This window comes from Anaerococcus hydrogenalis DSM 7454 (genome assembly GCF_000173355.1).
In the GTDB taxonomy this organism is placed as follows: Bacteria; Bacillota; Clostridia; order Tissierellales; family Peptoniphilaceae; genus Anaerococcus; species Anaerococcus hydrogenalis.
On record NZ_ABXA01000010.1, the window covers coordinates 1 to 41864 of the forward strand.

Annotated in this window: 35 protein-coding genes, 3 pseudogenes and 1 riboswitch; of the genes and pseudogenes, 9 read left to right on the forward strand and 29 right to left on the reverse strand. The window is 30.8% G+C overall.

Going from position 1 to position 41864, the window contains the following annotated elements:
- Positions 1 to 35: 35 nt before the first annotated feature.
- From ANHYDRO_RS01550 to uvrB, 6 genes are all read right to left on the reverse strand, one after another.
- Positions 36 to 2447: an SdrD B-like domain-containing protein gene (locus tag ANHYDRO_RS01550; protein WP_004812799.1), complete on the reverse strand. Its 2412-nt coding sequence runs from the start codon at positions 2445 to 2447 to the stop codon at positions 36 to 38.
- A 644-nt stretch (positions 2448 to 3091) separates the two neighbouring features.
- Entirely contained in the window at positions 3092 to 3259 is a 168-nt protein-coding gene (locus ANHYDRO_RS09830) for a hypothetical protein (protein ID WP_004812800.1), read from the reverse strand.
- A 283-nt stretch (positions 3260 to 3542) separates the two neighbouring features.
- On the reverse strand, positions 3543 to 3773 hold the full coding sequence (locus tag ANHYDRO_RS11065; protein WP_262359390.1) for a hypothetical protein: 231 nt from the start codon (positions 3771 to 3773) through the stop codon (positions 3543 to 3545).
- On the reverse strand, positions 3688 to 4497 hold the full coding sequence (locus ANHYDRO_RS11070) for an excinuclease ABC subunit UvrA (protein ID WP_004812801.1): 810 nt from the start codon (positions 4495 to 4497) through the stop codon (positions 3688 to 3690). The genes ANHYDRO_RS11065 and ANHYDRO_RS11070 overlap by 86 nt, the downstream gene beginning before the upstream one ends.
- Before the next feature lie 26 nt (positions 4498 to 4523).
- Positions 4524 to 6356, reverse strand: coding sequence for an excinuclease ABC subunit UvrA (uvrA, locus tag ANHYDRO_RS01555; protein ID WP_004812802.1), 1833 nt, complete (start codon positions 6354 to 6356; stop codon positions 4524 to 4526).
- Positions 6357 to 6670: 314 nt separating this feature from the next.
- Positions 6671 to 8650 (reverse strand): excinuclease ABC subunit UvrB, encoded by a 1980-nt coding sequence (uvrB, locus tag ANHYDRO_RS01560; protein WP_004812803.1) that lies wholly within the window; start codon positions 8648 to 8650, stop codon positions 6671 to 6673.
- A gap of 176 nt (positions 8651 to 8826) precedes the next feature.
- Here uvrB and ANHYDRO_RS01565 point away from each other — a divergent pair, with 176 nt between their 5' ends.
- Both ANHYDRO_RS01565 and ANHYDRO_RS01570 read left to right on the forward strand, forming a co-directional pair.
- Positions 8827 to 9135, forward strand: coding sequence for an ArsR/SmtB family transcription factor (locus ANHYDRO_RS01565; RefSeq protein ID WP_039913729.1), 309 nt, complete (start codon positions 8827 to 8829; stop codon positions 9133 to 9135).
- A gap of 38 nt (positions 9136 to 9173) precedes the next feature.
- The gene (locus ANHYDRO_RS01570; protein ID WP_004812805.1) at positions 9174 to 11021 is read left to right on the forward strand and encodes a heavy metal translocating P-type ATPase; all 1848 of its coding nucleotides are present in this window, start codon (positions 9174 to 9176) and stop codon (positions 11019 to 11021) included.
- 21 nt (positions 11022 to 11042) lie between these two features.
- Here ANHYDRO_RS01570 and ANHYDRO_RS01575 read toward each other — a convergent pair whose 3' ends face one another.
- A complete protein-coding gene (locus ANHYDRO_RS01575; RefSeq protein ID WP_004812806.1) occupies positions 11043 to 11807 on the reverse strand; it encodes a hypothetical protein in 765 nt (254 codons plus the stop codon).
- Between the two features lie 106 nt (positions 11808 to 11913).
- Here ANHYDRO_RS01575 and ANHYDRO_RS01580 point away from each other — a divergent pair, with 106 nt between their 5' ends.
- Positions 11914 to 12189, forward strand: a complete 276-nt coding sequence (locus tag ANHYDRO_RS01580) for a GNAT family N-acetyltransferase (protein WP_004812807.1) — start codon at positions 11914 to 11916, stop codon at positions 12187 to 12189.
- 46 nt (positions 12190 to 12235) lie between these two features.
- Here the strand turns inward: ANHYDRO_RS01580 and ANHYDRO_RS01585 are convergent, their stop codons facing one another.
- Together ANHYDRO_RS01585 and ANHYDRO_RS01590 are read right to left on the reverse strand one after the other, a co-directional pair.
- Complete coding sequence (locus ANHYDRO_RS01585) at positions 12236 to 13366, reverse strand: MFS transporter (protein WP_004812808.1); 1131 nt, start codon at positions 13364 to 13366, stop codon at positions 12236 to 12238.
- Positions 13363 to 13959, reverse strand: a complete 597-nt coding sequence (locus ANHYDRO_RS01590) for a hypothetical protein (RefSeq protein ID WP_004812809.1) — start codon at positions 13957 to 13959, stop codon at positions 13363 to 13365. The genes ANHYDRO_RS01585 and ANHYDRO_RS01590 overlap by 4 nt, the downstream gene beginning before the upstream one ends.
- 84 nt (positions 13960 to 14043) lie before the next feature.
- Here ANHYDRO_RS01590 and glsA point away from each other — a divergent pair, with 84 nt between their 5' ends.
- On the forward strand, positions 14044 to 14973 hold the full coding sequence (glsA, locus tag ANHYDRO_RS01595) for a glutaminase A (RefSeq protein ID WP_004812810.1): 930 nt from the start codon (positions 14044 to 14046) through the stop codon (positions 14971 to 14973).
- 699 nt (positions 14974 to 15672) lie between these two features.
- On the opposite strand, the gene ANHYDRO_RS01600 is transcribed toward glsA, so the two are convergent.
- Positions 15673 to 17736 carry a glutamine synthetase III domain-containing protein gene (locus ANHYDRO_RS01600; RefSeq protein ID WP_004812811.1) on the reverse strand — a complete coding sequence of 688 codons (2064 nt, stop codon included), beginning with the start codon at positions 17734 to 17736 and terminating at the stop codon, positions 15673 to 15675.
- Positions 17737 to 17927: 191 nt separating this feature from the next.
- On the opposite strand from ANHYDRO_RS01600, the gene ANHYDRO_RS01605 reads away from it, so the two are divergent.
- Both ANHYDRO_RS01605 and ANHYDRO_RS01610 read left to right on the forward strand, forming a co-directional pair.
- Entirely contained in the window at positions 17928 to 18992 is a 1065-nt protein-coding gene (locus ANHYDRO_RS01605; RefSeq protein ID WP_004812812.1) for a C40 family peptidase, read from the forward strand.
- A 117-nt stretch (positions 18993 to 19109) separates the two neighbouring features.
- Entirely contained in the window at positions 19110 to 20381 is a 1272-nt protein-coding gene (locus tag ANHYDRO_RS01610) for a Glu/Leu/Phe/Val family dehydrogenase (protein WP_004812813.1), read from the forward strand.
- Positions 20382 to 20469: 88 nt separating this feature from the next.
- Here the strand turns inward: ANHYDRO_RS01610 and ANHYDRO_RS01615 are convergent, their stop codons facing one another.
- The 3 genes from ANHYDRO_RS01615 to ANHYDRO_RS01625 all read right to left on the reverse strand — a co-directional run bounded on the left by ANHYDRO_RS01615 (position 20470) and on the right by ANHYDRO_RS01625 (position 23071).
- Complete coding sequence (locus tag ANHYDRO_RS01615) at positions 20470 to 21186, reverse strand: transposase (protein ID WP_004812814.1); 717 nt, start codon at positions 21184 to 21186, stop codon at positions 20470 to 20472.
- 176 nt (positions 21187 to 21362) lie between these two features.
- A complete protein-coding gene (locus ANHYDRO_RS01620; protein ID WP_004812815.1) occupies positions 21363 to 22346 on the reverse strand; it encodes a DUF1002 domain-containing protein in 984 nt (327 codons plus the stop codon).
- A 17-nt stretch (positions 22347 to 22363) separates the two neighbouring features.
- Positions 22364 to 23071 (reverse strand): Mrp/NBP35 family ATP-binding protein, encoded by a 708-nt coding sequence (locus ANHYDRO_RS01625; protein ID WP_004812816.1) that lies wholly within the window; start codon positions 23069 to 23071, stop codon positions 22364 to 22366.
- A gap of 628 nt (positions 23072 to 23699) precedes the next feature.
- Here ANHYDRO_RS01625 and ANHYDRO_RS01630 point away from each other — a divergent pair.
- The 3 genes and pseudogenes from ANHYDRO_RS01630 to ANHYDRO_RS01640 all read left to right on the forward strand — a co-directional run bounded on the left by ANHYDRO_RS01630 (position 23700) and on the right by ANHYDRO_RS01640 (position 26562).
- Positions 23700 to 25263: pseudogene (locus ANHYDRO_RS01630) on the forward strand (ABC transporter substrate-binding protein/permease).
- A complete protein-coding gene (locus ANHYDRO_RS01635) occupies positions 25256 to 25990 on the forward strand; it encodes an amino acid ABC transporter ATP-binding protein (protein ID WP_004812819.1) in 735 nt (244 codons plus the stop codon). Before ANHYDRO_RS01630 ends, ANHYDRO_RS01635 begins: the two are co-directional and overlap by 8 nt.
- A gap of 65 nt (positions 25991 to 26055) precedes the next feature.
- The gene (locus ANHYDRO_RS01640; RefSeq protein ID WP_004812820.1) at positions 26056 to 26562 is read left to right on the forward strand and encodes a hypothetical protein; all 507 of its coding nucleotides are present in this window, start codon (positions 26056 to 26058) and stop codon (positions 26560 to 26562) included.
- Between the two features lie 450 nt (positions 26563 to 27012).
- Here the strand turns inward: ANHYDRO_RS01640 and thiE are convergent, their stop codons facing one another.
- The 16 genes and pseudogenes from thiE to tnpA form a co-directional block, all read right to left on the reverse strand.
- Complete coding sequence (thiE, locus tag ANHYDRO_RS01645; RefSeq protein ID WP_004812821.1) at positions 27013 to 27624, reverse strand: thiamine phosphate synthase; 612 nt, start codon at positions 27622 to 27624, stop codon at positions 27013 to 27015.
- Positions 27621 to 28442 (reverse strand): hydroxyethylthiazole kinase, encoded by an 822-nt coding sequence (gene thiM / locus ANHYDRO_RS01650; protein ID WP_039913733.1) that lies wholly within the window; start codon positions 28440 to 28442, stop codon positions 27621 to 27623. The genes thiE and thiM overlap by 4 nt, the downstream gene beginning before the upstream one ends.
- Entirely contained in the window at positions 28411 to 28956 is a 546-nt protein-coding gene (thiW, locus tag ANHYDRO_RS01655; protein ID WP_004812823.1) for an energy coupling factor transporter S component ThiW, read from the reverse strand. Before thiW ends, thiM begins: the two co-directional genes overlap by 32 nt.
- Before the next feature lie 8 nt (positions 28957 to 28964).
- A pseudogene (thiH, locus tag ANHYDRO_RS01660) lies at positions 28965 to 30118 on the reverse strand (2-iminoacetate synthase ThiH).
- A gap of 1 nt (position 30119) precedes the next feature.
- Entirely contained in the window at positions 30120 to 30884 is a 765-nt protein-coding gene (locus ANHYDRO_RS01665) for a thiazole synthase (RefSeq protein WP_004812825.1), read from the reverse strand.
- Complete coding sequence (thiF, locus tag ANHYDRO_RS01670; RefSeq protein WP_039913735.1) at positions 30874 to 31488, reverse strand: sulfur carrier protein ThiS adenylyltransferase ThiF; 615 nt, start codon at positions 31486 to 31488, stop codon at positions 30874 to 30876. The genes ANHYDRO_RS01665 and thiF overlap by 11 nt, the downstream gene beginning before the upstream one ends.
- Position 31489: 1 nt before the next feature.
- Positions 31490 to 31687 (reverse strand): sulfur carrier protein ThiS, encoded by a 198-nt coding sequence (gene thiS / locus ANHYDRO_RS01675; protein ID WP_004812827.1) that lies wholly within the window; start codon positions 31685 to 31687, stop codon positions 31490 to 31492.
- A 134-nt stretch (positions 31688 to 31821) separates the two neighbouring features.
- Positions 31822 to 31922, reverse strand: a riboswitch (TPP riboswitch).
- A gap of 35 nt (positions 31923 to 31957) precedes the next feature.
- The gene (locus ANHYDRO_RS01680; RefSeq protein ID WP_004812828.1) at positions 31958 to 32323 is read right to left on the reverse strand and encodes a hypothetical protein; all 366 of its coding nucleotides are present in this window, start codon (positions 32321 to 32323) and stop codon (positions 31958 to 31960) included.
- A gap of 45 nt (positions 32324 to 32368) precedes the next feature.
- Positions 32369 to 33709 (reverse strand): citrate synthase, encoded by a 1341-nt coding sequence (locus tag ANHYDRO_RS01685; RefSeq protein WP_004817698.1) that lies wholly within the window; start codon positions 33707 to 33709, stop codon positions 32369 to 32371.
- Complete coding sequence (locus ANHYDRO_RS01690) at positions 33702 to 34709, reverse strand: isocitrate/isopropylmalate dehydrogenase family protein (RefSeq protein ID WP_004812830.1); 1008 nt, start codon at positions 34707 to 34709, stop codon at positions 33702 to 33704. The genes ANHYDRO_RS01685 and ANHYDRO_RS01690 overlap by 8 nt, the downstream gene beginning before the upstream one ends.
- A gap of 2 nt (positions 34710 to 34711) precedes the next feature.
- Complete coding sequence (locus ANHYDRO_RS01695) at positions 34712 to 36643, reverse strand: aconitate hydratase (RefSeq protein ID WP_004812831.1); 1932 nt, start codon at positions 36641 to 36643, stop codon at positions 34712 to 34714.
- Positions 36644 to 37239: 596 nt separating this feature from the next.
- Positions 37240 to 38007, reverse strand: coding sequence for a pyrroline-5-carboxylate reductase (gene proC / locus ANHYDRO_RS01700; RefSeq protein WP_004812832.1), 768 nt, complete (start codon positions 38005 to 38007; stop codon positions 37240 to 37242).
- A 587-nt stretch (positions 38008 to 38594) separates the two neighbouring features.
- The gene (locus tag ANHYDRO_RS01705) at positions 38595 to 39857 is read right to left on the reverse strand and encodes a glutamate-5-semialdehyde dehydrogenase (protein ID WP_004817200.1); all 1263 of its coding nucleotides are present in this window, start codon (positions 39855 to 39857) and stop codon (positions 38595 to 38597) included.
- The gene (gene proB, locus ANHYDRO_RS01710) at positions 39826 to 40620 is read right to left on the reverse strand and encodes a glutamate 5-kinase (RefSeq protein WP_004812834.1); all 795 of its coding nucleotides are present in this window, start codon (positions 40618 to 40620) and stop codon (positions 39826 to 39828) included. Before proB ends, ANHYDRO_RS01705 begins: the two co-directional genes overlap by 32 nt.
- 173 nt (positions 40621 to 40793) lie before the next feature.
- Complete coding sequence (locus tag ANHYDRO_RS01715; RefSeq protein WP_004812835.1) at positions 40794 to 41315, reverse strand: tryptophan transporter; 522 nt, start codon at positions 41313 to 41315, stop codon at positions 40794 to 40796.
- 164 nt (positions 41316 to 41479) lie between these two features.
- A pseudogene (gene tnpA, locus ANHYDRO_RS09545) lies at positions 41480 to 41864 on the reverse strand (IS200/IS605 family transposase); the annotation flags it as partial.

Here is a 41864-nt window from a genome sequence, read left to right on the forward strand (position 1 = left end):
CTTGGAACTTTCCTGTTTCTTCTATTGGTGTCCAATCATTTTGTGTTTTCATAAACATAAGTGATTTCTTGTTTTACACCTGGTTTGAATTTTCCTGTTGTACTTTCACCTTTTTCGTTGTAAGTTGGGTTTTCTACTGGATTTTCTGTTCTTACAAATTTGAAGCCGTCTTTTTCTTTCTTACCAGTTTCGTAAGTCATGTCTTTTGTACCACCACTTACTTTGCCAGGTACTACATCACGTTTGATTTCTTTGCCATTTTTATCTTTTGTAATATAGATATGGTGTTCTTGGAATTTTCCTTTTTCTTCTATTGGTGTCCAAGATTTTGTGTCTTTTCTGTATACATAAGTTACTTCAAGGTTTTTGTCGTTGATATAGTTTGCTTTTACTGGTGCTGAACCATCAATCTTTTCTGTTATTTCGTTAGATTTTGTGATTTCTCCTGGAACTAATTTGAAACCTTCTTTTTTGTCTTTATCTGTTCCGTTTGGTTTTGCTGATGTTGTGAAGCTTTCTTTTTCTGTTCCTTCAGTTTTGTCTATATCTATTTTTGAGGTGTTTATTAGTTCTCCATCTTTGTATTCTTTGTATATGTGGTGTTCTGTGAATGTTCCTTTAGCTACTTTAATTACTCCAAAGTCAACGTTCATGTTGTCTGCGCCGTTGATAATACCTGTTGCTGTGGCTACTTTTGCTCCTTCTGCTTGGCTTGCATCAGAATTCTTTTCATCTTTTACATTTTCAGCTTTTGCTGTTGTTGGTGCATATCCTGCCGGAATTTCAAATTCTACTGTGTATTCGCCGTTCTTTAGGCCTTCGAATTTGTATTTACCGTCAGCATCTGTTTTTGTTTCCTTATCGGAGATGTTGATTCCCTTAAGGATAACTTTGACATTTGCAAGACCTTTTTCACTATCTCCTTGTGAACCGTCATTATCGGCATCAACCCAAACCTTATCTCCAAGACTGTATGTTCTGTTTGCTATAGCTATGGCATCTGCATCGTCTATTACAATTTCATTTGTCCATTTCCAGCTTTGGTCTCCTAATTTTGATAGATTTTTAGCATTACCGTTAGCCTTTCTCCAATCTGCTGTGAAGATAGTATTAGTTTTAAAAGCCTTGTTTGGAGTTCTCTTTCCTGTATATGTTACAACATATACAGAACTATCAAAATCTTTATTGTCAAAAGGCATTGATTCGTTAGTGTTACCTTGCTTAACATCTACAACTAATTTACTAAGATCAGCGTTGTTATCATCTTTTACTAATCTGACTTCAGCCTTATTAGTAACATCTTCGTAATTTCCATCATCAAATTTATTACCAAAACTTAGTGGTAATTTGTTAGGATTTTTAACCTTATAAACTTTTACAGAATTTTTAACTTCTTCATCAAAAGTTACTGTTTTATAGCCCTTTTCGTTTTGAACTGTTACATGGGATCCGTTAAGCAATTGGTCTGCAGTTGGGTTTACATAAATAGTGTGGTTATAGTTATTATCATCTACTTTGTCAATATCAGAAATACCGCTTAGAGTAGGACCAGTAGATTTTATATCAAAAACTTCACTTTCATATTCAACAGTATAGTCTTTGCTTGCAGTTTTACCAGCAACTGTTACAGAAACTTTTTCTTTGTTATCTGCTTTTAGTACTGGATTGCCTTCGCCATCTAAAACATATTTACCATCTTCTCCTATTTCATATTCTTTTGTACCCATTGGAACTTTGTCTGGATCTATGAGTAATGGATAGATAATTCTTGCTCTGATGTCTTTAAGACCATCAACCTTTTCATTAAAAGTATATTTGTATCCGTTTCTACCGTCTGTTAACCTTTCTGCAGTTGCTATTTCTTCACCATCAAAAACTACAGGTTGGCCTTCTTCTTCTGATTTTAAAACACCATGAAGATTTACATTATCTGAAACTACAAAGTCAAAAGTTTTTCCTGCTTTTGTTCCCTCAGGGATATCAAAGTCAACTCTTGCTTCAAGGTTAATATCTGTATTTCCACCATTTGTTCTTTCAGGTAGGGCGGTTGGATTTACTATTTCTGTCTTTTCGCCATTTTTAGCTCCACCAATTGTAATTTCTACATTGGTAATGGCATCTTCTTCAGTTGGATCTGCTGATACAGCTTCTGGTTTAGTTTCTTCAGCCATTTCAAGTTCTGAAGCATTTTCTTCTTTTTTATCTTCTTCACTTGCTTCTTGTGGAGTTGCTTCTTCACTTGATTTTTCTTCTACTGATTCTTCAGCAGGTGCTTCTATATTTTCTACTTTTTCTTCTTCAGCTACATTTTCATTATTTGTTATAGCTTCTTCTTTAGTTTCTGCTTCTTCTGCTACTACTTGATTATTACTATCAAGTTCAGCAGCTTCAACTGAAGATGGAGATACTAAAAGTGCGTATTCAAGCATACAAGAAACTAATCCCATTGATAATTTTCTTGTTGCATATTTTGGTTTCTTTTTAGAACCATTTAACTTTTTTCTTCAATGATTCTTTTTAAAATGTCATTTTTTTCCATATGTTTTTCCTCCTGGATTTTTATTCGCATATAAAACTAATTATAGAACATATGCTTATAAAATCTTGTAAAGATTGATATATTTAAATCAAATACTTTCAATTCCTAAAGTCGTTTTATTCCTTTATTATTTATAAATCAATAGATATTTGAGAAAAATTTATCGTTTTATTTATATTTTCATTTATTTTGCCTAATAAAATGAATAATTCTAAATTATTATTGATTTTATTTCAAATTTAGATTAAATTTTATTACAAATATAAAAATCTTCCATAATATATAAAAAAACAGGCCCTCATTTGAAGCCTGTTTAAATTTAAGAAAAATCAAATAAATATTTAATATCAGGAATAAATCAAGGTTCCCTCAGTCAATCAATTTTTCAAAAATTATTTTCTTTTCTTTTTCTTAGAAGCAAATAATCCACCCATAGCTGCTGTTAAAGTTGCTAAAGTACCTGCAAGTGATTCTACACCTGTTTGAACATTGTCAGATTTTCCACTAGCATTTTCACATACAATAAATGTTTGATATTTTATTCTACTACTTTTATTTCTGCATCTTTAAAATTAGCTTTTTTAGTCTTTGAATTTGAGCATCTGTTAATTTGAATTCTTCATTAACTTCGGCTATTTCTTCTTTTACTGTTTCCTGACTTACTTGTTCTTTTGCTGCTTTTAATGAACCTGGAGCAATTATTAATGAAAATCCTAGCATATATTAAACCAATCTAATGATAGTTTTCTTGTACCACATTTTGGATTTTCTCCTCACTTAACGCTCTTTTCTTTTTAGATGACTTCTGCCATCTTCTTCGAATTTTTCATAACTTCCCTCTCACTCTTATACTCTAACAAAGTATAGCTACAAAATTTTTTAGTTATATACAACAGTGTGCTTTTACAAAATATCTTGTATTTTTATTATTAAAAAATTTTACAAATAATTTAAAAAGACCACCCAAAGGTGATCTTTTAATTTTTTTAATACTATAAAATTATTAAAGTATATTTTTTAAAAATTGCCCTGTGTAGGATTTTTTACATTTTGCTATTTCTTCTGGACTTCCTGTTACTAAAAGTTCTCCGCCGCCATCTCCACCTTCAGGCCCTAGGTCTATTATGTGGTCGGCTACTTTTATTACGTCAAGGTTGTGTTCTATTACTACAACTGTGTTGTTTTGGTCGACTAGTCTGTTTAAAACTTCTATTAGTTTGTGGACGTCTGCCATGTGAAGGCCTGTTGTTGGTTCGTCCAAAATGTATAGGGTTTGGCCTGTGGATCTTTTTGCAAGCTCGCTTGCAAGTTTTACTCTTTGGGCTTCTCCTCCGGAAAGTTCTGTTGATGGTTGACCGATTTTTTATATAGCCAAGTCCAACGTCATAGAGTGTTTGTAATTTTCTTACTATTGATGGGTGGTTTTCAAAAAATTTGAGGGCTTCTTCTACTGTCATGTCCAAAACTTCTGAGATGTTTTTTCCCTTGTATTTTACTTCTAGGGTTTCTCTGTTATATCTTTGTCCGTGACAAACTTCGCAAGGAACGTAAACGTCTGGCAAAAACATCATGTCAACTTTTATTGTTCCATCCCCCTTACAAGCTTCACACCTTCCCCCTTTTACATTAAAGGAAAATCTTCCCTTGTCAAAGCCTTTCATTTTTGCTTCGGTTGTCATGGCAAAAACGTCTCTGATATTGTCAAATAATTTTGTGTAGGTTGCAGGATTTGACCTTGGTGTTCTTCCTATTGGGGATTGGTCTATGGAAATTATTTTGTCAATTTGTTCTACCCCTTCGATTGAGTCGTGTTTTCCTGGGTGGGTTTTGGATTTATTTAATTTTTTGGTTACAGACTTGTACAAAATTTCATTTACCAAGGAAGATTTTCCTGATCCTGATACTCCCGTTACTGCTGTAAAGGTTGATAGGGGAAATTTTACGTCGATTCCCTTCAAGTTATTTTGTCTAGCGTTTTTTACTTCTATATATTTGTCCCAAGTTCTTCTTTCTTTTGGTACTGGAATTTTTCTTTTCCTGAAAGATAGGCGCCTGTGATTGATTTTTTACAATTTTTTATATCAGAAAGAGATCCTTTTGCAACAATTTCTCCTCCGTGGACTCCTGCTTTGGGTCCAATATCTACAAGATAATCTGCAGCTTTCATGGTATCTTCATCGTGTTCTACTATTATTAAGGTATTTCCTATATCTGTTAAGTTTCTTAAGGATTTTATTAATTTATCATTATCTCTTTGGTGAAGGCCTATTGATGGCTCATCTAGAACATAGCAAACTCCAACAAGACCTGATCCTATTTGGGTTGCAAGTCTTATCCTTTGGCTTTCTCCTCCTGAAAGGGTTGAGGCAGACCTTGAAAGTGAAAGATAGCCAAGACCTACATCTTGTAAAAATTTCACCCTTGCCTTTATTTCTTTTATTATTAGTTCAGCAATTTTTTCTTTCATTGGTGAAAGTTTTAAATTATCAAAAAATTCTATAGTTTTATCTACTGACATATTTGCAATTTCTGAAATTGATTTGCCGTCGACTTTTATGGCAAGAATTTCATCTTTTAGTCTATGACCATGACAGCTTTTACATTCTTCCTCGCTCATAAAGCCTCTCATTCTTTTCTTTTGAGCATCGGAATTTGTTCTTTCGTACCTATCGGATAGGTTTTTGATTGCCCCTTCAAAATGGCCAGTGTAATTTTTTCTTCCAGAAAAATGACTGTCAAATGTGAAGGAAACTTCTTTTTTTGTTCCATATAAAATTTCATCTATCATTTTTTTTGGAGCATTTTTTATTGGCTCATCTAGGGAAAATTTGTGGTTTTTGGCAATAGCCTTGATCATTTCGTTATAATAGGTTCCCTTTCCACTTGTGGCATATGGGTCTATTGCTCCCTCATTTATGGAAAGATTTTTATCTGGAATTACAAGGTCTGGATCAATTTGTAAGTGAAATCCAAGTCCGTTACATTCAGGACACATACCTTGGGGAGCATTGAAGGAGAACATATTAGGTGTAATTTCTGGAAGGGAAACGTGGCCGTCTGGACAGGCAAGTTTGGATGATAGGATAAAGTCTTCTCCATCTATTACATTTATTTGAACAAGTCCATCGGTAAGTTCAAGGGCAGTTTCTAAGGAATCTGCAAGCCTTGAATTTATTCCTTCTTTTATGACAATCCTGTCGACAATTATTGATATGTCGTGTTTTTTAGTTTTTGAAAGTTCGATTTCTTCTTCTATGTCATATCTCTCGCCGTCAATCATTACTCTTACATATCCCATTTTTTGGATATTTTGAAGTTTCTTTTTGTGTTGACCTTTTTGAGCCCTTACTACTGGGGCAAGTATTTGGATTCTTGTTTTATTTTCAAGTTTTAAAATCCTATCAACCATTTGGTCAATTGATTGGGCCTCGATTTTTTTGCCACAAACTGGACAATAGGCATCTCCAATTCTTGCAAATAATAATCTATAATAATCATAAATTTCTGTTACTGTTGCAACAGTTGACCTTGGGTTTCTGTTGGTTGTTTTTTGGTCGATTGAAATTGATGGTGAAAGTCCTTCTATTGCATCTACATCCGCCTTGTCCAAATTTCCCAAAAATTGTCTGGCATAGGATGATAGACTTTCTACATACCTTCTTTGACCTTCGGCATAAATTGTGTCAAAGGCCAAGGTGGACTTTCCCGATCCGGAAAGTCCAGTAAATACAATCATTTTATCTCGAGGAAGGGTCAGATCAACATTTTTTAAATTATTGGTCCTCGCCCCCTTTATTACTATTTTATTTTCACTCATTTATACCTCCGCAAATTCTCTTTTCATTTTTTTTATTTATTTGGTTAAATTTCCTAAATATCTAGAAAAAATAAATTAATTGATAAGTTTAAATTATGAGATCTCTCCATGCGTTCGTTTCACTCACACTAAAACACGTTTGCTTCGCAAACTTATTCGTGCTTTCGCACTTAGTTTTAGGGATAAATATGCCAAATCAAGGCATATTTATCTAGTCGAGATGGGTTAAAGTTTGTTGTTTCTATCATAAAAATATTACTTTATTTCTACTTTTTTTATTTTGGAATAAAATACTTTTTAAATTTCTTTGAATTTTATACGCCTGCAAATTCTCTTTTCATTTTTGCTATTTGATCTCTCAGTGAGGCTGCTTTTTCAAAGTCTAGTTCTTCGGCAGCAGCATACATTTCTGTTTCTAAGTTTATAAGGATGTTGTCGATTTCTTTTGGTGAGAATTCTTCTTTTTCTTCGCTTGCATTTTCTGCTTTTTCTGTTACTTGGATTATTTCTGAAATATTTTTCTTGATTGTGGTTGGAGTAATACCGTGTTTTTTGTTAAATTCTGTTTGGATTTTTCTTCTTCTTTCGGTCTCGTCAATGGCTTTTTTCATTGACCTTGTAATTTTATCTGCATACATTATTACATGACCTTCTGAGTTTCTAGCTGCCCTTCCTATGGTTTGGATAAGAGAAGTTTCGCTTCTTAAAAATCCTTCCTTGTCTGCATCCAAAATTGCAATTAGGGAAACTTCTGGTAAATCGAGCCCTTCACGAAGAAGGTTAATGCCTACCAAAACATCAAATTTTCCAAGTCTTAAATCTCTAATTATTTCACTTCTTTCTATCGTTTTTATATCTGAATGGAGATATTTTACCTTGATTCCATTTTCTGATAAATAATCGGTCAAATCTTCTGCCATTCTTTTGGTAAGGGTTGTGACAAGGACCCTTTCTTTTTTCTCAATTGTTTGGTGGATATTTTCTATAAGATCATCAATTTGATTTTCTACTGGTTTCACATCTATTAATGGGTCTAATAGACCTGTTGGTCTTATGATTTGTTCTACAACTTCTCCACCAGTTTTTTCCATCTCATATGGGCCCGGAGTTGCTGAAACATAGATAGTTTGATTTATTAATTTTTCAAATTCTTTAAATTTTAAAGGCCTATTGTCAAGGGCTGATGGGAGTCTAAAGCCATAGTCAACAAGGTTTTGTTTTCTTGACCTATCTCCCTCATACATTCCTCCTACTTGGGGAATCGAAACGTGGGATTCGTCAACAAAAAGAACAAAGTCATCTGGGAAATAATCTATCAAGGTTGCAGGTCTTGAGCCAGGCTCTCTTTGGGACATGTGCCTTGAATAATTTTCTATTCCTGAACAAAATCCAATTTCTTCTAACATTTCTATATCATAATTTGTTCTTTGCTCAAGTCTTTGGGCCTCTACTAATTTATTTTCACCTTCAAGCTCAGCTAATCTTTCCTTTAATTCTTCTTTTATTGTTACAATAGCAGCTTCTGCTTTTTCGGCAGTTGTTGCGTAATGGCTGGCAGGATAAATGTAGCCGTGGGATATGTGACTTATAACTTTTCCTGTTAAGGAATCAAATTCAGAAATTCTATCAATTTCATCTCCAAAAAATTCTATCCTTATGGCCTTTTCATCGTTTCCTGCTGGGAAAATATCTAGAACATCTCCTCTTTTTCTAAAAGTTCCACGAGAAAAATCAAAATCATTTCTTACAAATTGTCTTTCAATTAATTCTTTCATAACTTCTTCTGGAGAAATTTCTTGGCCTGGTCTTAATGATAAAACTAATTTTTTATATTCTTCTGGATCTCCCAATCCGTAAATACAAGAAACACTGGCCACAATTATTACATCTCGCCTTTCAAAAAGACTCATAGTTGCTGAGTGTCTTAGTTTATCTATTTCATCATTGATTGATGAATCTTTTGCAATATAGGTATCAGTTGCAGCAACATAGGCTTCTGGTTGGTAATAATCGTAGTAGGAAACAAAATATTCAACGGCATTGTCTGGGAAAAATTCTTTAAATTCTGTAAATAATTGGTAGGCAAGTGTTTTGTTGTGGGCAAGGACAAGGGTTGGTCTTTGAACTTCTTGTATTATATTTGCCATGGTAAAAGTTTTACCAGAACCTGTAACTCCTTGGAGGATTTGGTGGTGTTTTCCTTCTTTTATTCCGTTGGCAAGTTTTTTTATTGCCTGAGGTTGGTCTCCTTTTGGAGTGTAGTCTGATTTTATAACAAATTTATTTTCTTTCATTTTACACTTCCTTTATGTAAGTAATTTTTTAATAATTTATATCTGTTTTCGTCTTTTCCAATATACACTTTCACTTTTTAAATTCAACTTATTTACTAGGGATTCAAAGCCTTAAATCTTGCCACAAATCCCCCTTTCTGCTATAATTTTTTGTGAATATAATTTTTGGAGGGAGTATGGAAAAATCATTTGAAAATGTTTCTAATAATGATTTATTTGATTTGGCAGATTTGTTTAAGGTTTTTTCTGATTCGACAAGAATTAGGATTTTATTTTCCTTATTTGATAATGAAAAAAATGTAAATACAATTTCAAATGAATTAGATTTAAGCCAATCTGCAATAAGTCATCAGCTTAGGTATTTGAAAGATTCAAATTTAGTCAAAAGTCAAAGAGACGGCCAGGCTATGATTTATGCTCTTTCTGATAGGCATGTGAAATTTATTATTAAACTTGGTTTGGAACATTTGTATGAGGATAGGTAGGTTTTTATAATTTTAAAAATCTAATGAGAGGATATATTATGGAAATATTTAAAGATATGAAAAAAGATAGGAAAAGAGAACTTTTTAGGCTGGTTTATTTTGCTATATTAATTGGCCTTATGACCTATATTAGAAAAGTTTTTGGCAATAAGTCTTATGTTGTGACTGGCTTTCTTTTTATCTATCTTTTTTTGGGAATGGATGTTTTTTTGGAGGCTATTGAGTCTTTTTCTAAAAGAAATATGATGGATGAAAATTTTCTATTGACTATAGCAAGTTTTGCAGCCTTTTTTATGGGAAATTTTACAGAGGCTTGTGTGATTATGCTCTTGTTTTCTTTGGGAGAAGTTTTTGAAAATCTTGCTAATGATAGGACAGATAAAAATATTAAGTCCTTTATTGACATTGTTCCAAAAAAACTTGATAGACAAAATCCTGATGGGTCTTTTTCTAAGATAAGTATAAATGAAATCAATGTTGGCGATATAATCCTTGCCAAGGATGGTGATAGGATTGGACTTGATGGAATAGTTGTTGATGGAGAGGGACTTTTGGATACTTCTTCTTTGACAGGTGAGTCCATGCCAGTTGATGTGAGAGAAAATAGCAAGGTTTTGTCTTCTTCTATTTTAAAAACTGGAATTATAAAATACAGGGTCCAAAAAGTTTTTGATCAGTCTATTGCCTATAAGATTATTAGCTTGATTAAAAATTCTCCTAAGGAAAAATCTGACAGTGAAAAACTTATCAGAAGATTTGCCAAGGTCTATACACCTTTTGTTGTTGCCATAGCAGTTTTTCTAGCTGTGGTTCCTCCAATTTTGTTTGGAAATTTTGCCTCTTATTTAAAAATGGCAGGAAGTTTTTTGATTCTTTCCTGTCCATGTGCCCTAGTGATTGGCCTTCCCCTAACCTATGTTTCAGGTCTTGGTCTTTGTAGCAAAAATAAAATCCTTGTTAAGGGGGCTAGATATTTTGAAAAATTGATAGATGCTGATTATTTTTATACAGACAAGACAGGGACGCTCACTTATGGGGATTTTGATGTAAAAGATATTATTTATTATTCTGATTATAATAAAAATTTGATTTTGGATTATTTGTATAATTTGGAAAAATTATCCAACCATCCAATTGCAAGAGCCATAGTTAAAGATTTAAGAAGAAGGGACAATCCTTCATATTTTATAGCCAGCGAAAGTATAAATGGTCTTGGTATTTGGGCAAAAACATATGAAAATGAAGAAATAAAAATAGGTTCAAAAGATTTTGTAAATATAGAAGATGATTCAAAAGACAAGGCAATTTATATGACTATAAATGATATTTTAGTTTGTAAGGTTCTTTTGGAAGATAGGATTAAGGATGATGCCAAGGAAACTATAGATTATTTAAGAAGTAAATTTTCTGATATTGCAGTTTTATCTGGCGATAGCGAAATGGCAGTAAAAGATTTGGCAGAGGAGCTTTCTATTTCTTATGCAGGCGGGCTTTTACCAAATGAAAAATTAGATCTTGTAAGAAATGAGCAAAAAAATGGCCACAAAATTGTTTTTGTGGGTGATGGGATTAATGATGGGCCTGTTTTAAAGTATGCCGATGTTGGAATTAGCATGGGCCAAGGAGCATCTGACCTTGCTATTGATGCATCCGATATAATTATTTCTGATAAATCTTATGCTAAATTAAAAGATTTGATGGAAATTGCAAGAATTGTAGATAAGACTGCCAAGAAAAATCTTGTTTTTATTATGCTTACAAAAATAATTCTTTTGATTTTAACCCTACTTGGTTATGGCCCAATGTGGCTTGCCATTGTTGGTGATGTAGGCGTTTTGATTCTTTCAATTTTTATTTCAACAAGTATTTTAAATAAAAAAATATAGGAGGTCCCTCCTATATTTTTTTTATAAATTTCTACTTATAGTAAAGTCATTATTGTTTTCAATTTCTTCATAATTGTTTTCTATATCTCCTGTTAAATCTAAATAATTATCAGCAATTCTTGCCAAAACTATAGGAGATATTACTAAAAAGTATATAGCAAATACTAACATTGCTATAAAAGTAAGGCCCATTATAGCTTCAAATGAATCTGCGTGCATTATTGTTGCTGCAGAAATTGCAATCATAACTATAATTGGTAGGGCAAAATATTTTAAATATGTTAGAATTGTTTTTGCTAATAATTTTTTACCAACTGAAAATACACTTTTGAATGCCTCTCCTACTGATTGGTCTTTGTTTCTTGGATCTGCAACAATGTGGTTTGCATAGGTTGTAAAAAGTGCAAGTAAGGTTGAAAGAAGAGCTCCTACAATTCCCATTGACATAAAACTTGTTGGATTATCTTTTAAGGCTAAAAAGGCTGCCCCTCCACCAAAAACTCCTGTGATTAAAATTGTAAGACCGATTAGTATAAGATTAACTAGGATTGCTTTTTTATCAAGTCTATGGATTTGGTTAAAATAATCTCCAACACTTCCCTTCCTATTATTGATTAGGCCAGAGGCTATCAAAAATGATCCAATCCATGTAATAATTGATGTTATTAGGTTGTAAATAATACTATCACTGGCTTTTTCTCCAAATGCGAAAAATAATCCCAGTGAGATAATTCCCAAAATTATTTCAAGTAAAATAATTGAACCATAACTAAATTCTCTTTTCATAAAATTCCTTTCTATTTTTATAAATTTTCACCTTCTGTAGATATTTATACCCAAATATTTTCCTATAAATAATTAATTATGGGTATAGAAAAAAAGAGGTGATATTATGGAATATAAAATTGATAAAAAAGAAAATCAAGTCCAAGTTTTTGATGGTGGTAGAAAAATTGGCTTTATAAGTTTGGTAAATAAGGGATATTTGATAGATGCTCCCCACACTGAAGTTGATAAGGAATATGGTGGCCAAGGAATTGCAGGAAAATTGGTGGATAAATTAGTAGAATATGCTAGAGAAAATAATAAAAAAATAATTTCAACCTGCCCTTATATAAGAAATAAATTTGAAAAAGATGATAAATATAAGGATGTTTATTTTAAATAAGAAAAGGTGATGTCGCAGAATAGATTTAGCTATTCTGCACATCACCTTATTTTTTTCTTCTCCTATAAAATATTCCTATAAAAATCAAATAAATTATTACAAATCCTATAAAGCCTTTTGAAAGTGAACTTGTGTTTAGGATTTTGTCTATATTTTTCATAAAAATCGGAGCCATAAATACTCCTATATTACATCCTATAAAAATTAAATTGGTTGCGATTCTTGAGCTATGCCCCTTAACAAATCTTGGAACTTCTGCAAAAATATAGGGCATGCACATGGATTGGCCAAAGGTTAAAAGTAATATACAAAGCAAAAATCCTATTAGGTTTTTTTCAAAATTAACTATCAATAAATTTGCCAAAAGATAAAAGCTAAGGCCAAAAAATATGGTCTTATTTTTTAATTTAAGATTTATTGGTGTAAATAAAAAGGCTGAAACCATCCCAACTATTGGAACAAAATTTAAATAAAAACTTGTATTTACATCCATTCCTCTACTTAAACTTGCCACAAAAGGAAATCTCATCGTCATAGAAGTTGCATTTAATAAAACTACCATGGCAAAAATTATAAATAAAAATACATTAGGGTTAAAATTAATTTTTGCCCTTTCTCTTTTTATCTTTACATCGCTAACATTTATTTTAAAAAATATCATTATCAAAAAAGCTGATGTATAAAGTAAAAATGTATAGATATAATTAATTTTCACAAGAATTCCTGCAAGGGTAAAAAGGATTATTTGCCCTGTAAATTCTGCTGCGTTTCTAAGTCCGTGAAGTTTGGTCCTTTCTTTATTGTCATGGTAAAGTAAATTTATATAGTTTGCCGAATGACCATTAAACATTCCAAGACCTGCTCCAAGGATAATTCTTGACATAATAATGGCAGGGTAAGTTTTAAAAATTACAGGAAAAATCCCACTAAGTCCAACAAGAAAAAGTCCTAATAGAACAGTTTTTTTAAGGCCTAGCCAAAGGGCAATGTATTCTGCCAAAAATATAAAAATCATTACAGTAAAACTTGAAAGAGTTATTATAAATTCAGCCTGATTTCTTGTAAGATTAAAGGCTTGTTGGATATAGACTAGGCTTCCTGAAATTATGCTGTTGCTAGTTAAAATTAAAGAAATTGATAAAATCGATAATTTTTCTTTTAGAGAGTTTTCTTTCATTGTCTTTCCATATATTTTTCAAATAATTTATCAGAAAAATCTACCAAGTCATGAGAAAAATCATTTCTCAAATATTTTTGGTCTAAATCCCCAAGTCTTACCCTATCGAGGGCATCTGCATCCTTAAAAAGTTTTGACAAGTACCTTGCCCTATCCATATCTTTTACAAAAAATTCTTCTATGGTTTTATCCATATCTTTATCAGATCTTGAGTGAGTAGCAAGAACTGCTTGGAGAATATTTTTATCTTTTTCATCTATTTTTGCATAATCAATGGAATAAAGGGCAGCCCTATACCCATGTTCGGTATCATAAGAATCATCCACTCTTTTAGTATCATGAAGAGAGGCTGCATATCTTAAAATATCCGTATCATTTTTATTTAATTTATAATAAAAGGACAAAAGAAGAGATAGCAAAATCACCCTTTCAATGTGGCCTTGGCCATGGATACGACTTTTATAAAGAATATCCGTATTTAAATTTTGGTATGTATCAAGCAAAGTTTCATAATAAGATGAATTTTTAAAATCTTTAAAAAATTTATAATCATCAAGCCACTTATCTTCATTTAAAATTTCTAAAATAAGCATAAAAAACTCCTTTTTATTTTCTTAATTATAATTATATCAAAAAGGGTAAGTATTTTATAGAATTTTATAAGTAGGTGATTAAGTATGTTTATGAAAAGAGAAGATATAGAAGTAAAAATTGAAGAGTGTATAGATAAGGCAAAAAGATACAAGGGAGTTGGAGAAGTTGCCTCCTACATACCAGAGCTAAAAAATGTAGACGAGGATTCCTTTGCCCTATCAATAGTGACTACTAGCGGAGATGTTTATAATTTTGGAGAAAGTGAAAAAATATTTTCAGTTCAATCAATTTCAAAAGTTTTTACCCTAATGATGGCCCTAAAAGATAATACCATTGAAGAAGTTTTTTCAAAAGTTGGAACAGAGCCAACTAGGTATGAGTTTAATTCTTTAATTCCAATAGATCAAAGAGCTGCAAATCCATTTATAAATGCAGGAGCAATCACAACAACTTCAATGATTTATGGGGAAAATAAGGAAGAAAAATTTAATAGGGTGATGGAGCTTATAAGGCAAATGAGCCAAAATTCTGAATTTACTTTTATGAAAGACATTTATGAGTCAGAAATTTCAACAACAGACAGAAACAGGGCCATTGCCTATTATTTAAAAAGTAAAAATATTTTTGACCAAAACGCTGATGAAGTTTTGGATTTATATGTAAGAATTTGCTCAATAGGTGCAAATGTAGAATCCCTTGCAAAATTTGGGGCAATCCTTGCAAATGAAGGATTTGATATTTACTCATCAAACTTAATTGTCCCTCAAAACATAGTCCAAATGACAATAGCCCAAATGGCATCATGTGGGATGTATGAAACAAGTGGTGAGTATTTGATGAAAGTAGGAATCCCATCAAAATCTGGAGTAGGCGGAGGAATCTTGGGAATTGTTCCAAACAAATGCGGAATTTGTGTCTATTCACCAAGGCTAGATAAATCAGGAAACTCAGTTGTTGGAAAAAATTTATTAAAAATATTATCAGCGGACTTAGGGCTTAATATATTTCTGTAGAAATTAATAAAAGACTTTTTAATTTTTTTTATAATATACTAAATTATTATTAAATTTTAATACTTCGTAATGTTAGGGGGAGAAAATGGGGGAGTTTCGATTCTCCCCCTTTTTTCTCCCCCTAACGACCCCCCTCTTTTTTGCCCCCCCTGCAACCGACCATTGCATGGAGCTTTTCTTGTAAGAAGCTTCGCTTCTTTCAATTTTTAAAAGTTTGACTGCTATTTAAAAATAACTATAAATTCAAGTGAATTATTAGAGAAAAAATTGTTTGAACGTTAGTGAGTTTATTTTTTCTCTTGTAATGAACTTAGAATTTATTTATTTTTGGTATATATTTTTATTAAATTTGGCTAATCAAATTAAAAATCGAAAGAAACTTTAGTTTCTTTCTAATTTTGCTCCCTGCAAGGGCCGGTTAAGGGGTTATAAAGATGGGGGTTCTTAGGGGGAAGGAAAAAGGGGACAATCGGAAGTCCCCTGTTCCTTCCGCCCTAAGGATACGAAGGATTAATTTAATATATTAATTTATTTTAAAATTAAAAACTAAAAATTTAATTTTAAAAATTAAGTTAACATGTAAATCGAAACTCCCCCATTTCCTCCGCCCTAACATTACGAAGAATTAATTTAATATAATAATTTAATCTTGAATAACAAAAAAAGAAGCTTTTTCAAGCTTCTAATTTTTTTAAAAATTTATAAAGATTTCAACATATCAACATATCTTGGCATAGAGTAATTTTCTCTTGAAATTTCATTTTCTAGTTTGTCTGCTATTTCTCTTATTTGATCTGTTATTTTTCTTGTTTTTTCTTGGATGAATATTGCTTTTTCTTCTTGACTTTTTATTTTATCTAAGTCTTTTAAAATTTCTTTGATTTTATCCCCATATGCTAATAGTATTTCTACATTTTTATTTATTCTTTCTGCTTTTTCTTTTAATTTCTCATTGTCTAAGAATGAAAGGTAGGATTTTATTTCTTTGATTTCTTTCATTGCTGAAGGAAGAATTTCTTGATAGATCATATTGGATAAAACTTCTAGTTCTTGCTGGCAAAACTTTGTTATCTCTTCAAATTCTACATTTATTATTGAATCTATTTCTTTTTGACTAAAGATTTTTTCATCTTTGTATAGGTCATATGATGAATTTTTTTTTGCAAAAACTAGGGCATCTAAGAAGGTTTTGTGGTTATCAAGGCCTCTTTTTTCTGCTTCTTTTATCCATTCTTTAGAATAACCATCACCTTGGAAAAGTATTCTTGAATTTTCTTTGTAAGTTTCTTTTACAATTTTATATACTTCATCTTTTAAATCATTATCATTTTTACCTTCAAGTCTTTGGTAAAATTCTTTTAAGACTCTTGCCATTGAAAGGTTTATTACTGTATTTAAATCTGCTGCTGATTTTGAAGATCCTAACATCCTAAATTCAAACTTATTTCCTGTAAAGGCAATTGGTGAAGTTCTATTTCTATCTGATGAGTCTGTTACTATTTCACCAAGATGAGGAATTTTTACCTTATTATTTATATCTTTGATTTCTTCATCATTTGCTATAGATTTTAGGATATTTTCCAAATCCTTACCAATAAATACAGAAATTATTGATGGTGGAGCTTCATTTCCACCAAGTCTATAGTCATTTGAAACTGATGATGAGGAAAGTCTTATTAGGTTTTGATATTTATTGCAAACTTTTATCATAGCTGATAAAAATAGCAAGAATAGGTGGTTATTTTTTGGATCTTTTCCAGGTGAAAAACAGTTTTTTCCATAATTTGTTGCAAGTGAATAATTGTTGTGTTTCCCACTTCCTGCCATATTTTTGAAAGGTTTTTCCTTTAATAGGCAATATAAATTGTGTTTAATGGCAGTTTTTTCCAAAATATGCATCAACAATTGGTTGTTATCAACTGAAATATTTGCATTTTCAAACATTATTGCTATTTCAAATTGATTTGGCCCAACTTCATTATGCTCAGCTTCCATATAAATTCCCAAATCATATAATTGTTCATTTACATCTTCAAAAAAATCATTGACCCTTTGAGGAATTGCTCCTAGATAGTGGGAGATAATTTCTTTTTCAACCATCGGATCACGGCCAACAAGGCTCATTCCACAATATTCAAGGTCAATTCTCTTATCAAAAAATTCCTTATCTATCAAATAAAATTCTTGTTCAAGACCAACCTTGGATTTTACCCTGTAAGTTTTCTCATCTTTCAAAAATAAGTTACAAATTGGACTTGCGTACTTGCTTACCCTATTCATTGATTCAATTAAGGGCAATTTTTTGTCAAGTTTTTCCCCATAAAAAGAAACAAAAACTGATGGAATATATAAGACCTTATCCTCTATAAAAGAATTTGCTGTTAAATCCCAATATGTATAGCCGCGAGCTTCAAAGGTCGATCTCATTCCACCTGATGGAAATGAGGATGCATCTGGCTCTCCCTTTATCAATTCTTTTCCAGAAAATCTATTTATTGGATTGTGCTTATCATCCCTATTTAAAAAAGCTGTTTTCTTATTGGCAGTTTTTCCATTTAGGGGTTGAAACCAGTGGGTATAAGAAGTTGCTCCTTTTGATAGGGCCCAAGATTTCATAGCATGGGCAATAGAATCTGCAGTTTCCCTATCAAGAATATCATTATTTCTTGCAGCTTCTTTCCATTTTAAATAAACAGGAAAGGGTACATTTTCCTTCATTGTTTTTTTGTCAAAAGCTAAGTTTCCAAATTCTTTTAAATTCATCCTTCTACCTTTCTTAAATTTTAAAAAATTGTTCAGTTTATTATATCACAATTTAATTAAATTTTTAATAAATGGTTTTATATAAAATATTTATATAAATATCTTACAAGTTAAATTTAAATAATTGACACCTTATCAATATAATGATAAATTAATAATAGTTGAAATTTAAATAATTTAAGGATGGGATAATGAGAAAAAACAAAAAAATTATTATATTATTGTCGGGAATCTTGGCATTTCAATTTTTTGCTCCAAAAACTAGAGCACATGCTAAGGGTCTTATTATAAATTATGATATTACAGAAGGGGTAAATATCAGAGAAAGTGGATCTAGTTCTAATAATTCTAAAATATTAGGAGGGATTGATTATCCTGATGTTTATGAAATAAAAGAAGAAGATAATGATTGGTATAAGATAGACTTTAAAGATAAGAAAGGTTATGTAGGAAAGAGTTGGTTTTATGTTTTAGATGACGTAAAAACCCTAGATAAGGGAAAAATATACGAAAAAGCTGACGAAAAATCAAAAGAAGTTTCTGATTTTAAAAAAGATGAAAAATTAATTTTAGTAAATTTTTCTGATAAGGATTTTATTAAGGTAAAAAAAGGAGATAAAACAGGATTTATAAAAATTGACAAATCTGACCTTTCCAAAAAAGATTCCAAAGACTTGGATAAGATAAAGGATAAGTACAAAAAAATATATGATTCTATAAAAAGATATATGGATTATCTTGATAGAAACAACCTAAGCTTATATCCTGTTGATGAAAAAAATAAAGAAGTTCAAGGTGAAATAAATAGAATTTATCAAGAAAATGACAGCAATGACCAAGCTTATGATGATTCTGGTGATGAAGTTGAATATGTTTACTATACAGTTGATGGCGATGATATAGGATCTAAGGCCTATAATTTTGCAACAAATTTCATCGGAAATCCTTATGTTTGGGGTGGAACAAGTCTTACAAATGGAGTTGACTGTTCTGGTTTTACCCAACAAGTTTATGGAAAATTTGGAATTGGTCTTCCTCATTTTGCCCAAAGCCAAGCAGATTACGGAAAAACCATAAATCTTGGAGAAGAAAAAGCAGGAGACTTGGTGTTTTTTGGAACAAGCATGTCAAATATTACCCATGTTGCCATAGCTGACGGCCAAGGTGGAATAGTCCATGCTGCAAATCCAAGAGATGGAATAATAACATCAGGAATTGGAAACCCAATAATTATAAAAAGATTAATTGAAGATTAATAAAAATTAAAAACGTCCCTAGGGCATTTTTTTATTGTATGATAAAAAAAATAGTGCTATAATAAGTTAAAATATTAAAATTTATTCAAATTAATTTGTAATTATAAGGAGTTAAAAATGACAGACACATTAAATCCGTTACAGGCAGCACAGATACAAATTAAAAAAGCTTGTGAAAAACTAAAACTAGATCCAGCTGTTTATGAAATTTTAAAAGATCCACAAAGATTTATAGAAATTTCCATTCCAGTAAAAATGGATGATGGGTCTTTGAAAGTATTTAAGGGATACAGATCAGCTCACAACCATGCCCTAGGCCCTTCAAAAGGTGGAGTAAGATTTCATCAAAATGTAAATGCTGAAGAAGTTAAGGCTCTTTCAACTTGGATGAGTTTAAAAGCAGGACTTTTGGCTATTCCTTATGGTGGAGGAAAAGGTGGAATTACAGTTGATCCAAAAAAACTATCTGAAAGAGAGCTTGAAAGTCTATCTCGTGGATATATAAGAGGTCTTTATAAATATTTAGGAGAAAGAATTGATATTCCTGCCCCAGATGTAAATACAAATGGGAATATAATGTCATATTTTACAGATGAATACATAAAATTAAATGGTGATAAAGAAGACCTTGGAACTTTCACTGGAAAACCATTAGTTCTTGGAGGAAGTCTTGGAAGAAGTGAAGCTACAGGCTATGGAGTGGTAATCACAACAAAATATGTAGCAAAAAAAATGGGACTTGATTTAAAAAATGCTCAAATTGGTCTTCAAGGATTTGGAAATGTTGGTAGCTACACCTTAAAATATTTGATAGAAGAAGGAGCAAAGGTTAAATATCTTTCTATAAGAGATGAAAGCGAAGAATGTGGACGTTCTGCTCTTTATTCAGAAGATGGATTTGATTATGAATCTTTGCAAAAATATAGGGAGGAAAATAAAACTCTTGCAGGATATCCTGATGCTGAAAAAATATCTGATGAAACATTCTGGAAGACAAAATTTGATATATTAATTCCAGCAGCTCTTGAAAATATTATTACTGAAGAAATCGCTAAAAATTTAGATGTAAAATTAATAGCAGAAGGTGCTAATGGACCTACAACCCCTGAGGCTGACAAGATTCTTAAAGAAAAAAATATAGAAGTTATAGCCGATATCTTGGCAAATTCTGGTGGCGTTTTGGTATCATACTATGAATGGATTCAAAATCAATATGGAAATTATTGGTCAAAAGATGAAGTTCAAGAAAAACAAGTTAAGGATATGAAAAAAGCCCTTGATGGAATTTATCAAATAAAAGAAGAATACAAGACTGACTTAAGAGAAGCTTCATATATGTTTGCAATAAAAAGAATTGCTCAAGCAATGAAACTTAGAGGATGGTATTAAAAAAATCGGGAATTTTTTCCTGATTTCCCACCCATTGGGGACGCTCAACTTTGGTACTTTTATTTAATATTTAATTTTGTTATTGTTTTTACAAATTTCTCCTAGATATTTTTAATTTTTCCCCTACAAATCTTTTGCTAAAGCCTAGATTTACTAATTTTTTCCCATATTCAATTAATTCTTCTCTTTTTAAATTCTTTGCATTTATGTATTTCATAATATAATTTTGAGCAAAAGTTATATCTTCTTTTGTATCCATCTCTAAAGAGAACAATCTTTCCTTGTGAAAATCATAAAAGTTTTCTTGATTTTTAAAATTATCTCTAACTTTATCTACAAATTCCTTATCTATTGGATAATTAATATTTCTTATAAAAAAATTTTTATATGAAGTAAATTCATACCTACCAAGTTCATTTTCAATCCCTGCAAAAACTGGATTATTGTGAATATATCTTAAAACTTCAAATAATTGCATATCAGATTTTATCTCCACTGATTTATACCTATTTTGAAATAAATGACCATTTCTGTCGTTTACAAAATTATAAAACCTTGAATATTTAACATTTATGCTCTTCATTATTTCTGATAAATCATTGATTTCCTTTACATATACCAAAAAATGAGTGTGATTATCCATTATTGCATAAGCATAAATTTTCCAATCATATTTTTCATCAAAATATAAATTTAGAATCATTTCTTTATAAGATTTTTTTGAAAAAATTTTTTCACGATTTATACCTTTTGTCATTATATGAAAAATATTTCCGTTTTGAATTTTTCTAGCTAAACGAGCCATATCCTTCTCCTAAAAATTTAAATATGAATTTTATAACATTATTATTTATATACCCAAGCTTTTAATTGTTATAATATATTTAAAATATTTTAATAAGTAAGTGGTCCAATAATGAACGTCCCCAATGGACCCCGATGGAGTGGGGATAAAAAAATCGGGAAATATCTCCCGATTTCTTAATTGCTTGAATTGTTACTATTATCTGAACTTGTAAATGATGAGAATAAATCTTTGAAAAATTGTAATATCTTATCCCAAAGGCCAGATTCTTTTATATCATTTCCAACCTTATCTATGTCTTCTTTATTGTCTTGGTAGAATTTTTTTCCTTTTTCTGTAATACTTCCTGCGAATTTTTTTAGGTTTTCTTCTACATTTTTGCTATCAATTGCTGGACTTTCTTGGTATTTTTCAAAATAGTTTACAAGAATTTGTATATTATTATTTGAAAGTATATCCCCCATATTTACATTTTTTAGAGCATCTTGGATGAAAACTTGAATTTGCTTGCTATCTGCAGGTGATCCATTTTGATCTTTATATTCTTTTAAGTTTTGTTTTACCTCAGCAACTGCTTGGTCAAGTTTGTCCTTATCGAAAGATCCATTTTCTTGGTTTTCATCACTTATTTTTTTAAGTGTACCAAGTTCTTCTTGGGCTGTTTGGGTACTTTGTGTGTCAACTTTTTCCCCTGATAATTCTATTGCCTTATAAACTCCTACAAGGGCAGACTCTCCTGTTACAACTTTTGGACTTGCAACTTTTATTTGTGCATCAGTAATTCCTGAAGTTATTGCTGCATTTGTGTATTGGCTTTGTGTAATTGATGATATATTTTCTGGCGTTAGAATTTCTACCTTGATCCCACTTCCCTTTGGAAGTTTTTTTACTGAAACTGATGAAATCATATCATAGTCATTTGCCCTATATCCCAAATATTTTTCACAATCAGCTCCATTTACACTTGCCATATTTATATCATCTGTTAGTCCTAATTTATCTTTAACTTGGTTGATTTGATTTTGGTTTAAGCCAATTCCGTACATATAAGATTCTTTTGTTGAATCAAAATTTTCATTGGCTTTTGAAATTTGTGGAATAGATAGGATTATTGCAAATAATAAGCCTAAAATCCACTTATTTTTTAATATTTTTTTCATAATTTCTTCCTTTAAATTTATAGATTTTCAATTTTTTCTACTAAATTATCAAGGTCTTTTTCATCTAAATCTTCTATTTTTCCTTGGTCAATTAGGCTTGTTATTTCTGGATTTATTGCAAGTTTTGAAACTGTATCAATTCCAAATTTCTCTGCTGTTTTTTCTGTTGATCCTTCTCCAAAAATTTTGTAGATATTTCCAGTATCTGGGGCTTTAAAATATGACATATTTTCAACAATACCCAAAGTTGTTTTTCCCATCATTTTTGCCATGTTTAATGATTTTTCTACAACCATTCCTACAAGATCTTGTGGGGTTGTAACTGCAACTACCCCATCAATATTTAGGGATTGGAAAACTGTAAGTGGAATATCACTTGTTCCTGGAGGCATATCTATTAATAAGTAATCAATTTCTCCCCAAGCTACATCTGTATAAAATTGTTTTAAAACATTATTTACTATTGATGATCTCCAAACAACTGGTGCTGATTTGTCTTGTAAAACTAAATTTATAGACATAATTTTGATTCCACCCTTACTTTCTGGTGCAATCAAAGTTCCATCTTCAAGACTTCTTACACTATCTTCTATGCCAAATGCTTGTGGGATTGATGGGCCTGTAATATCTGCGTCTAAGATTGCAACCTTGTTTCCATTTTTTGAAAGTTTAGCTGCAAGCATACTTGTTACAGAAGATTTTCCAACTCCTCCCTTACCTGACATAACTGCTATAGTTTTTTAATTTTTGAACCTTCTTTTGGTTTTATTATAAATTTATCTAAATTCATTTTATTTTCTGTCATTTCTAACTCCTTTCAAGATTTCTAACAAGTATATTATATTATATTTTCAATATTTTTCTATTTGTTAAATCTTTAATTTTTCTAACCTATCTTATAATTAAATTGTGTGGTAAAAAAGTTTATAAATAAATAGGCAAGCCTTATATTTTTTCATATAAAAATATAAATATTTATTTGACAAATGTAATTTAAGGATGTATTATTAGCTTAAGATTAAATATAAAAACTTTGAAAAGAAGAGTAGCTAATAAATTATATGCACAGAGAATCTTTACTTGCTGAAAAAAGATCTTATAATCTTAGTGAATAAAGACTTAGAGTTGTATCGAGGATAGTTTGATTCGATATCGTATTTTGCACGTTATAGCAAAGGGGTATAATTTTGTACTTTCTTAATGGATCCTTTGAAAGTATATTTTGTACTTAATAAGGATATTTTTGTGAAAAAATATTAAATTTGGGTGGTAACACGGTCTTCGTCCCTTAGGGATGAGGACCGTTTTTATATTTATTCTTAAAATATGAAAAGAAAATTTTTGGAGGAGAAAATGAAAAAATTACTAAACTTTCTTATGGCTTTTGTTTTTGCCTTTGTTTTTACAATGGAAATTTCACATGCTGATGAGGACACATTTAAAGTTGGAATGGAAGTAAATTATGCACCTTTTAACTTTTCTCAAGTTGATGATTCTAATGGTGCTGTTGAGATAAAAAATTCTAAGGGTGAGTATGCAAATGGATACGATGTTCAAATTGCAAAAAAAAATTGCCGATAGACTTGGAAAAAAACTTGAAATTTATAAGACTGAATGGGATGGACTTCCACCTGCCCTTACTAGTGGAAAAATTGATGCAATTATTGCAGGTATGAGTCCTACTGCTGAAAGAAAAAAAGAAATTGACTTTACTAATTCTTATTATGTTTCAGATTTGGTTGTTGTTTTGAAAAAGGATTCTCCTTTTGCTAAGGCAAAATCTTTAAAAGATTTTAAGGATGCAAAACTTACTGGTCAATTAAATACTTTCCATTACACAGTACTAGATCAAATTGATGGACTTAATAAACAATCAGCTATGGAATCATTCCCTTCAATGATTTCTGCTACAAAATCAGGAAATATTGACGGCTATGTTTCAGAAAAGCCTGGGGCAATGTCAGCTGTTTCTGCAAATAATGACTTAAGATATGTAGAATTTGAAAAGGGCAAGGGATTTGAAACTTCATCAGAAGATACTTCAATTGCTGTAGGTCTTAGGAAAAATTCTCCTATGAAGGATGAAATTAATAAAATATTATCTGAAATGAATACTAAAGATCAAGATAAAATCATGGAAGAGATGGTAAAACTTTCTGAAAATGATGGAGAAAAACTTTCATTTTTTGGACAAATGAAAGAAATTTGGACTGAGTATTCTTCCCTATTTATAAACGGAATTTTTTCAACACTCTTTATTTCAATAATTTCAACAATAATAGGATTTTTTATAGGCCTTGTAGTTGCGGTTATTAGAAAAACCAATGTTGATAAAAATAAAAATATTGTTGGATATGTCTTACAAAAAATAATAAACTTTATTCTTGCTGCCTACATTGAAATATTTAGGGGAACTCCTATGATGGTTCAAGCAATCCTAATTTTTTATGGAGCAAAACAATTTTTGGCAATTGATATGTCAACCATGCTTGCAGCCTTTATAATTGTTTCTATTAATACTGGAGCATATTTATCAGAAGTTGTTAGAGGTGGAATTAATTCAGTTGATGAGGGACAATTTGAAGCTTGTAAGGCTCTAGGAATGACTCACTCACAAACCATGTTTAATGTAGTGATTCCTCAAACAATAAAATCAATCTTACCTGCAATTGCAAATGAATTTGTGGTAAATATAAAAGATACCTCAGTATTAAACGTAATCAGTGTAACAGAATTATTCTTTGTTTCAAAATCTATAGCAGGTTCAACTTATCAAATTTTCCAAACATATTTGATAACAGCTATAATTTATTTTATCCTAACCTTTGTAACAACAAGAATTATCTTGTTACTTGAAAGAAGACTAAATAACAAAGAATTTGTACTTGAATCTGCAACAGGAGGACTCAATGCCTAGTATAATTAAAGTAAATAATTTAGAGAAAAAATTTGGACAAAATTTAGTTTTAAAAGATATAAATATTGAAGTTCAAAAGGGAGAAGTAGTTACAATAATAGGATCATCAGGATCAGGAAAATCTACCCTTTTAAGATGTTTAAACCTATTAGAAGAGCCAACAAGTGGAGAAATCTTGTACAAAGATGAAAATATTTTAGAAAAAAAATTCGACCTTAGGGCTTATAGGACAAAAGTTGGTATGGTTTTTCAAAATTTTAACTTATTTGAAAACAAAACAGTTTTAGAAAATTGCACCCTAAGCCAAGAAAAAGTTTTGAAAATTTCAAAGGACAAGGCCCAAGAAAAGGCCAAAAAATTTCTTAAACTCGTTGGAATGGACCAATATGTAAACGCAAAACCATCACAAATTTCTGGTGGACAAAAACAAAGAGTTGCAATAGCAAGAGCCCTTTGCATGGATCCAGAAGTTTTATTATTCGATGAGCCAACAAGTGCCCTTGACCCAGAAATGGTTGGAGAAGTTTTGGAAGTTATGACAAAACTTGCCAAAGAGGGAATTACAATGATTGTTGTAACTCACGAGATGGACTTTGCAAGAGAAGTTTCAACTAGGGTTTTATTTATGAATGAAGGAATAATTTTAGAAGACGGATCTCCAGAAGAAATTTTTACAAATCCAAAAAATCAAAGGACCAAAGATTTCTTAAAAAGATATATGGGATAAAAGCAGGATTTTTCTGCTTTTTATTTTGCCTAAATTTAGTATAATAAAATAAAAAAGGGGAAATTATGGAAAATAAATTAGTAGAATTATTAGATAAAGAATCATCCTTTGCCTATGGATTTTTATTATATGAAGATTATGAAAAGATTTTGATAAATAACCTAGATGACCAAGGAAGGTTTGATGGTTATACTTTGATTTCAAAAGACTTGGTCCAAATAAATGAAAAATCAGATTTTTTAAAAAAATTAAAAATTTACAATGAATACTGGAAGTCAATAAGTATAGGAAAATCTGATAGCGAGGTTTTTAAAAATGAGCCTGATTTCTATAATATTATAAAATACGCTAAAGATAATAGAAAAATAATAAATATAGGAAAAAATTTAGATTATTACGAATTAATTTGTGGATATGTAAAAGAAATAGGCGATAATTTTGCCATAATTGATGCAGTTGACCAAAATTCGGGAGAAATTTATGATGAATTTGAAATTGATATTAAGAAAATAAAATATATAGAAGTTGAATCGATAGATAACATTTTGCTTGATTTTGTTAATAAACAATAAGCTTGGAAATATTATTTTGTAAATATTTATTCGAATAATTTTAGATTTTTGACTTAATTAATAAAGAGATCTCTCCACACTAAAACCAATTTGCTTTGCAAATTTTCCCTTGATTTCACACTAGTTTTAGGGATAAATAAGCCAAATCAAGGCATATTTATCAGGTCGAGATGGGTTTTGGTTGGATTTTTTTAATTACTAAAGTTTTTTAGTAATTAAAATTATTTATTATTTGAAATTTGAGTAATATTATTGGTCTAACTTAGTTTTTAATTTGAATTTTATTTTAATATTTCTTATAAATCATAAATTAAACTTTAGCTTAAAAATAAATCAAAAATTAGCCCATCTCGAGCTTGTCGAGAGATCTCTTGGTTTTATTTAGCTTTTTATTTCATAAATTCCTTGTCATATAAAAATTTCAACACTCGATAGGGGTGATTTTTATTTTTATAACTTTTGAATTTTTTCTTTTAAATCAAAACTTGTTTGATATACATCTTCTGCATCCATTATTGCTCTTACAACGCAAATTCCATCGGCTTTTGAATCTTTTAATATGTCTACATTTTCAATATTCAAACCACCTATTGCATATACATAAATATCAACTGCCTCTTTTATTTTCTTGAAAGTTTCAACTGAGGTTCTTTTGGTTTTTACGTGGGTTTTTGTTTCAAAAATTGCCCCAACACCCAAATAATTAGCCCCATCTTCTTGGGCTTTTTTTGCAGCTTCTACTGATTTTGCAGTAGCTCCAATTAAAGTATCTTTTCCCAAAAGTTTTCTACAAAGTGAAATTGGCATATCATCTGCTCCCACATGGAGACCACATCCAAGAGCCCAAGCAAGGTGGGGCTTGTCATCAATTAGCATAGGAATATTATATTCATCGCAGATTTTTTTAACTTTTTTTCCCAAATTTAAAATCTCAAGGTCTGTTTTTTCTTTCTCCCTTAATTGAAGGATATCAACTCCACCTTTTATAGCATCTTCTATTCTTTTTAAAAATTCTTCTTCAGTATATTTATCTGAATTTGTTACCAAATATAATTTTTTCAAAATTTTCCCTCTCTTATTTTTGCTCTTTTACAAATTTCATCATCACTTATAATGGAAATATTATCCATTAAATTTACAAAAAAGCTATAAAGCTCTTTCCTATCAGAAATTTCCCCAGAAATTTCCAAAATCAAAAGTCCCAAAATTGAAGCTTCAATTGGATCGCAAACGGATAAAAAAGTTGAAATTAAACTTGTTAGCATACAGCCTGTGGCTGTGATTTTTGATAAGTTTTCACAACCATTTTCTATCAAGAAATATTCTTTTTCACCTACTAAAATATCAGTTTTTCCAGTAATTAAAACACTAGTTTGATATTTTTGACAAAGATCTTTTGAAATTTCAATAAATTTTTCAATATTTTCTCCATTTGTTTTGTCTTTTTCTCCAACATCTATTCCTTTGGCATTTGAATCATTTCCACTTATAGCTAAAATTTCTGACCCATTTCCCTTTATTAGGGAAAATTTGTAATTTTCTAAAAGTTTTTTTGCAAAATCATACCTTAACTTGCTAGCTCCAACTCCAACTAAATCAATTATTACAGGAATATTTTTTTTATTTGCAAATTTTACAGCAAGCTCTATTGATTTTATTCTTGAATCTGTAATATTTCCAAGATTTACTGATAGAGAATCAGAAATTTTTACTATATCTTCCATTTCATCAGGATGCTCGGCACAAATTGCCTTGGCTCCTTGAAATAAAATAGCATTTGCTACCATATTTATGGCTATTGGATTTGTAATAGCATGAATCAAGGGAGATTTTTCCCTTACTAAATCTCTATTTGATAGAATTTTTCTTAGATTTATCATATACATTTACTCCCAGTTTTTTTTGTATGGTATACAAAACTTTTGATTTTTGTAAAGTTTTTAAAAAAATTAGGGCAACAGATCCTCCCAAAATTGTTGCGATTATAAATGATGGAAGGTAAAAATACCAAGTTATATCCCCTGTTCCATAAAATAATTTCATGACAGGGTAAGAAACAAGAGCGCCTATTACTCCAGTTCCCAAAATTTCTCCAATAACAGCTGCTAGCAAGGATCCCTTGGATTTTCTGTAAAAAATTCCAGATAAGACTGCCCCAAAGACTTGCCCTGTTATGGCAAGAGGAGGAATCCCAAGAAAACTCATTCTCAAAAAGGCAGTTATTAATCCATTTAAAAGTGAATACCAAGGCCCCAAAAATACTGAGCAAACAATATTTACAAAGTGAGCTGTAGGTGCAAAGCCTTCAAATCTTAAAATTGGTGAAATAACAACTCCAATTGTAACAAACATTGAAAGAGTAAGCATTATAAGAAGTGAATTATTTTTTTTCATAAAGCCTCCTAAACATTTATATAATCAGTAAAAACTGGGCTCATGCCAATTGATTTTAAATCTTTTATCGCATCCTCACAAGACCTATTGTCTGCAATTTCAAATTGTTCGTCGCCTTCGTCTTGGGATTTTTTGGACCTGTGGCCTATTGATGTATCTACTGATGCAGAAATTTTTGTTGCTGCATATTTTACTGCCAAATTTCTAAAATCACGGTCTTCTCTTGTTGAAAGAGTTATTGAGGCAAATGGTAAAAATATTCTTAGGGCAAGCATAATTTGGAAAAATTTCTTATCATTTACTTCAAAAAATTTAAGTTCATCTGCCCCGTGAGTTGGTCTAATCCTTGGAAGAGAAATTGCTATTTCTGCGTGAGGATATTTTTTTTGAATTTTTTGAGCGTGAAGACCTAGTTTGAAGGCTTCTTCTATTGGATCATTTAATCCAAAAAGTGTTCCAAATCCAACTCCCCTAAAGCCTGCCATCATTGCCCTTTCTTGAGTGTCAATCCTATAAACCCAAGACCTTTTGTGGCCGTATGGATGATAAAAATCATATGTTTTTGGATTGTATGATTCTTGAAAAACTGTAACAAAATCTGCCCCTGCTTCTTTTAATTTTTTATAATCATCTACATTTGCAGGATAAACTTCAATTCCTATTGTTTTAAAATATTTTTTGGCAATTTGGCAAGATTTAGCAATATAGTCTACTGATGAAAATTTTTGACTTTCTCCAGTTAAAATCAAAACATCTTCAATTCCAGTATCTGAAAGAGCCTTCATTTCTTCTTCAATTTCTTCAAAATTTAATTTTGCCCTTTTTATATCAGATTTTGCCCTAAATCCACAATACCTACAAGAATTTTCGCAATAATTTGCTATATAAATCGGCGAGAAAAGACAAACATTATTTCCAAAATATCTGACCCTCTTATCTTTTGCAAGCTCTCCCATTTTTTCTAAATGATTAAGGGCCTTGTCTGATAAAAGATTGTAAAAATCTTCTTCATCAAGTCTATCTTTTTCTAAACTTGCAATGATATCAGAATCACTTACATTTTTATTTTTATTTTTTCGTAATTATCTAAAACTTCGGTTTTTATATGAGAATCGATTATATCCATTTCTGGAAAATAATCTGTAACTTTTTTAATATTCATCTTAATCAAAAAAATCTCTTAGTGGTGATGATGGATCAGCACCTTTTTCTAAAACCCTACCTGGTTTTGAAAGTCTTGCAAGACGACCTGCTTCTATTCCAAGCTTAAAAGCTCTTGCCATTTTTGTAATATCAGATGCACTGGCAATTCCTGTATTTGCCATAATTGCAGCAGCTCCCATTTCCATTGCCTCTGCGGCTTGGCTTGGAAGACCGATTCCTGCATCAACAATTACTGGAAGGTCAACTTCATCAATAATTATTTTTATAAATTCTTTTGTAACAAGTCCCTTGTTAGATCCAATTGGAGCCGCAAGTGGCATTATTGCAGCAGCACCTGCTTCTTTTAAATCTCTTGCATAATTTAAATCTGGATACATATAAGGAAGAACAACAAAGCCTTCATCAGCCAAAACTTTTGTAGCTTTCAAAGTCTGATCATTATCTGGCAAAAGATACTTGCTATCTCTCATAATTTCAATTTTTACAAAATTTCCACATCCCATTTCTCTTGCAAGTCTTGCAATTCTAATTGCCTCATCTGCATTTCTTGCTCCAGAAGTATTGGGAATAATTGTAACGTGTTTTGGTATATAATTTAAAATATTTGCCACATCTTTTGTATTTGCTCGTCTTAGGGCAACTGTAATCATTTCACATTCTGCATTTTTTACAGCAGCATCAATTAAATCCACAGAATATTTTCCACTACCCAGAATAAATCTTGAATTAAATTCTTTTCCACCTAGTATAAACTTATCTTCCATAATAATCCTTCCTTATTTTTTTCAAACACTCAAGAGCCTCAAGACTTGCCATAATTGAAACATAGGCAAGATAAAGGCCATCCTTATTTGCATCTGATTTGAAATCACCAACCATGGTGATATTATTTATTTTTTTAACCATAATATCTGAAATATCCCCAAGTCCAGCCATGCCCGATGCAGTGAAAAGAAATTTATTTTCCTTTTTTGAAAAATAATCAAATGCCATGACCTTGGACTCTTTATTATCAAAAGCTTCAATAAAATAATCTGTATTTTCTACAATTTCATCCATATTTTTTTCATCCAAAAACATATTTTTTGCATGAATTTTTGTATAGGGAATAGTTTCCTCGATTATTTTTTTTGTTGCAAGGACTTTTTCTTTTCCAATATCAGAAATTTTATAATTTTGCCTGTTTAAATTTGAATATTCAACCTTGTCAAAATCATACAAATAAATTTCTCCAATGCCTGCCCTTGCCAAAATCATGGCAACATTTGAGCCAAGTCCCCCACAACCTAAAATTGAAACTTTAGAATTTTTAAATATTTGGTTATCATCATTTTTTTGTCTTTTTAAAATTTTATCCCTTAAATCCAAATCAACCTCCTCCAACAAAGGAAAAAACTTCCACCTTGTAGCCATCTTTTACAAGAAAATTTTTAAAATTTTCTCTTTTTACAAGCTCTTGGTTGACTTCAACAGCCACAAAATGAGGATCAAATTTATTTTCTTTTAAAAATTCATACAAGGAAATTTCATTTTTTATTTTTACTTCCTTGCCATTTATTAAAACCATATTCACCTCCTAAAAAAAAGAACACAAATAGAAACCATACCCGAGGTGGTATGCCCCATTTGTGTTCGACACATAGATAAATAGACATTTGTAAGGATCAAAAAAAAGACCCTTCACTAGGGTCTTTAAACTTCTTTTAATAATCATCGCTTTCTTACGCAGGTTTTAACCTAATCAAGTTTAAAGGGTTAATGGAAATTCCATCTCTCAGCTAAAAGCACCCCTAGCTATTTTTATTATAGGACAAATTTATTTAATTTGCAAAATTTTTTAATTCTCCTTGTTTTTTTGAAGGACCTTACAGTATTTGAACAAATAAATAGGCGAAATTAAAGTTGCAAGACTATTATAAAATCCAAAATTTGGAATCCATGAACTTAGCTTATTTTCATCTTCTCTCATTTGAATAGTTTTACAAGGTAGGGTTGTAAAAAATGCAAGACTTGCATAAATTAAGATTAGGTATTTTACAAAAATATTAAGATTGTACCTATCTAATAAATAATAAAGTCCCCAAGTAAAAAATCCTGCAATTAAAAAAGATAATATTCTAACAAGGATAAAAGCCTTGGAAGAATTCTTAGAATCTACATCTTGTTTTAATATAAATTTAAAATAATTTTTTAAAATATTCATCTTCCCTCCCCTTTTAGAATATCATCTTTCAAGATTTGGGACAAATTACCTTTCATCCATTGATAAATATTTTTTTGCTTGACTTAAAGACTTGTAGGCAGGTCTTATTATTTTTGAATCTTCAATTTGTTCAAGTCTGTGGGCTGACCAACCAACTGTTCTTGCTATGGCAAAAATTGGAATATATAAATCTTTTGGAATATCTAGCATTTCATAGCAAAATCCTGAATATAAATCTACATTTGCACAAATTGGATAGGATTTATTTAATCTTTCCATCAAAATTTCTCCCCCATTTTTTTCAATTTTTTCTATAAATTCATAATCTTTTTGCCTATTTTTAATTTTTGAAAGCTCTCTTGCCTTCTCTTTTAATAAAACTGCCCTTGGATCTGAAAGGGTATAGACTGCATGGCCCAAACCATAAATCAACCCCTTTTGGTCAAAGGCCTTTTTGTCCAAAATTTTCTCCAAATAATTTCTTATTTCTTTTTCATCTTCTAAATTTTTTAAATTTCCCCTAATATTATCAAGCATTTGACTTACTTTTAAATTTGCTCCCCCATGTCTTGGTCCTTTGAGAGAACCAAGACCTGTGGAAATTGCAGAATATGTATCAGTTCCTGATGATGAAACAACGTGGGTTGCAAAGGCAGAATTATTTCCTCCTCCGTGTTCTGCATGGATTATTAATAATAAATCCAAAATTTCTGCCTCTTCTTTTTTATATTTTTGGTCTGCCCTTAACATAGAAAGAATATTTTCAGCAATAGACTTATTTTTATCCTCCTTATGAATTATTAGGGATTTTCCTTCAAATTTATGAATTTTTGCTTGGTAGGAATAAATTGCTATAAGAGGCATTTTTGAAATTAAAGAAAGTGATTGAGACAAAACATTTAAAGTATTTGTATCATCAGGATTTTCATCGTATGAATAAAGAGAAAGGACTGACCTCATCATTATATTTACAATATTATTTCCTGGAAGATTTAGGATTGTATCTTCAAAAAATTTATCTGGAAGCTTTCTTTCTTCAACAAGGATATTTTTAAAATCCTCGAGTTCTTTTTTATTTGCAAGTTTATTAAATAATAAAAGGTAGATCACTTCTTCAAAGCCAAGTCTTTTTTTCTTATTAAAATCAGCCACCATAGAAGTTAAAGGATAGCCCCTATAATAAAGCTCACCATGACATGGAATTTTTTCTTTATTTTTAATTTTATAGCCTGATACATCACCAACCTTGGTCACTCCAACCAAGACTCCAGTACCATTTTTATTTCTAAGCCCTCTTTTTATAGAATATTTATCGTAAATCTCCTTTTCAATTGTATTTTCTTTTTTAATTTGCCAAGAAAGTTCTATTAATTTTTCCTTATTCATAATCATCTCCCAAGTTTTTAATTATAGCTTGTGTTATCTCATCTAAGCTAGCCTCTCCTTTCAAATCTCTTGTGTGGTTTTTCTTATTCTCCATGGTTTTTTCAATGGATAATCTTAATTTTTTAGATAAATTTTCCTCTCCTATGTCATCAAGCATAAGGGATGCTGTAAGTAAAATTGCTATAGGATTTGCCATATTTTTCCCAGCAATATCAGGAGCAGATCCATGTACAGACTCATAAATTGATATATCCTCTCCTTTATTTACTCCAGGAACTAAACCGAGTCCACCGACAAGGCCAGCTGCTAAATCTGACAAAATATCCCCATACAAATTTTCAGTAACAATGACGTCAAATTTATTTGGATTTTGTACCATTTGCATGGCAGTATTATCAACCAAAAGCTCTTCAAATTCTATATTTGGGAAAGATTTTGCAATTTCTCGTCCCACATTTAAAAACAAACCATCAGTAAATTTCATTATATTTGCCTTGGTAACTATGGTAACTTTTTTCCTATTAAATTTTCGGGCATATTCAAATGCTGCCCTTATAATTCTTTCAGATTTTTTCCTTGTAATTACCTTTATTGAATGAAATTCGTCATCAGATATTTTTTCTTCAAGTCCCATATATAAGTCTTCAGTATTTTCCCTGAAAATCACCATATCGACATTTTCATATTTTGTATTTATATTTTTTATTGATTTAATTGGCCTAATATTTGCAAAAAGATCATATTTTTTCCTAAGTTCAACATTAATTGACCTAAAACCATGACCAATTGGAGTTGTAATTGGACCTTTGATGGCAATTTTATTTTTTTCAATTGATTTAAAAACTTCATCTGGTATAAAGGTTTTCTCTTTTTCAAAAACGCTGGCTCCAGCATTTACTTCTTCAAATTCAACCTTTGAGCCCAAGGCCTTTAAAATTTTTTTCATAGAATCGCAAATTTCAGGACCGATTCCATCTCCCTTTATCAAAGTTACTTTCATAATCACTCCAATTCTAAATTTTTGGCATAATTTAAATAGCCACCCATTTTTAATATTTCAATTTCCCTTTTAGAAAATTCTCCCTTAAGGTTAATTTTTATGCCCTTGTCCAAATCTTCTAAAATAAATTTTCCACTTTCTAAAGACTTATCTATATTTTTTATTTGAATATTATCAAATTCAGATAATTTATCATAATCTTTTTCATTTTCAAATTCTAATGATAAAATTGCATTATTTATCAAATTTGACCTGTGGATTCTTGCAAAAGATTTGGCAATAACTGCTTTTATATTTAAATAAAGAGGAATGAGGGCTGCGTGCTCTCTTGATGAGCCTTGGCCATAATTTATGCCTGCAACAATTACTCCTCCAGAATTTTCCTCTGCTCTTTTTTTGAAATCATCGATTTTTGTTGTAAAGGCAAATTCTGATAAATATTCTATATTTGACCTAAATGGTAAAAGTCTAGCATTTGATGGGCAAATATCATCAGTCGTAATTCCGTCGCCCGCCTTATAAATTATTTTTGTATTTATTTCAGAAACAGGCCTTGCCTTTGGAAATGGCTTGATATTTTTTCCCTTTACAGTTTCTTTAACTCTTTTTGATAAATCTTCTTCTCTTTTTATATAATAGGCGTCAGTATGATCAAAAATAATATTATCGTCAAAATCTTTTTTAAAATGAGCGTCTTTTGGATTTGATATGTAGCCATTTATGGCAGAAATCGCACAAGTTTCTGGACTTGCAAGATAAATTTTGGCATCTCTTGTGCCAGATCTTCCCTTAAAATTTCTATTAAAAGATCTTAGAGAAACTCCACCAGCTTTTGGAGCTTGGCCCATGCCTATACATGGCCCACAACCTGATTCCAAAATCCTCGCTCCTGCCTTAATCATTTTTGCAAGGGCCCCGTTTTCTGATAATTTTTCCAAAATTGTGGCAGAGCCAGGAGAAATTACAAGGGAAACATCAGGATGAACTTTTTTTCCATCAAGAATTGATGCAACCTTCATCATGTCCATGTAGGATGAATTTGTACAAGATCCGATTGCAACTTGGTCGATTTTTATTTTCTCCATTTCAGAAATTTTTTGATACCTGTCTGGAAAATGAGGCTTTGCCACAGCAGGTTCGATTTTTTCCAAGTCAATTTCCATGACTTCATCATAAAAAGCATCCTCATCTGCCTCTAATTTTTTATAATGATCTTTTCTGTTTTGGCTTGTTAAATATTTTAAAGTATTTTCATCTGACGGGAAAATTGAAGTCGTTGCCCCAAGTTCTGCTCCCATATTACAAATTGTCGCCCTGTCGGTTACAGACAAAGATTTTACACCTTCTCCAGAATATTCCATTATATATCCTGTTCCACCTTTTACAGATAATTGACCCAAAATATATAAAATTAAATCCTTGGCATTTACATAATCTTTCAAGGAATTATTAAGTTTTATATTATAAATTTTTGGCACCTTTACAAAATAAAATCCCTTTGCCATGGCAACAGCAACATCAAGTCCCCCTGCTCCAATTGCAATTTGTCCCAAGGCACCACCTGTTGGAGTGTGAGAATCTGAACCCAACAAAGTTTTTCCTGGCTTTCCAAATTGTTCCAAATGAACTTGGTGGCAAATTCCACAACCTGCTTTTGAAAAAGTTATGCCAAATTTATTTGCAGCAGATTTTATAAATTCATGGTCATCAGCATTTTCAAATCCCTCTTGTAAAATATTATGGTCTATGTAGGCAAGAGATTTTTCAGTATTTACATCTTCAATATCCATAGCCTCAAGTTGCAAATAAGCCATGGTTCCCGTAGAATCTTGGGTTAAAGTTTGATCAATTTTAAGAGCAATTTCATTCCCACTTTTAAGCTCACCTTGTAGGAGGTGATCTTGTAAAATTTTCATAGCTAACGATTTTTTCATTAATAACTCCTTTACTTTAATATATTATTGTAATAATTATACACTGAAGTAAAATAATTTCCAAAAAAATATCCCCCCTAAATCAAGTGGGAATAGATTTAAATTAATAAATTGTGTTTTTTAAAATTTAAATAGCTATTAAAATAAGAATAAAAATCAAAGTCAATAAAAGAGATCTCTCCACACTAAAACTCATTTGCTAGGCAAATTTCTCCGTGCTTATGAAAACTCATTTGCTTCGCAAATTCCTCCGTGCTTTCGCACTAGTTTTCAGGATTTATAACCGAAATCAACGGTTATAAATCTGCACTAGTTTTAGGGATAAATATGCCAAATCAAGGCATATTTATCTGGTCGATATGGGTAATTGTTGAATTTTTTTAATTGCTAAAGTTTTAATAATAGTTTTATCCATCTATTTAAAATTTATTAATCTAAAATTTGATAAATTTATAAATTGAAATTCAAAAAAATTATTTCCTTAAGCAATTAACTCCATAAAAAATCAACCCATCTCGAGCCTGTCGAGAGATCTCTTGTATTATTTTTGCTGATAAAAAAATCATGGGAATTTTTTAAAATCCCATGAATTTAACCTACATGTTTCTAGACTTATTAAATGAAGCCTCAACAGCCTTTATCAATCCTGCCCTAAAATTATTTTCTTCTAAGGCCTTTACTCCTTCTATTGTTGTTCCTTTAGGACTTGTTACCTTATCTTTTAAAAGTCCTGGATGGTCTTTTGATTCTTGCATTAATTTTGCAGAGCCTATTATAGTTTGGGCAATTAATTTATAAGAAATATCCCTTTTTAAGCCACAAAAAACAGCCCCATCAGATATGGCTTCCATAAATAAATCTACAAAAGCAGGAAGACAACCATTTATAATACTTGCCGCATCAAATTGATTTTCGTCAATTTTTATGGCCTTACCAAAGGATGAAAAAATTGCTAAAACATTTGAAAATTCTTCTTCACTTACTTTTGAATTTGGGCAAAGAATTGACATACCTTCACCAACAGATGCAGGAGTATTTGGCATGGTCATAACAATTTTTTTATCAGATCCCAATAAATTTTCAAGTTTTTCAAGAGTAAAACCTGCTGCAATTGAAATAAATACTTTATTATCCAATAAATCTTTAATCTCATCTATTACATCCTCATAATAATTTGGTTTAACTGCCAAGATTATATAGTCAGAATTTTCTATAACTTCCCTATTTTCCATAATAGAGACATCTTTGTCCTTAAAAAATTCTAAATTAGATCCCCTATTAGACAAAAAAAGTTCATTTTTACCCAAAAGACCTTTAGCAATAGCAAAACCCATATTGCCAATGCCGATAACACCAATTTTCATATTTCCTCCTTATAGAAAAATATATTATTTATCTTAAAATTTATTAATGTATTAAAATTATTCTTCGTTATGTTAGGGCGGAGGAAATGGGGGAGTTTCGATTCTCCCCCTTTTTCCTCCCCCTAACGACCCCCACTTTTTGCCCCCCCTGCAAACGACCATTGCATGGAGCTAGTTTTGTAAGAAGCTGACGCTTCTTTCAGATTTTTATACTGACTGCTGTTTAAAAATAATTATAAATTTAAGTGAATTATTAGAGAAAAAAATCTTGAGATCTCTCCACTCCTTACAGTCGGTCGAGATGGGATATATTTTTATTTTACAATTTATCCAATTAAAAATTTTAATAAATTAGAAAAGTAAAATCCGACATAAGTCTATAAAAAACGAAAGAAACGCAAGTTTCTTTCTGATTTTTGCTCCCTGCAAGGGCCGGTTAAGGGGGTTCGTTAAAAGGGGTTTAAGGGGAAAAATTGTGGGGACAATCGGAAGTCCCCTAATTTGTCCCCTTAATAACGAAGGATTAAATAAGAACAGTAATTTATTAAAAAATTAAACTTAATTTTCTAAAATAATCTTAAAAAAGATTATTCCCTAATTTGCCCTTCTCCCAAAATTACATATTTATAAGTTGTAAGTTCATTTAATCCAACTGGTCCTCTTGCATGAAGTCTTTGAGTTGAAATTCCTATTTCTGCTCCAAAGCCAAATTCTGAACCGTCTGTAAATCTTGTTGAGGCATTTACATAAACGCAAGCTGAGTCAACTTGGTTTACAAATTTATTTGCCTTATCTATTTTTTCTGTGATTATTGCATCAGAATGTCCTGTGGAATATTTATAAATGTGGTCTATTGCTTCATCTATATTTTGAACTTCTTTTACTGAAAATTCGTAGTCTAAATATTCTTTTCCATAATCTTCATCGCTTGCAGGCATTGCTCCTTTTATTTTTTCTATCGAATTTTTGCAAGCATGGACTTTTAATTTGTATTTTTCTACTATTTTATTTAGTCCATCATAAAAACTTTGGTCTATATCCTTATGAACGACCAAGCTTTCAAGGGCATTGCACACTCCTATTCTTTGGGTTTTGCCGTTTTCAAATATTTTTAAGGCTTTTTCAATGTCAGCATATTTATCAACATATAAGTGGCAATTTCCCACTCCTGTTTCAAGAGTTGGTACACTTGCATTTTTTACAACTGCATTTATCAAAGATGCAGACCCTCTTGGAATTAATAAATCTACATAGCCATTTAATTGCATAAGTCCTGTTGATGAGTCCCTACTTGTATCATCAATTATTTGGACAATATTTTCATCAAAGCCTGTATTTTTTATTCCTTCTCTGATAGCTTTTGCTATTGCAAGAGAAGAATTTATAGCTTCTTTTCCACTTCTTAAAATTATGGTATTTGATGATTTTATAGCAAGAATTGATGCATCCAAGGTTACATTTGGTCTAGCCTCATAAATCATTGCCAAAGATCCTATTGCAACTGATTTTTTTCCAAGCAAAAGTCCATTTTCAAGAGTTCTCACATCTGTCATTTTTCCAATTGGATCTGGAAGTTTTATCATTTGATCAATCGATAAAATCATTGAATCAATTCTATCATCATCAAGTTTTAGCCTATCAAGAAGGCCTTCTGCCATATTATTTGAAAGGCCCTTATCATAATCTTTTTTATTAGCAGCAAGTATATTTTGTCTATTTTCTTCTAGAGAAATTTTTATATTTTCTAAAATTTTATTTTTATCTTTTGTTGAAAGCTTTACAAAATCTTTTTTTGCCTTTTTGGAAAGCTCTCCCATTTTAATTAGTTTTTCTTTTAAAGATTGTTCCAATTTCTTCACCTTTCACAATTTTTCTTATATTTTTCAAATCATTCGAATTTGCAATTATAGTATCAATTCCTTTTTCCATACAAAGGTTGGCCGCATTTATTTTTGTAGCCATTCCACCAGTACCTATATTTGAATAAGAATCTTTTCCCATTGCCCTTAATTTTTCATCAATTATATTAACTTCCTTAACTAATTTTGCATCCTTGTTTATCCTTGGATCATCAGTATAAAGCCCATCAATATCTGATAAAAGCATTAATAAATCTGCATCTACTAATCTTGCTACAACTGATGATAGGGTATCATTATCCCCAAAATCTATTTCGTAAGTTGAAATCGTATCATTTTCATTTACAATTGGAATAACTCCCATTTCCAACAAGTCGTTTATGGTATTTTTTGCATTAACATTCATAACCTTGTCGGTTTCTACCATTCTTGTAAGAAGAATTTGCCCAATAGAATAACCATATTCTGCAAAGGCTTTTAGGAAAGTATTCATCAAAGTTACTTGACCAACAGCAGCTGTAGCTTGTTTCTTACTTATATCATTTCTCGGTCTTTTAACATTAAGTCTATTAGATCCTGTTGCTATAGCTCCTGATGAAACCAAGATAACTTTGATTCCTTTATTTTCTAAATTTACAATTTCCTTGGCCAAATCTTCTATTCTTTCGATATTTACTCCACCGTTTTCGTGGCTTACGGAAGAAGATCCAACTTTTATAACTATTTTTTTTAATTCATTACTAAATTCTCTCATATTTTTTCACCATCTTATATTTTATAAGAAAAAATAAAATTTAGCAATTTAAAACACCCTTTTGGGGTGTTTTCGATAATAAAGCATTTTTTTAGGATATCTTAAAATAAAATGACTCCATTTATCTACAAATTTATTTTAAATTTTATACTTTTTGTACGGTTTTACCTCGATTATCCTATGGTCATTGCTAGCTTTCTATTGTACATATTCATTATCTTATCAAAAAATAATCCTACAAAAATATTTACACCTGCTGTTGGTATAACTAAGCTTACAAACATTAATCCTAATCCCATACCTTCAGGAAGGGCTCCTGCTAGGTTCATCAATGATAAAAATACAAGACCAGAAATTGATGTTCCTAAAAAATATAAAGATCCAATTGTAAAAATATTTTCCATATTTATTTTTTCCAAAAATTTAACAGCTACATATACAAACAAGGATGAAATAATCTTATCTACAAAATTTGGTAAAAATCCTCCCGGTGCATTTGTGGTAATTCCTGCCAAAATTCCCCCAGCTACCCCAACTAGAAGGGCAGTTTTCAAATCCTTATTTAAAATTATAATTGTAAATACGCACACTAGCATAAAATCTGGCTTTACCATTCCTACAAAGCCTGGTATCAAGTGAAGTATTGTTCCTATAGCAAGTAAAAATGACGCTTGTGTTATTGTTCTTGTTTTCATTATTTTCTCCTTATTAAAATTTTCAATTAATCAAACTACCAGCTTAGCTGGTAGTTTGCACAGCGCCTATAAGGCGCGAATACCGGCACGCCCCTATTGGGGCTGTCGAGTATTCTGTCACATGCACCACTATCCCAACTACTGCTTAAGCAGTTTTTTATTGTTTTATTTACTGACTCTCCCGTAAACGGGTCATAGTATTCTTTTATACTTATTTGGTCAGTGTAATAATCTTCTTTTAATTGATTTTGTATATATTCTTTTATTTCTTTTCATTTCTTCCTACTGTATCTACATAATATCCTCTACACCAAAAGTGTCTGTTGCCATATTTATATTTTAGGTTTGCGTGTCTATCGAATATTATCAGTGAACTTTTTCCTTTTAAATATCCCATTATTTGTGATATTGAGTACTTTGGTGGTATTTCTACCAGCATATGGATATGATCTGGACATAACTCTGCTTCTATTATGGTTTATCCCTTTTCTTGAGCATTAATTCTCGAAGTATGCTGCCTATGTCTTTTCTTAATTGTCTATATATTTC

What these genes read in the sequence shown, in the direction of transcription:
- proC (WP_004812832.1), bottom strand. Translation starts at nt 38,007, where the DNA reads ATGAAAATTGGTGTTATCGGCATTGGCAATATGGGTTTTGCTATTGCT.
- proB (WP_004812834.1), bottom strand. Translation starts at nt 40,620, where the DNA reads ATGAGAGAATTTAGTAATGAATTAAAAAAAATAGTTATAAAAGTTGGA.
- ANHYDRO_RS01680 (WP_004812828.1), bottom strand. Translation starts at nt 32,323, where the DNA reads ATGAATATTTTAAAAAATTATTTTAAATTTATATTAAAACAAGATGTA.
- ANHYDRO_RS01615 (WP_004812814.1), bottom strand. Translation starts at nt 21,186, where the DNA reads ATGGCTCGTTTAGCTAGAAAAATTCAAAACGGAAATATTTTTCATATA.
- ANHYDRO_RS01635 (WP_004812819.1), top strand. Translation starts at nt 25,256, where the DNA reads ATGCCTAGTATAATTAAAGTAAATAATTTAGAGAAAAAATTTGGACAA.
- glsA (WP_004812810.1), top strand. Translation starts at nt 14,044, where the DNA reads ATGTTTATGAAAAGAGAAGATATAGAAGTAAAAATTGAAGAGTGTATA.
- ANHYDRO_RS01550 (WP_004812799.1), bottom strand. Translation starts at nt 2,447, where the DNA reads ATGGGATTAGTTTCTTGTATGCTTGAATACGCACTTTTAGTATCTCCA.
- ANHYDRO_RS01625 (WP_004812816.1), bottom strand. Translation starts at nt 23,071, where the DNA reads ATGTCAGGTAAGGGAGGAGTTGGAAAATCTTCTGTAACAAGTATGCTT.
- thiS (WP_004812827.1), bottom strand. Translation starts at nt 31,687, where the DNA reads ATGGTTTTAATAAATGGCAAGGAAGTAAAAATAAAAAATGAAATTTCC.
- ANHYDRO_RS09830 (WP_004812800.1), bottom strand. Translation starts at nt 3,259, where the DNA reads ATGCTAGGATTTTCATTAATAATTGCTCCAGGTTCATTAAAAGCAGCA.
- ANHYDRO_RS01585 (WP_004812808.1), bottom strand. Translation starts at nt 13,366, where the DNA reads ATGAAAGAAAACTCTCTAAAAGAAAAATTATCGATTTTATCAATTTCT.
- ANHYDRO_RS01715 (WP_004812835.1), bottom strand. Translation starts at nt 41,315, where the DNA reads ATGAAAACAAGAACAATAACACAAGCGTCATTTTTACTTGCTATAGGA.
- ANHYDRO_RS01570 (WP_004812805.1), top strand. Translation starts at nt 9,174, where the DNA reads ATGGAAATATTTAAAGATATGAAAAAAGATAGGAAAAGAGAACTTTTT.
- ANHYDRO_RS01590 (WP_004812809.1), bottom strand. Translation starts at nt 13,959, where the DNA reads ATGCTTATTTTAGAAATTTTAAATGAAGATAAGTGGCTTGATGATTAT.
- thiM (WP_039913733.1), bottom strand. Translation starts at nt 28,442, where the DNA reads ATGATAAATCTAAGAAAAATTCTATCAAATAGAGATTTAGTAAGGGAA.
- ANHYDRO_RS01605 (WP_004812812.1), top strand. Translation starts at nt 17,928, where the DNA reads ATGAGAAAAAACAAAAAAATTATTATATTATTGTCGGGAATCTTGGCA.
- thiW (WP_004812823.1), bottom strand. Translation starts at nt 28,956, where the DNA reads ATGAAAAAAAATAATTCACTTCTTATAATGCTTACTCTTTCAATGTTT.
- ANHYDRO_RS01580 (WP_004812807.1), top strand. Translation starts at nt 11,914, where the DNA reads ATGGAATATAAAATTGATAAAAAAGAAAATCAAGTCCAAGTTTTTGAT.
- ANHYDRO_RS01690 (WP_004812830.1), bottom strand. Translation starts at nt 34,709, where the DNA reads ATGAAAGTAACTTTGATAAAGGGAGATGGAATCGGTCCTGAAATTTGC.
- ANHYDRO_RS01685 (WP_004817698.1), bottom strand. Translation starts at nt 33,709, where the DNA reads ATGAATAAGGAAAAATTAATAGAACTTTCTTGGCAAATTAAAAAAGAA.
- ANHYDRO_RS01575 (WP_004812806.1), bottom strand. Translation starts at nt 11,807, where the DNA reads ATGAAAAGAGAATTTAGTTATGGTTCAATTATTTTACTTGAAATAATT.
- ANHYDRO_RS01620 (WP_004812815.1), bottom strand. Translation starts at nt 22,346, where the DNA reads ATGAAAAAAATATTAAAAAATAAGTGGATTTTAGGCTTATTATTTGCA.
- ANHYDRO_RS01640 (WP_004812820.1), top strand. Translation starts at nt 26,056, where the DNA reads ATGGAAAATAAATTAGTAGAATTATTAGATAAAGAATCATCCTTTGCC.
- ANHYDRO_RS01610 (WP_004812813.1), top strand. Translation starts at nt 19,110, where the DNA reads ATGACAGACACATTAAATCCGTTACAGGCAGCACAGATACAAATTAAA.
- uvrB (WP_004812803.1), bottom strand. Translation starts at nt 8,650, where the DNA reads ATGAAAGAAAATAAATTTGTTATAAAATCAGACTACACTCCAAAAGGA.
- ANHYDRO_RS01565 (WP_039913729.1), top strand. Translation starts at nt 8,827, where the DNA reads ATGGAAAAATCATTTGAAAATGTTTCTAATAATGATTTATTTGATTTG.
- ANHYDRO_RS01600 (WP_004812811.1), bottom strand. Translation starts at nt 17,736, where the DNA reads ATGAATTTAAAAGAATTTGGAAACTTAGCTTTTGACAAAAAAACAATG.
- ANHYDRO_RS01665 (WP_004812825.1), bottom strand. Translation starts at nt 30,884, where the DNA reads ATGGAAGATAAGTTTATACTAGGTGGAAAAGAATTTAATTCAAGATTT.
- ANHYDRO_RS01695 (WP_004812831.1), bottom strand. Translation starts at nt 36,643, where the DNA reads ATGAAAAAATCGTTAGCTATGAAAATTTTACAAGATCACCTCCTACAA.
- ANHYDRO_RS11065 (WP_262359390.1), bottom strand. Translation starts at nt 3,773, where the DNA reads ATGGCAGACGTCCACAAACTAATAGAAGTTTTAAACAGACTAGTCGAC.
- uvrA (WP_004812802.1), bottom strand. Translation starts at nt 6,356, where the DNA reads ATGAGTGAAAATAAAATAGTAATAAAGGGGGCGAGGACCAATAATTTA.